The sequence below is a fragment of the Arthrobacter pascens genome (genome assembly GCF_017052465.1).
Lineage (GTDB): Bacteria > Actinomycetota > Actinomycetes > Actinomycetales > Micrococcaceae > Arthrobacter > Arthrobacter pascens.
In genome coordinates, this window is the sequence record NZ_JAFHKT010000146.1 from 57,672 (window position 1) to 98,727 (window position 41,056).

The 41,056-nt window shown below is 66.2% G+C and carries 35 protein-coding genes and 1 pseudogene (1 of these 36 running past the window's edge); 22 read left to right on the forward strand and 14 right to left on the reverse strand.

What is annotated here, in order from left to right:
• On the forward strand, positions 1-25 hold the final stretch of the coding sequence (locus JYA52_RS16015) for a DUF1684 domain-containing protein (protein WP_205654159.1). Its footprint begins 794 nt before the window's first position; the window shows 25 of its 819 coding nt (coding positions 795-819); its start codon lies beyond the left edge, outside the window; its stop codon occupies positions 23-25.
• Positions 26-107: 82 nt separating this feature from the next.
• Here JYA52_RS16015 and JYA52_RS16020 read toward each other — a convergent pair whose 3' ends face one another.
• Together JYA52_RS16020 and JYA52_RS16025 are read right to left on the reverse strand one after the other, a co-directional pair.
• Positions 108-1,319, reverse strand: a complete 1,212-nt coding sequence (locus JYA52_RS16020) for an acyl-CoA dehydrogenase family protein (protein ID WP_205654160.1) — start codon at positions 1,317-1,319, stop codon at positions 108-110.
• Complete coding sequence (locus tag JYA52_RS16025) at positions 1,316-2,140, reverse strand: SDR family NAD(P)-dependent oxidoreductase (protein ID WP_205654161.1); 825 nt, start codon at positions 2,138-2,140, stop codon at positions 1,316-1,318. Before JYA52_RS16025 ends, JYA52_RS16020 begins: the two co-directional genes overlap by 4 nt.
• Before the next feature lie 108 nt (positions 2,141-2,248).
• On the opposite strand from JYA52_RS16025, the gene JYA52_RS16030 reads away from it, so the two are divergent.
• From JYA52_RS16030 to JYA52_RS16045, 4 genes are all read left to right on the forward strand, one after another.
• Complete coding sequence (locus tag JYA52_RS16030; protein ID WP_205654162.1) at positions 2,249-3,613, forward strand: glycoside hydrolase family 76 protein; 1,365 nt, start codon at positions 2,249-2,251, stop codon at positions 3,611-3,613.
• 189 nt (positions 3,614-3,802) lie between these two features.
• Positions 3,803-4,849, forward strand: a complete 1,047-nt coding sequence (locus tag JYA52_RS16035; RefSeq protein ID WP_205654163.1) for an iron ABC transporter substrate-binding protein — start codon at positions 3,803-3,805, stop codon at positions 4,847-4,849.
• Between the two features lie 4 nt (positions 4,850-4,853).
• Positions 4,854-6,446, forward strand: a complete 1,593-nt coding sequence (locus JYA52_RS16040) for an ABC transporter permease (protein ID WP_205654164.1) — start codon at positions 4,854-4,856, stop codon at positions 6,444-6,446.
• Complete coding sequence (locus tag JYA52_RS16045; protein ID WP_205654165.1) at positions 6,443-7,618, forward strand: ABC transporter ATP-binding protein; 1,176 nt, start codon at positions 6,443-6,445, stop codon at positions 7,616-7,618. Before JYA52_RS16040 ends, JYA52_RS16045 begins: the two co-directional genes overlap by 4 nt.
• On the opposite strand, the gene JYA52_RS16050 is transcribed toward JYA52_RS16045, so the two are convergent.
• From JYA52_RS16050 to JYA52_RS16060, 3 genes are all read right to left on the reverse strand, one after another.
• The gene (locus JYA52_RS16050) at positions 7,615-9,267 is read right to left on the reverse strand and encodes a glycoside hydrolase family 32 protein (RefSeq protein ID WP_205654166.1); all 1,653 of its coding nucleotides are present in this window, start codon (positions 9,265-9,267) and stop codon (positions 7,615-7,617) included. The two genes, JYA52_RS16045 and JYA52_RS16050, sit on opposite strands and share 4 nt — an antisense overlap.
• Before the next feature lie 149 nt (positions 9,268-9,416).
• Entirely contained in the window at positions 9,417-10,997 is a 1,581-nt protein-coding gene (locus JYA52_RS16055) for a glycoside hydrolase family 68 protein (protein WP_205654167.1), read from the reverse strand.
• Between the two features lie 220 nt (positions 10,998-11,217).
• Positions 11,218-11,829 carry a YdeI/OmpD-associated family protein gene (locus tag JYA52_RS16060; RefSeq protein WP_205654168.1) on the reverse strand — a complete coding sequence of 204 codons (612 nt, stop codon included), beginning with the start codon at positions 11,827-11,829 and terminating at the stop codon, positions 11,218-11,220.
• A 94-nt stretch (positions 11,830-11,923) separates the two neighbouring features.
• Between JYA52_RS16060 and JYA52_RS16065 the strand changes: the two genes are divergently transcribed.
• The 6 genes from JYA52_RS16065 to JYA52_RS16090 all read left to right on the forward strand — a co-directional run bounded on the left by JYA52_RS16065 (position 11,924) and on the right by JYA52_RS16090 (position 17,615).
• Positions 11,924-12,640: a VOC family protein gene (locus tag JYA52_RS16065; RefSeq protein WP_205654169.1), complete on the forward strand. Its 717-nt coding sequence runs from the start codon at positions 11,924-11,926 to the stop codon at positions 12,638-12,640.
• Positions 12,641-12,706: 66 nt separating this feature from the next.
• The gene (locus JYA52_RS16070; protein ID WP_205654170.1) at positions 12,707-13,246 is read left to right on the forward strand and encodes an NUDIX hydrolase family protein; all 540 of its coding nucleotides are present in this window, start codon (positions 12,707-12,709) and stop codon (positions 13,244-13,246) included.
• An 87-nt stretch (positions 13,247-13,333) separates the two neighbouring features.
• Positions 13,334-14,395, forward strand: a complete 1,062-nt coding sequence (locus tag JYA52_RS16075; RefSeq protein WP_205654171.1) for a DUF6707 family protein — start codon at positions 13,334-13,336, stop codon at positions 14,393-14,395.
• Positions 14,396-14,476: 81 nt separating this feature from the next.
• Entirely contained in the window at positions 14,477-15,202 is a 726-nt protein-coding gene (locus JYA52_RS16080) for an SRPBCC family protein (protein ID WP_205654172.1), read from the forward strand.
• Between the two features lie 32 nt (positions 15,203-15,234).
• Positions 15,235-16,521: a tRNA guanosine(34) transglycosylase Tgt gene (gene tgt, locus JYA52_RS16085; protein ID WP_205654173.1), complete on the forward strand. Its 1,287-nt coding sequence runs from the start codon at positions 15,235-15,237 to the stop codon at positions 16,519-16,521.
• Between the two features lie 152 nt (positions 16,522-16,673).
• Positions 16,674-17,615 (forward strand): type IV toxin-antitoxin system AbiEi family antitoxin domain-containing protein, encoded by a 942-nt coding sequence (locus JYA52_RS16090; RefSeq protein WP_205654174.1) that lies wholly within the window; start codon positions 16,674-16,676, stop codon positions 17,613-17,615.
• An 85-nt stretch (positions 17,616-17,700) separates the two neighbouring features.
• Here the strand turns inward: JYA52_RS16090 and JYA52_RS16095 are convergent, their stop codons facing one another.
• Both JYA52_RS16095 and JYA52_RS16100 read right to left on the reverse strand, forming a co-directional pair.
• A complete protein-coding gene (locus JYA52_RS16095) occupies positions 17,701-18,411 on the reverse strand; it encodes a queuosine precursor transporter (protein WP_205654175.1) in 711 nt (236 codons plus the stop codon).
• Between the two features lie 252 nt (positions 18,412-18,663).
• Positions 18,664-20,058, reverse strand: a complete 1,395-nt coding sequence (locus JYA52_RS16100) for an MFS transporter (RefSeq protein ID WP_205654176.1) — start codon at positions 20,056-20,058, stop codon at positions 18,664-18,666.
• Between the two features lie 341 nt (positions 20,059-20,399).
• On the opposite strand from JYA52_RS16100, the gene JYA52_RS16105 reads away from it, so the two are divergent.
• The 3 genes from JYA52_RS16105 to JYA52_RS16115 are packed head-to-tail and all read left to right on the forward strand — an operon-like array spanning position 20,400 to position 23,543.
• The gene (locus JYA52_RS16105; RefSeq protein WP_205654197.1) at positions 20,400-21,068 is read left to right on the forward strand and encodes a response regulator transcription factor; all 669 of its coding nucleotides are present in this window, start codon (positions 20,400-20,402) and stop codon (positions 21,066-21,068) included.
• Positions 21,065-22,501, forward strand: a complete 1,437-nt coding sequence (locus JYA52_RS16110; RefSeq protein ID WP_205654177.1) for a sensor histidine kinase — start codon at positions 21,065-21,067, stop codon at positions 22,499-22,501. The genes JYA52_RS16105 and JYA52_RS16110 overlap by 4 nt, the downstream gene beginning before the upstream one ends.
• Entirely contained in the window at positions 22,494-23,543 is a 1,050-nt protein-coding gene (locus tag JYA52_RS16115; RefSeq protein WP_205654178.1) for a TAXI family TRAP transporter solute-binding subunit, read from the forward strand. Before JYA52_RS16110 ends, JYA52_RS16115 begins: the two co-directional genes overlap by 8 nt.
• A 31-nt stretch (positions 23,544-23,574) precedes the next feature.
• Here JYA52_RS16115 and JYA52_RS16120 read toward each other — a convergent pair whose 3' ends face one another.
• Positions 23,575-24,846 carry a serpin family protein gene (locus JYA52_RS16120; RefSeq protein WP_205654179.1) on the reverse strand — a complete coding sequence of 424 codons (1,272 nt, stop codon included), beginning with the start codon at positions 24,844-24,846 and terminating at the stop codon, positions 23,575-23,577.
• Between the two features lie 312 nt (positions 24,847-25,158).
• Between JYA52_RS16120 and JYA52_RS16125 the strand changes: the two genes are divergently transcribed.
• Entirely contained in the window at positions 25,159-25,518 is a 360-nt protein-coding gene (locus JYA52_RS16125; RefSeq protein ID WP_205654180.1) for an iron chaperone, read from the forward strand.
• A gap of 59 nt (positions 25,519-25,577) precedes the next feature.
• On the opposite strand, the gene JYA52_RS16130 is transcribed toward JYA52_RS16125, so the two are convergent.
• Positions 25,578-27,326, reverse strand: a complete 1,749-nt coding sequence (locus JYA52_RS16130; RefSeq protein WP_205654181.1) for a pyruvate dehydrogenase — start codon at positions 27,324-27,326, stop codon at positions 25,578-25,580.
• A 232-nt stretch (positions 27,327-27,558) separates the two neighbouring features.
• Here JYA52_RS16130 and JYA52_RS16135 point away from each other — a divergent pair, with 232 nt between their 5' ends.
• A complete protein-coding gene (locus tag JYA52_RS16135; RefSeq protein ID WP_205654182.1) occupies positions 27,559-28,008 on the forward strand; it encodes a hypothetical protein in 450 nt (149 codons plus the stop codon).
• Between the two features lie 70 nt (positions 28,009-28,078).
• On the opposite strand, the gene JYA52_RS16140 is transcribed toward JYA52_RS16135, so the two are convergent.
• A complete protein-coding gene (locus JYA52_RS16140; protein ID WP_205654183.1) occupies positions 28,079-29,593 on the reverse strand; it encodes an XRE family transcriptional regulator in 1,515 nt (504 codons plus the stop codon).
• A gap of 164 nt (positions 29,594-29,757) precedes the next feature.
• On the opposite strand from JYA52_RS16140, the gene aceA reads away from it, so the two are divergent.
• Together aceA and aceB are read left to right on the forward strand one after the other, a co-directional pair.
• Entirely contained in the window at positions 29,758-31,101 is a 1,344-nt protein-coding gene (aceA, locus tag JYA52_RS16145; RefSeq protein ID WP_205654184.1) for an isocitrate lyase, read from the forward strand.
• 208 nt (positions 31,102-31,309) lie between these two features.
• The gene (gene aceB, locus JYA52_RS16150) at positions 31,310-32,980 is read left to right on the forward strand and encodes a malate synthase A (RefSeq protein ID WP_205654185.1); all 1,671 of its coding nucleotides are present in this window, start codon (positions 31,310-31,312) and stop codon (positions 32,978-32,980) included.
• A gap of 195 nt (positions 32,981-33,175) precedes the next feature.
• On the opposite strand, the gene JYA52_RS16155 is transcribed toward aceB, so the two are convergent.
• The 4 genes from JYA52_RS16155 to JYA52_RS16170 form a co-directional block, all read right to left on the reverse strand.
• Complete coding sequence (locus JYA52_RS16155) at positions 33,176-34,366, reverse strand: MFS transporter (RefSeq protein ID WP_205654186.1); 1,191 nt, start codon at positions 34,364-34,366, stop codon at positions 33,176-33,178.
• A gap of 117 nt (positions 34,367-34,483) precedes the next feature.
• Complete coding sequence (locus JYA52_RS16160) at positions 34,484-35,224, reverse strand: ThuA domain-containing protein (protein ID WP_205654187.1); 741 nt, start codon at positions 35,222-35,224, stop codon at positions 34,484-34,486.
• 1 nt (position 35,225) lies between these two features.
• Positions 35,226-36,338, reverse strand: coding sequence for a Gfo/Idh/MocA family protein (locus JYA52_RS16165; protein WP_205654188.1), 1,113 nt, complete (start codon positions 36,336-36,338; stop codon positions 35,226-35,228).
• A gap of 34 nt (positions 36,339-36,372) precedes the next feature.
• On the reverse strand, positions 36,373-37,593 hold the full coding sequence (locus tag JYA52_RS16170; RefSeq protein ID WP_205654189.1) for an ROK family transcriptional regulator: 1,221 nt from the start codon (positions 37,591-37,593) through the stop codon (positions 36,373-36,375).
• Positions 37,594-37,752: 159 nt separating this feature from the next.
• Here JYA52_RS16170 and JYA52_RS16175 point away from each other — a divergent pair, with 159 nt between their 5' ends.
• From JYA52_RS16175 to JYA52_RS16190, 4 genes and pseudogenes are all read left to right on the forward strand, one after another.
• Entirely contained in the window at positions 37,753-38,502 is a 750-nt protein-coding gene (locus JYA52_RS16175; RefSeq protein ID WP_205654190.1) for a sugar phosphate isomerase/epimerase family protein, read from the forward strand.
• Positions 38,499-39,626 (forward strand): Gfo/Idh/MocA family protein, encoded by a 1,128-nt coding sequence (locus tag JYA52_RS16180; protein WP_205654191.1) that lies wholly within the window; start codon positions 38,499-38,501, stop codon positions 39,624-39,626. Before JYA52_RS16175 ends, JYA52_RS16180 begins: the two co-directional genes overlap by 4 nt.
• Before the next feature lie 10 nt (positions 39,627-39,636).
• Positions 39,637-40,821, forward strand: a complete 1,185-nt coding sequence (locus JYA52_RS16185) for a Gfo/Idh/MocA family protein (protein ID WP_205654192.1) — start codon at positions 39,637-39,639, stop codon at positions 40,819-40,821.
• 1 nt (position 40,822) lies between these two features.
• Positions 40,823-41,056, forward strand: a pseudogene (locus JYA52_RS16190) (sugar phosphate isomerase/epimerase); the annotation flags it as partial.

Below are 41,056 nucleotides of genomic sequence, written 5' to 3' on the forward strand. Positions count from 1 at the left end.
CGGCGAAAAACAGCCCAACCCCTGAGCGCGAACGGGCAGGTAATGCCCTCAAACCTGGGTTTTGCGGGCGTTTGCTGCCAGTTCGCGCTTCGAACCGCGGGGGAGGGTTAGACGATCGCGGACACCCCGGTGACGGCGCGGCCCACGATGAGGGTGTTGATTTCGTACGAGCCCTCGTAGGTGTAGATCGCCTCGGCGTCGGCGAAGATTTTGGCCATCCGGAAGTCCGTGACGATCCCGTTGCCGCCGAGCAGAGACCTGCCCATGGCCACCGTTTCCCGCATCCTCGCCGATGTATATGATTTGGCCAAGGCCACCTGGGCCATGTCCGCAGCGTCACGGTCCTGCAGCTGGGCGATCCGCACCATCATGCCCATGCTCGCCACGGCGTTGCCCAGCATCGAGACGAGCTGCTGCTGAATGAGCTGGAACTTTGCCAGCGGCCGTCCGAACTGCCGCCGTTCGACGGCGTACTGCCGGGCGACGTCGAAGGCCGCCAGCTGCTGCCCCACGGCCTGCCACGCCACCATGATGCGCGAGCCGCGGAGCAGTTTGTTCGTGTCCTCGAAGCTGCTGACCGTCGCAAACCGGTCCGCCTCGCGCACACGGACGTCATCAAAAACAATGTCGGCGTTCTGGACGGTCCGCAGCGCAATCTTGTTTTCGATCCGGCTGCGGGTCACTCCCGGCAGGGAGGCATCCACGATGAACCCGCGGACCGCGCCGTCGGCCTCGTCGCGCGCCCACACCAGCATGTAGTCGCAGAACGTCCCGTTGCCGATCCAGCGTTTGGCACCGTTCAGCACCCAGCAGTCCCCGCCGTCGTCGTCGGCTGCTCCGCTATGGCTCGATATCCGGCGGGCACGGGTTTCCATGCCGCCGGCAACGTCGGAGCCGTGCTCGGGTTCGGTCAGCGCGAAGGCGCCTGTGGTGCGCAGGTTGGAGGCGTCGTCGAGCAGCCGGCCCCGCTGGTCATCCGAACCGAATTCGTAGAGCGCTTCGACGAAGAGGTCGTGGTGGACCAGGAAAAACGTGGCGATCGACGTGTCCACGCGGGTTATTTCGGCGATCACCAGTCCGGCGAAGAGGTGGCTGTAGCCGCGCTGGGCCGGTGTGCTCAGCTCCAGGGCCGCGAGCTTCGGAAGGATGTGCGCGGGGAACTCGGCCCTGTTCCACCACTCCCCCGCGTACGGGGCGACCTCCGCAGCCAGGAAGTCCCGCAGCTCGTGGAGTTTCCGCTGTTCAGCGACGCTGAGCATCGACTCGTAGTCGAAGAAGTCGGCAGTGGGCAGGGCCTCCACCCCGGTGGCCTGGGTCATTTCGGGCCCATCCGGATGGCACCGTCGAGGCGGATGGTTTCGCCGTTCAGCATCGCGTTGTCCACGATGTGCGCCGCGAGATTGGCGTACTCGGCGGGCCGCCCCAGGCGGGACGGATGGGGCACCTGCCTGCCGAGGGAATCCTGGGCCTCGGGTGGGAGGCCGGCCATCATGGGTGTCTCGAAAATGCCGGGCGCGATGGTGACCACACGGATCAGCGAACGGGCCAGCTCCCGCGCCAGCGGCAGGGTCATGGCCGCAACGGCGCCCTTCGAGGCGGCATAGGCCGGCTGGCCAATCTGGCCGTCGAACGCGGCAACGGAGGCCGTGTTGATGATGACGCCGCGCTCTTCCCCGCCCAGTTCGGTGGCCGCGGGCTCCGTGGCCGCCATGGCGGCGGCGGCCAGGCGGATCACGTTGAACGTGCCCACCAGGTTGACCTGGATGACGCGGTTGAAGGTCTCCAGCGGCAGGACGCCGTCGCGGCCCAGCACCTTGCCGGGGGTGGCGATGCCGGCGCAGTTGACCACGATCCGCAGCGGACCCAGCGCCGTTGCTGCATCGACGGCGGCCTGCACCCCGTGCTCGCTGGTGACGTCCGTGGGAACGAAAACCGCAGTGTTCGCGGGGCCGGTTTCCGAGCCGGCCAGTGGGCTGGCCGCCGCACCGGAGTTCAGCTCATCGGCGAAAGCCGCCCCGGCCGACGAGCCGAGGTCCGCGAGCACCACCGAGGCTCCGGCGTCGAACAGCCGCCGGGCAGTGGCAGCGCCCAGTCCGGACGCCCCGCCCGTCACCAGCGCCACAGAACCCTTGATGTCCATACATCCTCCTTGATGCGGAAACCGGCAACCGGCGCGAACATTAGTTAGTGAATGTTAACTGAAAGCCGGGTCGCGCGCACCCTTCCCGCTATTCGCTAGGCTGGCGGGATGACCCAGCCCGACGCGTCAGCGCCCCCCGAGGACCTGCCCCACTCCGGGAACCAGGGGACTCCTTGGAACCCGGGGACCGCGGAGCCCCCAGGATCCCCGGCGACCCCGGCCACCCCGGCAGACTGGGCCGCCCGCGCCACCGAGGCCGCCCGGTCGGTCACCCGGGGGTTCGGCCAGCGGCTCTTTCTCCTGCCCGGGACCCACATCGGCGCGATTTCCCGCCCCTCGGGCCGCTTCATCAGCCTGATCGGTCCGTGGCATTACTGGTGGCAGGCCCACTACGTCGATTGCCTCGTGGATACCGGCCGCCGTGAACTGGGGACCGCGAACCAGCCCCCGGCCCGGTTCGACGGCGAACACCGCCCCAGCGCCGGCCTGCTCGCCTCCCGCCTGGTCACCGGCATCCGGCTGCGCAATTTCCTGACCTTCGTCAACAGCTATTACGACGACATGGCCTGGCTGGCCCTGTCCACCCTCCGGCTTGAAAACCTGGCGGACGAAAGCCAACGGCCAAGCCGCCGCCGCAGTGCGCGCATCCGCAGGAGCCTCACGCTCCAGTTCGACTCGGCCTCCACGGACGACCTGGGCGGCGGAACGTTCTGGAGCACGAAACGGGACTTCAAGAACACTCCGGCGACGGCCCCGGTGGCGCTCTACTACGCCCGCACAGGGAACCCGGCAAGGGCCCAGGCGCTGCTGGACTGGCTCGACGCCAAGCTCTTCGACGCCGGCCGCGGGCTCTACCTGGACGGGCTCCGGATCGGTCCGACCGGCGAGACCACTCTCGAGAACGCCATCTACACCTACAACCAGGGCCCGGTCCTCGGCGCCCTCCTGGAGCTCGGCGGCACCCGGAACCTGGAGCGCGCCGCTGCGGTGGTGGATGCGGTGTCGCGGCACCTGACGCTGGCCGGCGGCCTCACCCCAGAGGGCAGTGACGGAACCAGCACTGCAGGAACCAGCACTGTCGGAGCCGGCAGCGCCGGCGGCGTTGGGACCGGCGCCGTCCTCCGCTGCGACGGAACGGGCGACGGCGGGCTCTTCACCGGAATCCTCACTCGCTACCTTGCCCAGGCCGCACAGGACGGACGCCTGCCCGGGGCCACGCGCGCCGCTGCCGCCCGGATGGTCATCGACACCGCCGCAGCCCTATGGGCGGGCCGCAGGGAAGTGGCCCCCGGTGAAGCCCTGGCCAGGCACGGCGGGGCAGGCCGCCTGATTTTTTCCTACCATCCACAGAAACCGGCCGCTGAAACCTATCCGTCGGGCGCCGCCGTCGAACTCTCCACCCAACTGCAGGCGTGGATGGTGCTGGAAGCCGCAGCGGCCGTGGCAGCCGGCCCGCCGGCCACCACCCCGTAGGCAGCCGGCAGGGCCGCCACTGAATTACGTCATGCAACACTTCCGTAATTGATGTGATACTGGTCACTTAAAGTGCCGGATGCGTTGCCCGTTAGGTATGGCTAACCTACAGTTTTCGACGTGAGCATCGCCTAACTTCCCCTGCTCACAGGACCCCGGTCCGACTGACGTTTTCAGAAAGAAGCCCCCATGAAGATCCGCAAGAACGCACTGGCCGGCATCGCACTCGCCGCCACCGCAGCACTGGGACTGGCTGCCTGCGGCGGCTCCCCCGCCCCCGCCGGAAGCGCCTCCCCAGAGGCGACAAACGGCGAGATCACGGTCTACAACGCCCAGCACGAGAGCCTCACCAAGGAATGGGCGGACGCGTTCACCGCGGAAACCGGCATCAAGGTCACGCTTCGCCAAGGCTCGGACACCGAGATGTCCAACCAGATTGTGCAGGAGGGGGCAGCCTCCCCCGCAGATGTTTTCCTGACCGAGAACTCCCCCGCAATGGCGCAGGTGGAGAACGCCGGCCTGTTCGCTGACGTCAACAAGGACACCATCGCACAGGTTCCCGCCGAATTCCGCCCGACCACGGGCAAGTGGACGGGCATCGCGGCCCGCTCCACGGTCCTCGTCTATGACAAAGCCAAGCTGACAGCCGACAAGCTGCCCAAGTCCATGCTGGATCTGGCCAAGCCGGAGTGGAAGGGCAAGTGGGCCGCATCCCCCAGCGGCGCCGACTTCCAGGCCATTGTCTCTGCCCTGCTCGAGCTCAAGGGCGAAGCGGCAACCGAAGCGTGGCTCAAGGGCATGAAGGAAAACTTCACGGCCTACAAGGGCAACAGCACCGCCATGAAGGCCGTCAACGCCGGCGAGGTCGACGCCGCCCTCATCTACCACTACTACTACTACGGCGACCAGGCGAAGACCGGCGAGAACTCCAAGAACGTCACGCCGTACTACTTCAAGAAGCAGGATCCGGGCGCCTTCGTTTCCGTTTCCGGCGGCGGCGTGCTGAAGTCCTCCAAGAACGCTGACAAGGCCCAGGCCTTCCTCAAGTTCATCACCGGCAAGAAGGGGCAGGAAGTGCTGCAGAAGGGCACCTCCTTCGAGTACGCCATCGCCTCCGGCGTCCCGGCCAATGAAAAGCTGGTTCCGGTCAAGGAACTCCAGGCTCCGGCAGTGGACCCGGCCAAGCTGAACTCCGCAAAGGTCACCGAGCTGATGACCAAGGCAGGACTGCTGTAATTCTGTGACCACGCAGGCATCGGCACCGGAGGTTTCCGGACGCACGACGACGGCGGGCCGGGGCAAGCGCCCCCGCCCGCCTTTCGGCGTTTCTGCGGTCGCCGTCCTGGCGGTGCTGATCGCCCTGTTTTCGCTCGTCCCGCTCGGCTACGTCGTCTTCATGACCGTGGCGACCGGCTGGGAGACAGCCGCGGCGCTGATTTTCCGCGAGCGGGTGGGGGAACTGCTCCTTAATACGGTGCTGCTCACGGTGTTCACGGTGCCGCTGTGCCTGGTCCTCGGTGTCGGCGGAGCCTGGCTCGTGGAGCGTACGACGCTGCCGGGGCACAAAGTCTGGGCCGTGCTCCTGGCCGCGCCGCTGGCCATCCCCGCCTTCGTGAACAGCTACGCCTGGGTGTCGGCCGTTCCGTCCCTGCAGGGCCTGTTCTCCGGCGTGCTGATCGCCACGCTCTCGTATTTTCCGCTCGTGTACATCCCCGCCGCGGCAACACTGGGCCGTCTGGATCCGGCCATCGAACAGTCCGCCGCGTCCCTGGGGCTGGGCGCCTGGCGGGCGTTTTTCCGCGTTGTCCTGCCGCAGCTGCGGATCGCCATGACCGGCGGCGCCCTCCTGGTGGCTTTGCACCTGCTGGCCGAATACGGCGCGTTCGCCATGATCCGCTTCGACACCTTCACCACGGCCATCATGGTGCAGTACCAGTCCACCTTCAACGGCACGGCCGGAAACATGCTGGCCAGCGTGCTGGTGTTTTTCTGCCTCCTCCTGCTGCTGGCCGAGGTCCGGAGCCGGGGCACCGCCCGCTACGCAAAAGTGGGTTCGGGCGCCCAGGCCAAGGCACTCCGGCTGCCCCTGCACGCCTATCAGATGCCCGCGCAGCTGTTCCTTGCGGCGCTCACCGCGCTGGCGTTCGGGCTTCCGCTGGCCTTCGTGCTGCGGTGGATCATGGCTGGCGGTGCGGAGATCTGGGCGGCTGACGAGCTCGTCCCCGCACTCCTGCAGACCCTCGGCTACGGGCTGGGCGGCGCCCTGGTGACCACGGTGGTGGCCTTCCCCATGGCCTACCTGGCCGTGCGCCACCCCGGCTGGTTCAGCAAGGCCCTGGAGCTGTCCAACTACATCACCAGCTCCATGCCGGGAATTGTGGTGGGCCTCGCGTTCGTGACCGTCAGCATCCGGCTGGTGCCTGAGATGTACCAGACGGCGGGCGTGCTGATCGCCGCCTATGTGCTGCTGTTCCTCCCCCGGGCGCTGGTGAACATCCGGGCCGGGCTGGCCCAGGCACCCAAGGAACTGGACGAGGCAGCCCAGGCGCTGGGAACGCCGCCGCTGCTGGCCTTCATCCGTGTCACGCTGCGGCTGACGGCCCCGGCAGCCGCCGGCGGGGCCGCCCTGGTGTTCCTGGCCATCGTCAACGAGCTCACCGCAACGCTGCTCCTCTCCCCCAACGGCACCCGCACGCTCGCCACGGAATTCTGGACCAAGAGCAGCGAAATCGACTATGCCGGCGCGGCGCCCTACGCACTGCTGATGATCGTCATCTCAGCACCCATGACGTATTTGCTCTTCCAGCAGTCCAAGAAAGTAGCGGGACAGTGACCGAACAATCGCCTTCCAGGGTTCCGGAACCGCGGATCTCGCCGTCCGTGGCTCCCACCACCAACAGCCATCTGGTGATCGAGGACGTCACCAAGGACTTCGGTTCGCAGGCAGTCCTCAAGGGCGTCAATCTGTCGGTGGCCAGGGGCGGCACCACCGCGATCGTGGGACCGTCCGGTTCCGGCAAGACCACGCTGCTGCGCCTGATCGCCGGGTTCGAGCATCCCGGCACCGGCAGCATTTTGCTGAACGGGTCCCCTGTTGCCGGCGACGGTGTGTGGAAACCTGCGCACAAGCGGCACGTCGGGTATGTGGCCCAGGACGGTGCCCTGTTCCCGCACCTGACGGTGGGGCAGAACATCGCTTTTGGGCTGAGCGCCTCAAAGCTCGACGGCGGGCGGCGGGCTGTTGCGGCCAAGGTTGCCGAACTGCTGGAGATGGTGTCCCTGGACACGGCCATGGCCAAGCGGCGGCCGCACCAGCTGTCCGGCGGCCAGCAGCAGCGGGTGGCCCTGGCACGCGCCCTGGCCCGTGAGCCCGAACTCATGCTGCTGGACGAGCCGTTTTCCGCCCTCGACGCCGGGCTCCGGGTGGCCACGCGCCGCGCCGTGGCGAAAGTGCTGAATGAGGCCGGCGTGACCACGATCCTCGTAACGCATGACCAGGCGGAGGCCCTGTCCTTCGCCGACCAGGTGGCCGTGATGCGCGGCGGCAAGCTCGCGCAGATTGGCAATCCGTTTGTGGTCTATACGCGCCCGGCCGACCGGGCCACCGCCGAATTCCTGGGCGACGCCGTCATCCTCGACGCATGGATGGAAGGCTCGCTGGCCACGTGTTCGCTGGGCGGCATCCCCGTGCGCCGTCCTCCGGCCCAGGGCCGCGTGCAGCTGATGCTGCGTCCCGAGCAGATCCGCATTGCCGAGGACGGGAACATCCGCGGCGTGGTGGTGGACACTGACTACTTCGGGCCCGAAACCACCGTACGGCTGAAGCTGGCCGTGCCCCCGAAGCTCGCAGGAGCCATGCCGGACCACCGTTACCCGGGGGGCGGGGAAGTGATCACCATCCGGCACTGGAACGCCTCCATCGCCCAGCCGGGCATGGAACTCTGCCTGCGCGTCGTGGGCGAGGCAGTCGCATTTCCGGTCAACGGCGACGGACCGTCCACTTAGCCGGCGGTGGCCAGCGGTGTGTACTTGAACGACTTCAGGGTTGCGCTGCCGCCTGCCGTGGCGGCGGCGACGGTGTGCTGGCCCTCCCGCGGGAAGACCAGCGAGGTCAGGGTCTGCTCGCCGCCGTTGACGAAGACCTCGACGGAGGAATAGTCCACGAACACGGTCAGCTCCACAGTCCCCCGGCCGGGTGCCGATCCGCCGCGCGGCGGACTGGAGGCTGACCGGCGGTCGGTGAAAACGGAGCCGAGCGACTCGACTCCCGGGACCACGGCGGAGCGCGTCACGAACGCGTTCCCGTCCTCGAAGTCGTAGCCGACCGTGGCGAACTCCGCCGAGCCGCTCCCGAACCGGAGCTGGGCTTCGGACGCGTCGTCGTCCGGACCTCTTTCGAGGGTCACATCCAGCCGGTACGCCCCGCTTCCGGGCACCGGAAGCTCCCCCGCGCCGTCTTCCGTGACGCGCCGGCCGGTGACGGTCTCGGCGGCACCTTCCAGAACCGACAAGGCCTTGCTGGGACTGGACACCAGGGTTGGCTTGCCGCGGACTGTCTTGAGGCGGATGTCCCGCACTATCGAATCGGCGCCGCCCTGCCAGTCAGCGGTGGGCAGATCGCGCGCGTAGGCCCAGTTGTTCATCCAGCCGATGGCATGGCGGGACGCCATCCGCTGGCCCTCCGGAAGCCGGGGATCATCCCAGGTGACGGCCGCGTAGAAGTCCGATCCGGCGTCGAGCCACTGGTGCCGATCGTCAGCAGGCGTGAAAGTGGTCCCGTCCCAGTTCCCCGTCCAGTAGGCCACGCCGGTGGTCCGGCCCTCCTCGGAGCCGTTGGCGCTCGCGGCGAGGACCCAGGTGCGCTTGGCGGGATCGCCGTCGACGTCCAGCTGGAACAGGTCCGGGCATTCGAGGATTCCCAGCCCCCGGCGCTCAAAGGCCGAGACATACCGCCAGTCCTTGAGATCGCGCGAGGTGTAAAAACCGATCTTCTCCCCTTCTGCCAGGGCCATGACCCACTGCCCGTTGGCGGTATCGCGGATGATCTTCGGATCCCGCCAGTGCTGTGCTCCGGGGTTGTCCATGACGGGATTCCGCTCGTAAGGCTTGAAGCTGAAGCCCTTGTCCGTCGAGTAGAACAGGGATTGCCTCTGCACGCCCTTGTCCTGCTGCGTCATCACGGCGATGACGGCGTCCTTGCCGAAGCCCGCGGTGTTGTCGGTGTCCACGACCGCGCTGCCGGTTTCAATGTCTCCCAGGCCGTTTTTGAATTTCTCGATGGCCACCCCCTCGTCTTTCCAGTGCACCAGGTCGGTGCTGGTGACGTGGAACCACTCCGTGCCGTTCCCCTCCGGATGGTCGGGATTGTAGAGGTAGTAGTAATGCCAGACGCCGTCCAGCAGGAACGGCCGCTGCGGGTCGTTCATCCATTCCTTCTCCGGCGTGAGGTGGTAGGCCGGCCGGAACTGCGACGCCCCCTCGGGACGGCCGAAGTTGGGCCCGGCCGGCGCCGGCGTCGTTTCCCGCGGCGCGCCGCCGTCTGGTCCGCTCCCCACTGCTATCGCCGCGGCCACGGCCAGCACGGCAGCGAGGACGGCAGCCACCGCGATCCAGCTGGCGCGGGGGCCGAGTTTTCGTAGGGAGTAACGCTGCATGTCCGCCGATCGTCGGAGAATGGTGAAGCGCCGGCAGGGCCCCGTGGCTGCTGCCGGCGCTCACTGGCCAGATTCAATTTTACCGCTGCCGCGTCCCCGGGGATTCCGGGAACGCTGTCACTGGCCTCGTCTCCCTGATTCAGAGGTTGTTACTTGTGGACGTTCGTGGGCAGGTAACCGAACGGGCCAAGGCCATTGAGACCGTAGGTCCGGTCGACTTCCGACACACCGTTGCGGAAGTTGATCTTCACGGTCGGTGAGAGGCTTCCGCCCCGGCGTCCGTCCACGTTGTCGATGAACGACTGCACCAGGCCCTTGGGCTGCACGTAGTGCGAGTAGGCCTGGAACTGGCGGCCGTTCTGGCCCTCAGTCGGCGCTTCCGGCTGTTCCGAAGGCAGGTTCAGGTCCGTCGGGGATCCCAGGACCAGGCCGCTGTTGTTCATCGGCTGGTAGTCGGAGCGGATGCCGTCGCCCACGAAGCCGTAGACGCCGTCGGGACCGCGCATGCCGGCTGCATAGGTGAACTGGTGGCTGATGGTGAACAGGTAGTACTTGGTGTCGCCGTTTTCCTCCTGGATGAAGATCTGCGGGCGCTCGGTCTGGTCGTTGACGCAGTTCGCGGACAGGATCGGCGGCAGGAAGTGCCACCTGGTGAGCGCGGCGTTGTCCGCCACAGCCAGTCCCACGTTGGCGGTCTGGTTGTAGGCGCCTGCGTTGTTCACCTGGGCCACGGTTTCGGCGTACGGGTCTCCGGCGCGGTAGCCAAGATCCTCGGCCTTGCAGCGGTAGTCACCCTTCTTGCCGCCCGTGTTGCCCTCGAAGACCATGAAGGTCTTGCCCGGATGGGCCGGGTCCTCGAACGTGAACGGGTCGCGGAAGGCGAAGCCCGGGTTCTGCTCCTTGGTCTGGTACATCACGCCGTCGGGCTCGAGCAGCTTCGTGTGCTGGAAGTTGGCAAAGCGAACGCCCGTGCTGTCCGCGCTGATGTTGCCCAAGGCCGTGGCGATGGCAGCGTCAGGAGGTGCGCCTCCGCCGCCGCGGTTACGTGCATCCCTGTCGGTGAAGGTGGTTGCCGTGTAGAACACCTGGACCCGGTTGCGGGCCACCAGCCTGGTGGAGCCGGACCATTCCGTGTTGCCGATTGACTGTCCGTCAGGGAAAAGGTGACCGCCGTAGATCCACGGGTCGTTGAACGGGTCAGCACTGGTCTTGCGGTAGAAGTAGCCGATGCGGGCATTCCAGTGGCGCTGGTCGAAGTTGTAGCCGGCATTCCGGTCAGCGACGAGTGAGAAGATGACGTCCCAGCCTTTGTAGCTCAACTGGTTGGCTTCCGCGTCAGTCAGCGACCAGGTGTCCCATACCCAGACCTTGTCGTTCATTTCCGGGAAGTCCCGCGGAATCTCGGGCATGGTCACGGCCGGGCTCATGGAGTTTTCGCCGGTTTCCACGTTGGCGTCGCTTTGGGCCATGATCTGCCGCGCGTCGGCACGGGTCCACTTCGCGGTGAACTTGTCCTCAGGCTCGTGCGCCTCCTGGGAGTGCGGGGTGGGGAAGGCAAATCCGGGTGTGGGTGGCGGAAGTACTTCGCTGGACGGCGGATCAGCCTGGATGTTCGCGCTGGCGGCCGGGGCGCCGAGCAGCGTGGCAAAAAGCAGTGACAGTGTGGTCCCAAAGACCGTTAGAAGCCGGAAACGCCTGTTTCCGGGCAGGGTGGAACTCGCTGAGGGCATGATGGTTCCTCAAAAGGTGCAGCAATAAGAGAACGTCCGGCGTCTGATTCGCCGGCGTGATCCCGTGCGTCAGCCTGCACCGCTGGGCGCAAAGCGCAGGCCATTCTGCCGGGGATGTCGTTTTCAATCTGGTCCGCGATGACCAGGATCCGAGAGTCGGCTGGCCGAAGAGCATCCGGCGGCGCGACAATTTAGGTCTAGCAGTCCGCCTCTGGAGAGGTCAAGGGTTAATTGCTTGGCCTGCCGGACGCTTCTTCTGCGGGTAGGGCGTCTCGCCGCGGGCCAGCATCTCCACGAAACCGGCGATCTTCCGTGCCCGTGTGGAGGCCTGCTTGACCGAGTTGGTGCGGTAAATCAGGGCGAAGCGGTTGACCGAGCTGAGGACGTCAAACATGGCCTGCGCCTCGGGAACCGCAGCAATGGCAGCCGCGAGGTCCTCTGGCACTTCGGCTGTGGCCGGGCCTGAATATGCCGCCTCCCAGCGGCCGTCCGCTTTGGCGGCGTCGACGGCGGCCCGGCCGGCGTCAGCCATCCTGCCGGCGGCCTCGAGCTTTTCGATGCGGTCCACGTTCCGTGCCGACCAGACACTCTTGGGCCCCCGGCGCGTCATCCGCTGGAAGGAACTCTCGTCGTCGCGCTTTCTTGCCTGGCCGTCGATCCAGCCGAAGCACAGGGCCTCCTGCAAGGCGGCTTCGTAGTCCAGTTCAGTGGTGTTGCCACCCTTCTTGTGGAGCACCAGCCACACTCCCGGACTGGTGGCATGGTGCTGTTCCAGCCAGGTGCGCCATTCGGCGGCATCCCTCACCAGAAGTTCCTCGAGTTCAGTGGCCATGGCACCATTCTGCTCCACGGGACTCCTTATTCAAGGCGTGGCATTATGGCCATGTCACCAACAATTCTTCGTCAGCCTTCACCCGGGAGATCCAATGCTGCGTGTCCGCCCCATCCATTTCACCTCACGCCTGGAACAGTGGGAGCGGCTCCTCACCGACCTGGGAATGATCAAAACCCTTCACGACGACACATGGCGGGAATTCGACGCCGCGTCTGGCAGGCTTGCGCTCCAGCATGTCCCCGCCGGCGCTGAGAACGACGGCACCTCGTCGTTCGGCGTCGAGGTGGGCGACCTGGAGGAGTTCGCCCGCCGCACCAATCTGGCCGGCCTGGAGTCCGGAAGCACCCCGGCCCAGCTGATACCGGCGGATATCGGCGACTCCTGCAGAATCACGGGCCGGGACGGTTTCAGCTTCCTGGCGGACAAGGCCGCCCACTTCGCACAGTGCGCCGACGCGGATCTGGGGCTGTCGGTCGTCGCGGTCTGGTTCACCGAAGACACCACCGCGGCGGCCGAGACGCTCCGGAGCATCGGCGCCCGGCCCCGCCCGGTGCCGGATGACGACGAAACCGCTGACTTCACCGCAAAAAACGGCGGCGTGCTCATGGTGCGTCCCGGAAACGGTACCGCCCGGTCCGGACTGGGCTTCGAGTACACCGGCGACCTCTCCGCGCTGCGGGACCGGCTGGCCGCCGCGGGCCACCAGGTCAGCATGACGGAAGAGGCTTTCGGGCGGACGCTGCACGTGGCCAACCCCGATTTGGCGGGCGCTGGCGGTCCGGCGCTCTGGGTTTCCGCCCGGCACTGACTCCGCTCAGAGCGGAGATCCCACGCGTCGGCGGCCGGATGCACGGTGATGGGGTAGAACTTAACCATGAACGTGCGCACCCCCGATCCCAATCCCGGCTGGCTCTCCGACGAGGACCTCTTCGAGGCCCGTGGACGGCTCCCCATGGTTTACGTCGAGGCCGTGCCGGTCCGGCTCGACCCGCTGGGGTTCGTGAACGAGGTGGGCACGCTCCTGCAGGCGGATGCCGACGGCACCATGGTCCGTTCCCTCGTGTCCGGACGGGTGCTCTACCGCGAAACCATCCGCGCCGCGCTCCTGCGCCACATGGAAAAGGATCTCGGCCCGCTCGCTTTCCCGCAGCTGCCCATCAGCCCGGTGCCCTTCACGGTGGCCGAGTATTTCCCCGCGCCGTCACAGACAGGCTTCACCGACGACCGCCAGCACGCCGTCTCGCTGGCCTACATCATCCCCGTCACGGGCGAATGCGATCCGCGCCAGGACGCCTTGGAACTGACCTGGATGACTCCGCAGGAAGTACTGAGCGAAGACGTGCAGCTGGAGTTCAGCGGCGGCCGCGGGGCACTCGTGCGCCAGGCCCTGGCGTTCGCCGGCGTCGGCGGCTGACGGGCCCTGAGGCCGCCGCCTCCCGGACTTCGCACTGCCTCCTTAGTAGACTGTTGGGCGGACCGCAAGAGAACTTAAGGACTCCCGATGAACCACGTACCAGCTGCCCAGACCTACCGCGAACAGCAGGCGGGGTCTCTGCAGACGGGCGACCACCTTCTTTTGCCGGACGGCCTCAGGTCGGCCGAAGTCCACTCCGTGGAGATTGAGAACGACGACTTCGGCGCCCCCGCCATCGTGCTCGCAACCCTGACCGGGGGCGGCATGCTGCGGATTGCCGCCGGTTCCTCCGTCCGGATCGAGGCAGCGGGGTCCGCCCCGGAAGATGACGCGGTTGAGGACATGCCGGACCTGCGTGGCGCCGCCACGCCGGACGGAACCCGTCCGGACACCGCCCAGGATGCCGACGCCGCTGCCCCGCTTCAGGTGGTCGGGAACCACGGCGGGGCGGCCGCGCGGCCCCCGGCGCCTGCCGCCGTCGTCGTTCCTCCCCTGCCGGCCTCAACGCCCGCGGTTGTCGGGCCGAGCGCAGAGGACCTGGACCTCATTCCGGAGCCTTCCGGTACTCCGGAATCCGTGGTCGAGACCGTGGCGGAGGCGCATCCGGATTCCGTCGGTGTACTGCTGCTGGCCGACAAGCTGGTCAAGGGCATCAACACGAAGTCCGGCAGCTGCCTGAAGGACCTCAGCGACCTCGCCCACGAACTGTTCGTCATGCTCAAGGACGCGGACGGCGCGCTCGCCGTGGCGGACCTCCTGAACGTGCTGCCCTTCGACGGAAACCCGGGCCGCTGGTCATCCGTGGAGGCATCGCTCGCACTTTCCACGTACATCTGCCGCCAGACCGGCCAGAAGGAGCGAGCGGCCGTCTACGAGAAGCTGCTCCGGGCGCCCGACAACCAGGAGACGGACCCGTTCAAGGCCCGTATGCAGGCGAGGGTGCGCCAGCGGTCCCTGAACGAGCCCAACCTGTACGACAAAGAGATTTTCCGGTCCATGGACAACTCCAACGCCGAGGCCGAGCGCGAGTGGCGCCTGCTGCGCCTGGAGTCGCTGCTCTTCCTGCGTGCACATGGCGGATCGCAGACCATCAGCGCGGGCGAGCTGGAACGGCGGATCGCGAACGAACTCGAGTCGGTCCGCGGATAGGGGCGCGGCGGCCGGCAAAGGCAGGGTGTTGATTGCGGTTTTGCTCTAGCCGCGGCTGTGCCGAAGTTGTAAATTCGGGCCATGACGAACAATCTGAGCGTTGTGATCAACTCCGACGCGCCGCAGGTTTGGACGATGCTGCGTGAACCCGCCAAAGTTGCCCAATGGCACGGCTGGCAGGCCGACGACCTGGCAGCGGAAGTCAACGAGATCTACTTCAACAGCACGGTGGTCGAGAGCCCTGACCACACCTCGCTGACAGTCGACGGCGGCGACGTGTTCACGCTGAAGCCTGTGCCCACCGGGACCGAGGTCAGCGTGACCCGGGCAGCGATGGACCACAACTCTGAGTGGGCGGCCTGGGACGAGGACATCACCCAGGGCTGGCTCACATTCCTCCAGCAGCTCAGGTTTGCGCTGGAGCGGCATCCGCATGGAAAGCGTCACACCATGTTCTTCTCGGTTCCTGGAAGCGGGGGCTCAGCCATCGAGAAACTCGGGCTCCAGGAGGTGCCGAAACGCGGCGAGGACTATTCCCTGACCCTGGGCACGGGCGAGGAGATCTCCGGCAAGGTCTGGTACAAATCGAACCACCAGGTCGGGCTGACCGTGCACAGTTACGCCGAGCACGGCGATGGCCTGCTGATCGTGGCGGACCAGCCCGTCATTCCCGAGGTCAGGCCCGACGGCGGGTCAATGGTGATCATCTCGACCTACGATTTGGGCGCCCACAGCCTGGAGACAATCCGCACCCTGTGGGACGACTGGCGCTCTGAGAACTACCCCACATCGGAGCCCATCCACTGAGACTCCGATCGCTGAGCTGGCACACTTGAACCGTGCCAGCCAATCCTGAACAAGTGCCGCCCGCCCGCCAGTCGGAGTTTTCCTTCCGCGTCGGCAAGCGGCTCACTGAAACGTGCCGCCCCTCCGCTGAGCAGAACGCCGCCAATGGTGGCGAGTTCCTGGGCCGGACCGGCACCATCACGACGCCCCACGGCGAGATCCAGACGCCGGCCTTCATCGCAGTCGGAACCAAGGCGACCGTGAAGTCCGTGCTCCCCGAGTCCATGGCCGAACTCGGGGCCCAGGCACTCCTGGCCAACGCCTACCACCTGTACCTGCAGCCGGGGCCGGACGTCCTGGACGAGGCCGGCGGGCTGGGAGCCTTTATGAACTGGTCCGGCCCTACCTTCACCGATTCCGGCGGCTTCCAGGTGATGAGCCTGGGCTCGGGCTTCAAGAAGGTCATCGACATGAAATCCGTGGACCAATCCGGCCCCGACGACGCCGTGGCCGCCGGCAAAGAGCGGCTGGCCCACGTGGACGACGACGGCGTGTGGTTCAAGAGCCACCTCAACGGGGACCGCCACCGCTTCTCGCCCGAAATCTCGATGCAGGTCCAGCACCAGATCGGGGCGGACATCATGTTCGCCTTCGACGAGCTCACCACACTGCAGAACTCCCGCGGCTACCAGGTGGAATCCCTGGAGCGGACGCGGCTGTGGGCGGTGCGCTGCCTTGACAAACACTTCCGGCTGACCAACTCCCGGGCGGGTAAGCCGTACCAGGCCCTGTTCGGCGTGATCCAGGGTGCCCAGTACGAGGACCTGCGCAGGAAGGCCTGCCGGGACCTGGGTGCCATGGCCTTCGACGGGTACGGGATCGGCGGGGCGCTGGAAAAAGAGAACCTCGGCACGATTGTGCGCTGGTGCAACGAGGAACTTCCGGAGAACAAGCCGCGGCACCTGCTGGGGATTTCCGAGCCGGACGACATCTTCACGGCCATCGAAAACGGCGCCGACACCTTCGACTGTGTCTCCCCCACACGGGTGGCGCGGAACTCCGCGTTCTACACCCCCGATGGACGGTTCAACCTGTCCGGCGCCAAGTACAAGCGCGACTTCGGTCCCCTGCAGGAGGGCTGCGACTGCTACGCCTGCCTGAACTACTCCCGCGCCTACATCCACCACCTCTTCAAGGCGAAGGAGATGCTGTCCGCCACGCTCATCTCCATCCACAACGAGCGGTTTGTGGTGAAGATGGTCGACGACGCCCGGCTCGCCATCGAGGACGGCTCCTTCTTCGACTTCAAGGCCGAGACCCTGCGCCGGTACTACGCCTAGGCCCCGGAGCCACGGCGCCCGTCGAAATCGCCGGACACGCCCGGGGTCGCCGGAAGGCTACGGCGAATTCGCAGCCTTCCGGCGTGCCCGCGTTTTCCACATAACGACGGCGGGACCTTCCGGGAGCTTTTGCGGCACCTGAAGCTTGTCCCATGCCACCTAACAGCACCCCGGAACTCCCGGCATCGGGCAACCTCTGGCGCACTGAGCAACTCCTCGATCTGGGGTACAGCGCCCGTGCCATCAAGCTTCTGGCGGCGTCCGGTGCACTTGTCAGGGTCCGCTACGGGTGTTACGTCCGCGCCAGTCTTTGGAACACCCAGTCACGGGAAGTCCGCAGCCGGCAGCTAATCTACGCGCACGCTCACGGAACGCGTACGACGTCGACCGGCCGCTTCGTGTACAGCCACACATCCTCCGCGCGCTTGCACCAGTTCTTTCTGTGGAACGTGGACGACCTCATCCACCTCCTGCAGCGGGTACGTCCATCAAATGAGCGCCACGGCAGGGACGTCCGCTGCCACACCCGCCCTTTCGGTGAGCACGAGGTGACTACAGTGGACGGGCTCCGGACGACTTCGCTGGAGCGGACCGCCGCAGACTGCTCCATGATGCTCAACTACCGGCAGGCACTCATAGTCATGGATCATGCCCTGCGCCTCGGGGCGGACCGGGGAGTCCTGCAAGCGATGGCTGACTCTCTTGATGGGCGCCGGGGAATCCGGACATTCCGCCGAGTCCTCGAAACGGCCGATCCGCGGTCCGAGTCCCCCGGCGAAACGCTGGCCCGGGACCTGATCCTACGGCTCAGGATCAAACCACCAGAGCCGCAGGTGGAGGTCGTAAGCCGGACCGGACGTCACCGCCTGGACCTCGCGTGGAAGAAGGAGAAGGTCGCGCTCGAATTCGATGGAAAGACCAAGTACTTCGACTACCAGCCAACCGGCGAGGTCCTTTTTGCGGAACGTCGGCGCGAAAAGGCGCTCATGGAGCAAGGCTGGATCTTTATCCGGATCGAATGGAAGGACCTGTTCAACGAGGCGGAATTCAAGAACCGCCTGCTCCGTGCCTTAGCCGGCCGTCCACGCACGTGAGCCGCGAGGTCGCCGGAAACCTGCGAGGTCGCCGTAGTCTTTCGGCGACCTCGACATGTTCCGGCGACCTCGGCGAGCAGGTGGGCTACGCCGCCCTGGCCACCGCGCCGTAGCTCGGCTCGCGCTTCTTGACCCAGCCGATCACCAGGGCCGTCACCGGCACGAAGAGGAATTCAACGAGCGTCTTGTAGAGGAACCCGGCCACCACATAGTTCGCGAACATGCCGACGTCGGTGATGCCGATCACGGACGCGGCTATGCTGCAGAAGATCAGGGTGTCCACAAACTCACCGGCCACCGAGGAGCTCATGATGCGGGCCCAGAGGGACTTCTCGCCCGAGCGGGCCTTCATCTTCACGAGGATCCAGGAGTTGATGGTCTGGCCCGCGAGGAACGCGAGCATTGAGGCGAGCACGATCTGCGGCACGGGGCCCAGCGCCCCCTCCAGGGCGGCCTGCTTGGAGGCGCCGAACTCGTCGTCGAAGCCGGGCAGCCCGATGATGATCCAGTAGCAAACCGAGGCGAACACTGACAGCGCAAACGTGGTGATGATGGCCTTGCGCGCCACCTTGAACCCGTACACCTCGCTGATGACGTCACCCAGGATGTAGGCCAACGGAAAGAGGAAGAAGCCTCCGTCCGTGACGACGGGACCCAGAGCCACGCCCTTTGATGCCCCGATGTTGGACAGGATCAGCACCACGGCCATGACCGCGAGCATGATGCCGAAGTAGGGCGAGCCGATCGAAGCGAACTTCGGCGGCGCTGAGGCCGGAAAAGTCTGGGCGGAAGTCATGGGTGTTCCATTCATAGTGGTTCGCTCGGCTGCCGTATCCACGGAAACAGGTGCGGCAGCCGGCTGTATTAGCACTGGACGGATCCCGCCGGGCTGGCCGGCCGGAACCGCACCCATTCTCTCACCCCGGGCGCGAGGCCCTGCCGGGTGTGCGCCTGCGGCAACGACGACGGCGGGCCGCCGGCTCCGGGACCCGAAGGTCACCGCTGAGCCGGCCGCCCGCCGTCGTACTGTCCGCGTTTTCCGCCAACGCTAGGCGTTGACGAGGTCCTTGTCCTTGTCCTCGTCCTTGGGCGCCTGGGACCAGGCGTCGCCCTGCTCGCGGTCCAGGTGCGTGGCCTTCTTGTTCTTCAGGGCGAAGATGTAGAACAGCAGCGAGAGTCCGGTGGCCACGGTGACGTAGGTGAAGAACAGGTCCACCTGGCCGGCCTTCTGCAGCGCCGCACCGATCAGCGGAACGGTCCCGCCGAAGAGCGAGTTGGCGATGGCGTAGCCGAGCCCGACGCCGAGCGCGCGGATGGAGGCGGGGAACAGCTCGGCCTTGACCAGGGCGTTGATGGAGGTGTAGCCGCCAACGATCAGCAGGCCGCCCATCATGAGCAGGAATGCCGTGAACGGATCCTTGGTGCCGGCGAGCGTGGAGAGCAGCGGCCAGGTAAAGAGCACACCGCCGATGCCGAACCAGAGCAGCAACGGCTTGCGGCCCACCTTGTCCGAGATCATGCCGTAGACGGGCTGGAGCAGCATGAAGATGAGCAGGGCCCAGAAGTTGATGACGGAGGTGTCGGTCTTGGCGATGCCCGACGTATCGTTCATGAACTTCAGGATGAAGTTCGTGTACGTGTAGAACGCCACCGTGCCGCCGAGGGTCACGCCGATGCAGATCAGCAGCGGCTTCCAGTGCTGGGTGAACAGCAGCTTCATGGTGCCGGGCCGGGCTTCGCCGGCGGCAACGGGTGCCTTGGCAGCGGCCACCTGCTCCTCGGAGACAGTCTCTTCCATGGAGCGCCGCAGCCACAGGACCACAAGCGCGGCGACGCCGCCGATGGCGAACGGAATGCGCCAGCCCCACTCCGTCAGCACGTCCTTGCCCATGGTGTTCTGCAGGATGACGAGGACCAGCAGGGCCAGCATCTGTCCGCCGATCAGCGTGACGTACTGGAAGCTGGAGAAGAAGCCGCGGCGCTTGGAGGTGGCGGCCTCGGACATGTACGTGGCGCTGGTGCCGTATTCGCCGCCCACGGAGAAGCCCTGGACCAGGCGCACGAGGATGAGCAGCAGCAGTGCCCAGACGCCGATCTGCTGGGTCGTGGGCAGGATCGCGATCGCGAACGAACCGGCCGACATCATGGTCACGCTGAGTGTCAGGGCAGCCTTGCGGCCGTTGCGGTCGGCATAGCGGCCGAAGAACCAGCTGCCGATGGGGCGCATGAGGAACGACGTCGAGAAGACAGCCATCGCCTCGAGGCCGGCCTGGAGCTCGTCCTTGGAGTTGAAGAAGTGGGACTGGAAGTAGGCCGCGAAGACTGTGTAGACGTAGAGGTCGTACCACTCCACGAGGTTGCCTGCGGAGCCCTTGAGGATGTTGCTCACGGCCCTGCGGGTCTGGGCTGCCTCGTTCTGGGTCACGGCTTGCTGGGCGCTCATCACTGAACCTTCCTTGCCGGCGCCGCTACCGGCGGCCGTTCCGGGCATACTTTCGTGCTGTCCATGGCAACTTTGCTCATGGTTCCTCCTCGACGTTGACAGTCCCCCTGATCAGCGGAGGAACCCATCCAAACTATTGGTGATGCAAGGCACAACCAACGTGGACGGGGATTTCCTAACACTTCCTTAGGTTTTCCCGCCCTGCCCTGCCCGTCACCGGCTCGGCCGGTGCCCGGCCACCGGCGCAACGCAAAAATGCGGGAGAAGGGGTAATCTCCAAAGCGGGCAGACTGATGCGTGCGCTGACGCGCATGACCGACCAGCGACAAAGGGACCAGGCCATGGAAGTGCTCATCGTCGAGGACGACGACGCCATGGCGGCCGCTCTTGACGCAGCCGTCATTTCCGCAGGCCACAGAGCCACCAGGGTGTCCCGGGGAGCTGACGCCCTCCTGGTCCACAGAAAGTTCGAGGTCATCCTGCTGGACCTGGGGCTTCCGGATATTGACGGCCTCGAGGTGCTGCGGAAGCTCCGCCAGGTCACGCCCTGTCCCATCCTGATCCTCACCGCCCGCGACGATGAGCGGAGTGTGGTGCTGGGGCTGCGGTCCGGGGCCGATGACTACCTCGTTAAGCCGGTCAAACTCGTTGAATTGCTTGCCCGCATCGAGGCTGTCACCCGGCGCGCAGGCCGTTTCGGCGGGACAAGGCAACACAGCATTGTGCTGGGAGATCTCGAGATCGACGTCGACCGGCGCGTGGCGGCGCTCAGCTCACGCGTGCTGCCCTTGACGGCCACCGAATTCGATCTCCTCGCGCTGCTGGCCGGCCATGCAGGTTCAGTGGTCACCAGGGAACAGATCCTGGATGCGTTGTGGGGTGATGCGTTCCTCGCGTCCTCGCGGTCCCTCGACGTGCACCTGACGGGGCTGCGGGCAAAACTGCAGCTGCCAGGCTTCATCATCAACGTCCGCGGCGTCGGCTACCGGATCGAGGCAAATCCCGCGTGAAACTGCGTGTCCTGGGCGTCCTCAGCCTGCTGTCCGTACTCATGGTCATCATCGTCTCCAACGCCATCCTGATGTCAGCCAGCCGTGAGCTCACCCAAGAACTCCAGATCAACCGGGTGGCAGCGCTCAACCGGTTCGCGCAGGTGGCGTATGACGCCGCGCTGGACGGTGATTCCACCCAGCTCCAGCGAGAGATGGACAGGTACTCCGCGCTTTACGACGAGGGAATTCTGATCCGGCTCCAGCAGGGCACCTTGCGCTCCGGCGGCCTGAACGAGGACCGGGCAGATGTCCGGGACGCCGTGGCGAGCGCGAACCTGAACCTCAGCGACACCACGCTCACCCCGCTGCAGCCGTTCGGAACCGGCTCGGAGGTGATCTCCAGGTCCTTTGGAAGCGCCAGCCAGGTCCTTGGCGAGGCCGTCCTCGAAGTCAACACGGAGGCGGCCCGGCAGAAACTGCGGGAGCGGTGGCTCGTCGTCGGACTTGCGGCATCCGCACTCGGGGCGCTGCTCCTCCTGGGGGCGGCGCGCGTGACCCGATGGGTGCTGCGTCCCGTCCATCGCCTGAACACGGCGGTCACCGAACTCGAAACAACGGGCCGGACGAGCCATCTTCCCGAGGACGGCCCGCCGGAACTGAGGCAACTGAGCCGCTCCTTCACGACGATGGCGCGGACCGTCAGCGAAAGCATCGATTCCCAGCGCCAGCTGATAGCCGACACGTCCCACCAGCTGCGCAATCCGGTGGGCGCCTTGCGGCTGCGGATCGATTTGCTGCAGCTGGAACTGCAGACAGCCAGGGAACAGGCCGCGGCCGCGGGAGTACTGGCAGAACTTGAACGGGTGGAGGAGATCCTGGACGGAGTGCTGAAGCTGGCGGCGGCCGAGCACCGGGCCTTCGAGGATTCCGCACGCAGCGCCCTTGGCCCCGCTTCCGGCGGGAACAACGCCCTCATCGACCCCTACCCGGTGCTGCAGGAAGAAGTCGAACGGGCCGGACCCGCCGCGCAGCGCGCCGGAGCCACAATCCTGCTCGAGGGACCACCCGATCCGCCGATGCAACTGGCCTGCAACGCCGCCGAACTCTCCCAGATGGTGGGGGAACTTCTCAACAACGCGATCAAATACGCCCCAGGCGCCCACATTTCCGTTGCTGTCCGCGGGCGTCCCGGAGCCGCCGTCGTCGAGGTGTCCGACGACGGTCCCGGACTCTCGGCGGAGGAAAGGGCCGCGGCCACCACCAGGTTCTGGCGGTCACCGCGCACCCGCGAGATTCGCGGCAACGGCCTGGGCATGACCATCGTCGACAAGCTCGCCGGGGCGAACGGCGGCCGTTTGCTGCTGGCGGAGCGGCCACCCCACGGCCTGATTGCAGGCCTCGAGTTTCCCTCCTCGCCGACCCCGCCCGGTCAGGAGCATCCGCATGGCTGACGTGACCGGCGCATGCGGACTTCCGCGGCGGAGGACGGTCCTCAAAGCCGGGCTCGCGGCGGGCCTGGCCGGCGTGCTGCTGCCGGCCATTGGTGCATGCACGCCGGAGAACCGTCCGGGCACGCTCACCGTGGCAGGGGGTGAGCCGGGAGGCTTCTACCTCGAGTTTTCAACACTGCTTGCCGAGTCCCTTCAGCGTCACGGGGTAACGGACGATGCCGTGGCGCTGACCACGGGGGGCAGCCTGGACAACCTGCAGCACCTTCTGACCGGCAAGGCCACCTTCGCCGTCGCACTCGCGGACGCAGCGGCTCAGCAATTGGCAGCCACGGGCACGTCAGATGTCGGAATTGCCGCCCTCGGAAAGGTGTATGAAAACTACGTCCACTGCGTCGTCCGGAAGAACAGCGGCATCCGTGACTTTACCGACCTTGCCGGGAGGACCGTCGCGGTTGGCCAGCCCGGTTCGGGGACTTCACTGATCACGCCCCGCCTTATCGACGCCGCCGGGCTGGCCTCCGCCCCTGCCGGCGCCGGTGCTGGGGCCCAGGCTGGTGCCGGTGCCCGTGCCCGTGCCCGTGAGAAAACCATCAGCGTCGTGAATCTCGGGCTGAACGACGGGCTTGACGCGCTACAGGGCAGTTCAGTGGATGCCCTATTCTGGTCCGGAGGCGTGCCAACAGCCGCCATCGCTGCCGCCAACAAGGAAGCCGGCCTCGCATTCCTCGACCTCTCTGCGCTGATCCCGGCAATGCGGACACGGTACGGCGTCTTCTACGACCGGGTGCTGATCCCCGAGGGCGGCTACGAAGGCACCCCGGCGGTGTGGACCGTTGGAGTGGCCAACCTGCTGTTGTGCCGAAACGATCTGGATGACGGCACCGTGAAGAAGACCGTCGAACTGCTGGTGGACCATGCCCAGGAGCTCATCCCGCGGTCCAGTCTGGGGCTGCAGTTCCTGAGCCCGGAGTCGCTCATCAACACGGCGGGACTGCCGCTGCATCCCGCAGCTGCGGCTGCGTACAGGACACTGCACGGCTAACCCCTTGGCGCATCGACAGCGGCGCCTGCGCTCAGCGCGGATCCGCAACGGTGCCCATGAACAGCGGCAGGCCAGTTTCGACGTGAACAACCTGGTAGTGGAAGGGCCTGTCGAACTCGATGGTCCGTTCCGGCTGCGGCGCGCTGGTGACCATGCCATTGATCTGCGTCACCGCGGCAGCCACGGTTCCCTTCTCCGCGACCGTGACATTGGCCGCCTGCGCGGCCTGGGTGATGGCCATCGCGGGTTGGATGTTGTTGAAGTCCTCGGTGGTGGTGAGCGTCTTCCGCAGGCCCAACGACTCGAAGACCTTGCGGAGGTCGAAACTGCATTTGTGGTCCCACCGCGGCAGCTGGATCTGGACCGTTTGCAGCGGTGCGGAGTCCATGGTTCCGGCGATGTCCACCAGCGCTTCCGCGCCCAGCACCGTTCCCTGGCCGGCGCCTGGGGCCGGCAGGACCAGCCGCATCACGAACCCCTCGGCGTAGGGAAGGTCCACACCCCGCCAGCCCTTGCCTTCCGCGTACTTCATCTGGAGCATGCTGTGCATGGCAGGAGCGGTAACCTCCTTGCCCTCAGCTGTGGTGAACGGCAGGTCAGAGGTGTTGTTCGGATCAAATGGGGCCTTCCACGCGGCGGCGAAATACAGCGCGTTGAGGAGACTGAAGGTGTTTCGGCGGTCGTACTTTGCCGGAGCCTCCTTGATCCGGCCGCCCGTGTTCTTGTCCACCCACGCGTCGATGGCAGGTTTGGTGGCCGCCTCATCACTGAAGTCCACCGGATAAACGCCTGTGCCGTAGTGCCGGGCCAGCGTGTCCAGGTAGGCGGCGCCGGTGGTAACCCCCGTGTCCACAAACAGCCCGTTCGCCGGGTGCATTACCGGCTTTCGCGGCGGGTTCGCCTCGTCCACGGAGGCGGGGTCGCCGTCGTACTTTTCCAGGGACGCAAGCAGCGCGTTCATGCCTTCATCGCGGTGTTCCGCGGGAAGCTTCAGGACCGCGTCCATCTCGGCCGCCGTCCCGCCCGACGCCCCCGCGCGGAGCATGGCGAGGGCAATCAGCAGGCTGCCCGGCGAGGCCACCACGTTGCCGTTCGCGCCGTCACCGCCGTCGGCCAGCAGCGCCTCCCCGAGCGTCAGGGCGGAGTCCCGGAGAGACCTCAGTTCGGCTGAGTACACCGAGCGGTCAACGGAAACGCGGTCGACGCCGGCGGCCTTCAGGAGCCCCGGCTGCGGCGCCGAGCACGCGGTCAGAGCCACCACGGCCGAGGCCGCCACCAATTTAGCCACTCGAATCCTCTTCATCGCCGTCCTAGTCCTCAGACAGTCAGCGGATAATCGCTTGTCCACAGTCAAGCACCAGGGCCCGACACTATCGATGCCTGTCCGGTCACGGTTTGTTGTCGTTTCGGTCTCGGCCCCACCCTCCCTCACCTTTCGCACCCTTCCTCCCAACGCTCCCTCACTTCCTACAGGTGCCGGGCCAACGCTCCCTCACTTCCTGCGGGTGCCGGGCCAACGCTCCCTCACTTCCTGCACGTTCCGGCGTATCCTCGAGACACACCGGGCGCGCAGCAAGTCCGGTGCCGGCGGGACCCGGTTAGGGAGGAGCGACGGATGGCACAGCATTTCTCCAGCGTTGACGATTACATCGCATCGCAACCCGCCGACATGCAGCCGATCCTTCAGGAAATCCGGACGCGCGCCCATGCGGCCGTGCCCGGCGCTGGCGAGATGATCAGCTACGGCATTCCAACTATCACTCTCAACGGGCACTACGTGGTGTACTTCGCAGCCTGGAAACACCACGTCTCCGTCTATCCTGTTCCCCGCGGAGATGATGCGTTCAAGCGCGAGATCGCACCGTACCTGGCGGCCAAGGGCACGCTGAAGTTTCCGTTGGGGAGGCCTGTTCCGTACGAACTCATCGGCCAGGTGTCGGCGCGGCTGGCCGCGGAGCGGCGCGGCGGAAAGTAAAACGTCGCCGGGCCGCCACGAAACCGGGGCGGCAGCGCCGTCGTCGTTTGTTCCGAAAACTAGCCCCGCGGGATGTTTCGGAGATTGCTGCGGGCCATGCTCACGGCCTCGCCGGCGCCACGGTTCAGGACCACCTTGGACATCGCCGTGGCAAAGCCCAGGACCTGTGCCCCCTTGATCTTCGGCGGAATCGACAGTGCCTTGGGGTCGGTGATGAGTTCCACCAGCGCCGGTCCCGGGTGTGCGAACGCCTCACGGTAGGCCTGCCCGATCCGGGCCGGATCCGTGACGCGGACCGAATGAAAGCCGAGAGCCTGGGCCACGGCCGCGTAGTTGACGTCGGGAACATCGACGCCGAAGTCAGGCAGCCCGTCAACCAGCATCTCAAGCTTGACCATGCCCAGTGTGGAGTTGTTGAACACCACTACTTTTACCGGCAGCCGGTAGGCGGCGACCGTGATGAGCTCGCCGAGCAGCATGGACAATCCGCCGTCGCCCGACACCGAAACCACCTGGCGCCCGGGATAGGCCAACTGCGCGCCGATTGCATGCGGCAGGGCATTGGCCATGGAGCCGTGCAGGAACGATCCGATCAGCCGGCGGGTGCCCAGCGGGTTGATGTACCGAGCAGTCCAGACGTTGCACATCCCGGTGTCCGCGGTGAAGACGGCGTCTTCGGCAGCCACCTGGTCCAGCAAGGAGGCGGCGTACTCCGGGTGGATAGGCTCCTTCTTTTCCACTTTGCGGGTGTAGGCGCCCACGGCCTTGTTCATGAGCCGGTCGTGCTTCTTGAGCATCTGGTCGAGGAATCGGCGGCTCTTTTTCGGTGTGATGAGGGGCAAAAGGGCGGCAAGCGTGGGCAGCACGTCGCCATGGACGGCGATGTCGACGTCGGTCCGCCTCCCGAGTTTGTGGGCGGCACGGTCCACCTGGGCCGTGCGCGTGCCTGGAAGGAACTGGTCATACGGAAAATCGGTGCCCAGCAGGATCAGCAGGTCCGCGTCCTCAATGCCCTCGGCGGCGGCGCCGTAGCCCAGCAGGCCCGTCATGCCGATGTCGTACGGGTTGTCGTACTGCATGAAGTCCTTGCCCCGGAGCGAATGGCCGATCGGCGCCCCGATCAACCCGGCCAGGGCGATCACCTCATCGTGGGCGCCCTGCACGCCGGCTCCCGCGAAGATGGCAACTTTCCCCGCCGAGTTGATTGCGTCGGCCAACATCCTGACGCTTTCCGGCGCCGGGACCAGGACCGCGGGGACGAACGCCGCAGGAAGCGGCGTGTCGGCTGTTGCTTCCAGCCCGGCGATGTCGCCCGGAAGAGTGACGACGGCGACTCCCCCGAGCCCGACGGCGTGCTGGATGGCGCTGTGCATGACGCGGGGAGCCTGTTCGGCTGTGCTGATCAGCTCGGAGTACACCGAGCATTCATTGAAGAGCCGGTCCGGGTGGGTTTCCTGGAAGTAGGAACTGCCGATCTGTTTGCTGGGAATGTGCGACGCAATAGCCAGGACCGGCGCGCCCGAGCGGTTGGCGTCGTACAGCCCGTTGATCAGGTGCAGGTTCCCGGGGCCGCAGGAGCCAGCGCAGACGGCGAGCCGGCCGGTCAGCTGGGCTTCAGCCGCTGCGGCGAAAGCTGCCGCCTCTTCGTGCCGGACGTGAATCCAGTCGATCCCGCCGTTGGAGGCGCCGCCCGTCTGGCGCACGGCATCCACGATCGGGTTGAGGCTGTCCCCGACGATCCCGTAAATGCGCTGCACTCCGGCAGCCTGAAGTTGTTCGATGAGCTGGTTTGCAAGTTCCTTGGCCATGAGTGCACGCTCCCGCGATCAGATTGATGAGCCTGACAGGGCCAATATAGTCCGGGCACCTCGGGGCGGTTCCAAGTTGGCCGTCGTCTCCGGCGACTGTCTCCGGCTGCAGGCAGGGCGGATCGGCCCGATATCCACATAGCGCTGGCCGGCGTTGAAGCCCGGCGCTCTTCGCTCATAGCGTTTCTGGAACGGCATCCCGCCCGTTGCCCAACCCCTAGTGAGGATCGACTTGGCTAAGAAATCCCGCCGCCAGCCGGCAAGACGGAACTCCAGCAGCGGCCCCTGTGCCGGCAAGCCGGTTTATGGCTCAAATCCTGCAGCCGCTCTCGCGTCGCTTCAAAGCGCTCAGGAACTGAATTCCCTGATCCCCGCTTTCGTGTGTTGGCACTGGGAGCACGGGATATTGCCAGACCTCGTTGTCGTCTTGGAGCAGCTGACCGCATTCTTTCCGATTTACGCCGAAATCTCTGGCGCGGCCGCAGTGACCGCCATGGACCCCGGTCTCGTCGCTGAATATGTGGAGTCTCTCAATGAGCATGATGCCGAATTAGCATCCTTTTTCTGCGCCGTCCTGTTTGAATACATGCATTTTCTGAGGGACACGGGCCGTTGGTCCGGCACTGCCGAAAGCCACCAGGTTTTGCATGGCGTCCTCTACCACGGGATTCTCAACGAATGAGGGAGCGTCCGCCGAAAACCCGCAGGAAGTGAGGGAGCGTCGGTCAGCTCGGTGGGCCACTCGACGGACCTCAGTTCCCCGAGTGGGCCTGCAGGAAGGTGTACACCTCGGTCTCGTCCACCCCGGGGAAGGCCCCCGGCGGCATGGCGGCGAGGAGGTGGGAGTGGGCCCGTGCGGAAGGCCAGGCATTGCCCGCCCACTGCGAGGTCAGCGAGGCCGGCGGCCGCTTGCAGCAGTTGGGATCCGGGCAGTTTGATGTTGCCCGCGCCGTCGTCTCCCGTCCCCGGAACCATTTCACGTGCTGGTACGGAACCCCGATGCTCAGCGAGAACTGCCCGTTCGCCGACCGGTCGGTGCGTGCCGTGCACCAGTACGTGCCCGACGGAGTGTCCGTGTACTGGCTGTAGGCGCTGAACTTGTCGGGCACGTCGAACACTGCGCGCGAGGTCCAGGCCTTGCAGGACGGCTGCCCCTCGATGGCACCCGTGTGGTCCTGCGGGAAGTTCACGCCGTCGTTCTCGTAGGCCTTGTAGATGATCCCGCTCTGGTGTGTCTTCTGGAAATGCGTGGTGATGCCCAGGTGCTTCGTGGCCAGGTTGGTGAAGCGGTGGGCGGCCGTCTCGTAGGACACCGCAAAGGCGTCGCGGATGTCCTCGACCGCAATCTCCTTAGCGGCCTTGGCTTTTTGCAGAAATTCCACGGTGGCCTGTTCCGGCAGCAGGAGGGCCGCGGCGAAATAGTTCGTGGCCACCCGCTGGGCCAGGAAATCACCGTAGTTGCGGGGAGTTTCATGGCCCAGGACGTAGTGTCCCAGGGCCTGCAGGAGGACCGACCGGGGATCGTGGTCCTGCCGTTCACCCTGCGTCAGGTAAATTTTGCGGTTCTTCAAGTCGGTTACCGAACGCGTGGAATGCGGCAAGTCGCCCACGTGGTGAAGGGTGAATCCGAGGTGAGCCGCGATGTCTGCGATGACGTGCTGACTCAGTGGGCCGGCGGTGTAACCGACCTCTTTGAGCACCTTCTGCGCCTCGGCCTCGTACTCCGGAAAGTAGTTCCCCCGTTCACGCATCATCGCTCGCAGTTCGCCGTTCGCGCGGCGGGCCTCTTCCGGTGTGGCCACCTGCTCGTTCATCTTGCGTTCGAGTTCCTGCAGCAGCCCCACCTGGGCCTCCAGGACATCCATCGGCAACCGCGAGCTGATGCGGATTTTCGGCAGGTTCAGGGACTCGTAGAGGGGTCCGCGCTGGTAACGTTCGAGCTCGATTTCCAGGCCCGCACGGCGACTGGGCGGTTCAGCTCCGAGCAGCTGGTCAATGCCGACGTTGAGCGCCCCGGCCAGGTGTTGCAGCAGGCCGAGTTTTGGTTCCCGCTTGCCGTTTTCGATGAGGCTCAGCTGGCTCGGTGCGGTCCCGACGGCGGCACTCAGGTCATCGAGCGTCAGGCCGGCCTGCTTGCGCAGATGACGCACCCGGCGGCCCAGCGAGATGACGTCCAGTTCCGCCGTTGGCGGCGACGACGGCGGTTGCAAAACTTCCCTGTTCCAGCTTGAAGGCGACATTTCTGAAGAATACGGGAAGAAGTGCATTTCTTTCCAGCATTTTCCTCTAGAAAGCCCTTGGAAAGTAAAGAAAAGTAAGTGTCACGAACGAAACACCCACCGGAAGCTGGCCGGAACTGCGAAGGCGCAGGGACGGTCAGCCCGGAACCACTACCCGGAATGGCCCGGGGAGCACATACAAGGAGACAAAGATGACTGCAGCATTTGAGCCCACCCAGCAGCCGTCCGGCCAGGACGCAACATCGCAGGCCGCCGCCCTGGAGCTCGAGTGGGCTGCCAACCCGCGTTGGGAAGGCGTCACCCGCGACTACTCGGCTTCCGACGTCGTCCGCCTCCGCGGTCGAGTCTCCGAAGAGCACACGCTGGCCCGCCGCGGGTCCGAGAAGCTGTGGAAGCAGCTCACCGAGGAGCACAAGGAAGGCAAGTACACCAACGCCCTGGGCGCCCTCACCGGCAACCAGGCCGTGCAGCAGGTCAAGGCTGGCCTCCGCGCCATCTACCTCTCCGGCTGGCAGGTCGCTGCCGACGCCAACAACTCCGGCCACACCTACCCGGACCAGTCGCTGTACCCGGCCAACTCGGTTCCCACCGTGGTCCGCCGCATCAACAACGCCCTGCTCCGGGCCGACCAGATCGAATTCTCCGAGGGCGTCCAGACCGTCGAGGACTGGCTGGTACCGATCGTGGCCGACGCCGAGGCCGGCTTCGGCGGACCGCTGAACGCCTACGAGCTGATGAAGTCCATGATCCAGGCCGGCGCCTCGGGTGTTCACTGGGAGGACCAGCTCGCCTCGGAGAAGAAGTGCGGCCACCTCGGCGGCAAGGTCCTGATCCCCACCCAGCAGCACGTCCGCACGCTGAACGCGGCCCGCCTGGCCGCCGACGTCGCCGGTACCCCGTCCGTCGTCATTGCCCGCACCGACGCCGAGGCAGCCACTCTGATCACCTCCGACGTCGACGAGCGCGACCAGGAATTCATCCTCCGCGAAGGCGGACAGCCGGTCCGCACCCCCGAGGGCTTCTACAAGGTCCGCAACGGCATCGAACCCTGCATCGCCCGCGCCAAGGCCTACGCCCCGTACTCGGACCTCATCTGGATGGAAACCGGCACCCCGGACCTGGAGCTGGCCCGCAAGTTCGCCGAAGCCGTCAAGGCCGACTTCCCGGACCAGATGCTCTCCTACAACTGCTCCCCGTCGTTCAACTGGCGCAAGCACCTGGACGACGCCACCATCGCCAAGTTCCAGCGCGAACTCGGCGCCATGGGCTTCACCTTCCAGTTCATCACCCTGGCCGGCTTCCACGCCCTGAACTACTCGATGTTCGACCTCGCCCACGGCTACGCCCGGGCAGGCATGAGCGCGTACGTCGAGCTGCAGGAGAAGGAATTCGCCTCCGAGTCCCGCGGCTACACCGCGACCAAGCACCAGCGCGAAGTCGGCACCGGCTACTTCGACGACATCGCCACTGCGCTCAACCCGAACGCATCCACCCTCGCTCTCGTGGGATCCACCGAAGAGGGCCAGTTCCACTAACACTCACGACGGCGGGCCTCGCGCCCGTCGGCAAACCGGACGATCCTCGGCGTGCTATTCCCCATGGCCGGCTTCTTACCTCGCTGGGCGAGGACGAAGCCGGCCATAGGGCCCCTTTTACGCACGCTGCCGGATGTCCAGTTCACCGCCTATTTATGTACGTCGCCAGCCGCCGTCGACCATTCCTTCTTGCTTTAAGGAGCCAGAAATGAACAGCTTCACCGACAACTTCACCATCAACGGGATCACACTGACCGCCCAGCCCATTTGCCGGCAGAGCGAGGTTCTCACTCCGGACGCTTTGGCCTTCGTTGCGCAGCTGCACAAGGCGACTGCCGGACGGCGCGAGGAGCTGCTGAGGGCACGCAGGGCACGGCGGGACCAGATCGCCGGCGGCCAGGACCCGCGGTTCCTCCGCGAGACCGAGTCCGTCCGCACCGATCCCAACTGGCGCGTCGCTCCCCCGGCCCCAGGCCTGGAGGACCGCCGCGTGGAAATCACCGGACCGGTGGACCGCAAAATGACCATCAACGCCCTGAACTCCGGGGCCAAGGTCTGGCTGGCCGACATGGAAGACTCCTCCACACCGTCCTGGCGCAACGTGATCCAGGGCCAGCTGAACCTCACCGATGCCCTGGAGCGGCGGATCGACTACACCACCCCCGAGGGCAAGGAATACAAGCTCAAGGCTGCCGAGGACCTGCCCACCATCGTGGTCCGCCCCCGTGGCTGGCACCTGCCCGAGAAGCACATGCTCATCAACGGCGCCCCGGTCGCCGGCGGCATCGTGGACTTCGGACTGTACTTCTTCCACAACGCCCGCCGCCTGCTGGCACAGGGCAAGGGCCCCTACTTCTACCTGCCCAAGATCGAGAACCACCTCGAGGCCCGGCTCTGGAACGACATCTTCATCCTCGCCCAGGACCTGCTCGGCATCCCGCAGGGCACCATCCGCGCCACCGTGCTGATCGAAACCATCACGGCGTCGTTCGAGATGGAGGAGATCCTCTACGAACTGCGGGACCACGCCTCCGGCCTCAATGCCGGCCGTTGGGACTACATCTTCTCCCTGATCAAGAACTTCCGCACCCGCGGCCCCCGGTTCGTCCTCCCGGACCGCGGCCAGGTCACCATGACCGCCCCGTTCATGCGGGCCTACACCGAACAGCTGGTGCGCGCCTGCCACAAGCGGGGGGCCATGGCTATTGGGGGCATGGCCGCCGCAGTTCCGAACCGCAAGGACGAGGCCGCCAACGCCAGCGCCTTCGAAAAGGTCCGCGCGGACAAGACCCGCGAGGCAGCCGACGGCTTCGACGGCTCATGGGTGGCCCACCCGGACCTCGTTCCCGTCTGCCGCGAGGTGTTCGACGGCGTCCTTGGTGACCGCCCCAACCAGCTGGACCGGCTCCGCGAGGACGTCACCCCGGACGACCGTGCCCTCATCAACGTGGCGGCAACGCACGGGACCATCACCGAACAGGGCATCCGGAACAACATCGAAGTCGGCATCCGCTACATCGAATCCTGGCTCCGGGGCAACGGCGCAGTGGCCATCCACAACCTCATGGAAGACGCGGCCACCGCCGAGATCTCCCGCTCCCAGCTGTGGCAGTGGATCTACTCCCGGGCCATCACGGACCACGGCGAAATCATCTCCAAGGAATGGGTGGAGGACATGCTGGACGAGGAGTTCGCCCGGCTGGAGCGTTTCGACGGCGACCGTTTCGCCGACGCCCGCGACATCTTCGAGGAAGTCACGCTGAGCGACAAGTTCCCCAGCTTCCTGACGGTTCCGGCCTACGCCAGGTACCTGCACGAGGCCCGCCAGGGTGCTGACGCCACGGCCGAAGCCATCGAAGACGAGCTGGTCGCCGCCTAGAAACCCGCCCAAGTTTCCGTCCGCCGGGCCGCCACGCCTTCGCAACAGCACCCCCGAAATCCGGGGAGGCTGCCCGGCAACGGAGCCCCCCATGAAGCGCGAACTGGCAGGTAATGACCTTAAACTCCGGGTTTGAGGGCATTAGCTGCCAGTTCGCGCTTGGTGTTAAAGGGGCGTACGACGGCGGTTGGCGGCCTAGCGCTGCTTCGGCACCTTGCGGACGGAGAGGGTTGTTCCCAGAATGAACGCCAGGACCGAGCCCAGGATCACCAGCAGGGGCGCGGTCCAACCTCCGGTGACGCTGTTGACGTAGCCCACGAACGTCGGCGCCGCGGCCGCGAAACAGTATCCGACGCCTTGAACGACCGCGGACATCCGGCCTGCCGAGGCCTGGTCCACGGCCAGCTTGATGATGGCGATGAAGATGACCGTGATGCCGCCGCCCTGGGCCGCGCCGCCGAGGGACGACCAGAGCCACCACAGCTCCGGCGCCAGCAGCAGCCCGAGGGGAACGGTGAGCCACATGGCACCCAAGGTGAGGGCAACCGCCGTCGTGCTCATGAACCGCGCCACCAGCGGAACTCCCAGTCCACCCAGTATCGCCAGGATCTGGAAGAGCGACGACCCTGCACCGGCGGCGGCCGGCGCCATGCCGAGTTCGTCGGACAGCAGCGTCGGCAGCCATGCAGTCACCCCGTAGTAGGAGATGGCCTGTCCGGCGAAACCGGCTGTCAGGCCCACCGTAATCCACGGAGAGGCCGGCCGGCCGCCCGCAGGCGGCCCGCCAGAACCGTCATCGGCGGCGGGGACGTACGCCCCGCGGCCGGCCGCGGGCACCCAGAACGCGATCGCGGCGACGGCGAACAAGGCACTGGCGGCGAGCGCCGGCTGCCACCCGGCGGCTTCGGCCAGGGGCGCCGTCACCACGGAGGTGAGGAATGAACCAATGTTCAGGGCGGCGGTGTAGATCCCCAGCGCGGTCCCCTGCCGGCGGGAGGAAAAATCCCGCCTGATGATCAGTGGCACCGCGATGTTGCCGATGGTGATGGCCACGCCGAGGATTACAGTCCCGAGCATCACCATGGCTCCGCCGCCGGCGGACCGGACAACAACGCCCGCCAGAACCCCCAGGAGGGTCAGCGTGATGGCCACCTCCGCTCCCAGCCGGCGCGCCGCCAGGGAGGCAAGCGGCGCTGCGAGCGAAAAGCACAGCACCGGGATACCTGTGAGGAGTCCCAGCTCCACCGGCGAGAACCCGAGGTCCAGCTGCATTGGCTCCACCACAGGGGCCACCGCCACGAACGGTCCCCGCATGTTGAGGGCAATAAGCCCTATGCATGCCAGGAGAATCCAGCTGCTCGGGATCGTGGAGCCCAGTCGCCTCATGGGGCTGCCGGGCAGGCTGAGGGGAGGATGGAAAGCGGTTTCATCTCTTTATTGCTATCACGTGCGGACCGGTGGGCATGACTGCCCACCGGTCCGGACGATTTTTCCGTGCGCCTGTTACAGGTACCAGTCCCGCTGGGCGTTGCCCACACCGGGCGCCTCACGGAACTGCGCCGGCTGCGCCACCCATCCGACGCCGTTGGCAATCACCTGCTGGATCTGAGGCTGATGGTAGACGGGGTATTCCTGGTCCCCCGGGCTGAAGTAGAAGATCCGGCCCTTGCCGCGGGAGAAGGTGACCCCCGAGCGGAAGACTTCGCCGCCTTCGAAGGAACTGATGAAAATCAGGTCATCGGGCTCCGGAATATCGAACAGCTCGCCGTACATCTCCTGCTTCGGGATCACGATGGGGCTTTCCACACCGGCGGCAATCGGATGCGAAGGCTTGACGGTCCACACGAGTTCGCGCTCGCCGTCGTTGCGCCATTTGAGGGAGCAGGTGGTTCCCAGGAGCTTGGTGAAGATCCTGGCGAAGTGGCCGGAGTGCAGGACAATGAGCCCCATGCCGCCCAGGACGTGGCGCTGGACGCGTTCCACCACCTCGTCGCTGACCTCGGCGTGGGCCACGTGCCCCCACCAGAGGAGGACGTCGGTGGCGGCCAGGGTTTCCTCCGAGAGCCCGTGCTCCGGGTCGGCCAGCGTTGCCGTGGTGATGCTTGAATCCGGGTAAAAGCCCTTCAGGCCCTCAGCGATGGCGCCGTGGATGCCGCTGGGGTACATCTCCGCCATGGTTTCCGGCTCGTTGCGGGCCTCGTGGACACCTTCGTTCCACACCAGAATGTTCAGTTTGTCGGGCATGTCAGAGCCTCACTTCGCGCTGTTCGAGGGCGGACTTGTAGCAGGCGTCGAGCACCAGGGCGCGGGTCAGCGCAAGTGATCCGTCGTGGGCGCCCCACACGGACTCGCCTCCGCGGACGGCTTCAACGAAGTCCTCCACCACGGCCTGGTGTGCCCTGCCGGGTTCGGCCACAACTGTGTAGTCGGCGTTTTCGCCGTCTTTCTCCTTGAAGATGCGAAGGTCCGCGACGGGGGCGTCGGAGGCCCCGACGGCGCGCAGGTCCGCGCCGCCGTCGGTACCGTAAACGGTGAAGTCCATCAGGTCGTCTTCGTCGCGGTACGCCGCCCAGCCTGCTTCGAGGATCAGCGTGCCTCCGCCTTCAAGCCGGATGAAGGCAGAGGCGAAGTCTTCCACCTCAAACTTGTGGGCAGCCTGCATCGCGGTGTACCGGGCGTTTCCGCCGAGGCCGCGGGGGCCAAGTTCCGAATGTGTCGACGCGGAGACGGAGAGGACCTTCGGTTCGCCCAGCAGGTGCAGCGCGTAGTCCAGGACGTGGACGCCGATGTCCGCCAGCGGCCCGCCGCCGGCCAGCGCCGGATTGGTGAACCAGCTGCCCAGCATGGGGATGCCCTGCCGGCGGAGCCAGGAGGCCTTGGCGTAGTACGGGCGGCCCAGCTCGCCGCCGTCCATGATGCTCTTCAGCTTTTGGATGTCGCCGCGGCGGCGGTGGTTGAAGGCGACGTCGAGGACACGGCCGGCCGCCCGGGCTGCCTCGACCATCTGCCTGCCCTCGTCGCCGTTGCGGGCCAGGGGCTTTTCGCTCAGGACGTGCAGCCCGCGCTCAAGCGCGGCGATGGCAATCGGCGCGTGCAGGAACGTCGGCACCGCGACGCTGACGGCGTCGAGTCCTTCGAGCTCGAGCAGGTCCTCCCAGCGGGCAAACGTGTGTGGGATGCCGTACTCGGCCTTGATGCCGGCAAGGAGGTCCTCCTCCATGGCGGCCACGGCGACGAGCTCCACACCGTCGATGTTCTTGTAGGCCTTGATGTGCTGTTGACCGGCCCATCCGATGCCGACGACCCCAACTTTCAGGGGTGCCGTGGCGGGGAGGCGTGATGGCTGTTGATTACTCACGAATGGATCCTTTGTTTCTTGTCGATTTGAAACGCTAGGCGTTGTGAATGGCGGCGTGCCTGATGGCTGATTCCACGGCCTCGGGCGAAAGTACGTGCTCAATGACCATCCGGCTGGCTCCCCAGATGGCAGCATCGACAGGTGCCTTGGACTGCTCGATGCGGAGTTTGGACGTGGCCAGCGGCTGGGACCGCCGGTAGACGGTTTCCCGGATACCGGCCAGGAGCTGGTCGCCGGCGCGCGAGAGACTGCCGCCGACCACGATCACCGAAGGGTTGAGGAGATTCACGCAGATGGCCAGCACCTCCCCCATGTCCCGTCCCGCCTGTCGCAGCGCGAGAATGGCCTGCACATCCCCCTTTGCTGCCAGGTCCACCACGGCCGTGCCGGAGACCGCATCGATCCCGTGGGCCCTCAGCTTGGCTGCCAGCGCGGGGCCGGATGCCAGCGCCTCGAGGCAGCCGTGGTTGCCGCAACGGCACAGGACGTCCTCGCCGCTGGGAACGCGGACGTGGCCGAGGTCCCCCGATGCGCCGTCGGCTCCCCGCTGCAGCTGGCCGCTGCTGATGATGCCAGCCCCGATGCCGGTGGCGGCCTTCACGAAAAGGAGGTTCCGGTGGTCCTGCCAGAAGGCGTGCCGCTCGCCCACGGCCATGATGTTGACGTCGTTATCCACCAGGACTTCGGTTCCCAGCTCGGCGCGGACATAGCCGGCCACGTCGAACCCGTCCCAGCCCGGCATGATGGGAGGCTTCACCGGCCGGCCGGTATCGTGCTCCACGGGCCCCGGCAGGCCGATTCCCACGCCCGCCACGTCTCCGTCCGCACGGCCGATGCCTTGCAGCAGCGACCTGCAGTTCCCGATGACCCAATCAAGCACAGCCTCGGGACCCTCGGAGATTTCCAAGGCGCCCGAGTGGCGGGCCAGAATGTCCCCGTTCAGGTCCGTGACGGCAACGGAAGCGTGCGAAGCGCCGACGTCGGCCGCGCACACCACCTTCATACCGGCGTTGAAGACAAACCGCGACGGCGGCCGGCCCCCGGAGGAAGCCGCCTCACCTGCGGGACCCACGAAGCCCGCCGCCGTCAGGGCATCGATCCTGGCCGCCACTGTGGTGCGTGCAAGGCCCGTGACCGCAGTCAGTTCAGCGCGGGTCCGTGCCTTGCCGTCACGGAGCAGCTGAAAGAGGTCGCCGGCACGGGCCCACAGCCCGGCGTCCTCCGACGGCCGCTCAAGGGCAGGAGATGTCTGCATGGGTTAAGGAATAGCACACACCGGCCGACTTATGTCAGTACTTCTGCAAACTTTTGATTGACTTGCGGTAAAAGTAGCCGTAGCTTCATAAAAGACCCACTCCCGACGCCGCGCCGGGTCATGGGCTGCCCGGACGATCAGCAAGATGTTAGGAGAACCATGACGTACTCACTCCAGCTCTACACTCTCCGCGGGCCCCTCGAGGAGGACCTTCCCGGCACCATCCGGCGAGTGGCCGAGATCGGTTTCACCCAGGTGGAGCCGTGCAACTTCGTGGCGACCGCCAAGGAACTCGGCGAAGCGCTGAAGGCCAACCGCCTGACGGCCCCGTCCGGCCACGCGCCCCTGCTCAGCCAGGACCAGGACCAGATCTTTGCCGCGGCCCGGGCCCTGGGGATGGAAACAGTGATCGAGCCGTACATAACGGCCGAGCACTGGCAGTCGGCAGAGGATGTCCGCGCTACGGCTGAGAAGCTCAACGCTGCCGCCCGAAAGGCCGCCGACTACGGCATCCGGGTGGGCTACCACAACCACCAGTGGGAGCTGGAATCCACCATCGAGGGCCAGTCCGCGCTGGAGTACTTCGCCGGGCTGCTCGACCCTGAGGTGGTGCTGGAAGTCGACACCTACTGGGTTGCCGTTGGCGGCCAGGATCCCGTGGAAGTCCTCACGCGGCTGGGTGACCGGGTGCGGCTAATCCACATCAAGGACGGCCCGCTCACCACGGACACCAAGGCGCAGCTGCCTGCGGGCAAGGGCAAAGTGGCAGTGCTGGATGTCATCGCCGCGGCAAAATCCCTGGAAGTCGGGGTAGTTGAGTTCGACGACTACTCCGGGGACATTTTTGACGGGATCGCCCAGAGCCTGGCGTTCCTGCAGAAGGCAGCAACCGGGCAGATACATTCATGAGCGCCGCCCAGGCTCCAGCAAGCGGCAGCGGCCCCGTGGGCGTTGCCGTCATCGGCGCAGGCAACATCAGCAAGCAGTACTTGGACAACCTGACGGTCTTCCCCGACCTGAAGGTGCACGTCATCGCCGACCTTTCCGAGGACTCCGCCGCGGCGCGTGCCAGGGAATACGGCATCCCCGCCTCGGGCGGGGTGGACGCGGCGCTGGGCCACCCCGACGTCGAAATCATCGTCAACCTGACCATCCCGGCCGCCCACGTGGAAGTGGCCACCGCCGCCGTCCGCGCGGGAAAACACGTGTGGACGGAGAAGCCGTTTTCACTGGACCGCGAATCCGGCCTGGGACTCCTTAAGGCAGCAGAGGCGGCGGGACGCCGGCTCGGCTGCGCCCCGGACACCTTCCTGGGCGCCGGCCTGCAGACGGCGCGCCGGCTGATCGAACGCGGCGACATCGGGACTCCGCTGACGGCGATGACCACATTCCAGACTCCGGGGCCCGAATCTTGGCATCCGAATCCGGCGTTCCTGTTCCAGTACGGTGCCGGGCCGCTGTTCGACATGGGGCCGTACTACCTCACCGCGCTGGTCCAGACGTTTGGCCCGGTCAGCAAAGTGGCGGCCATGGGCTCGAAGTCCACGGAGGTCCGCGTGATCGGCTCCGGCCCACGGCTGGGCGAGGAATTCACCGTCGAGGTCCCCACGCATGTCAGCGCGATGGCGCAGTTCGAAGGCGGCCAGTCATCGCACAGCGTCTTCAGCTTCGAATCCCCCCGCGAGCGGATGGGGTTCGTGGAGATCACCGGCACCGAGGCCACGATCTCCCTGCCGGACCCCAACAATTTCCACGGAGAGGTCAGGCTCTGGCGCGCGGGCGACGAGGACTGGACCGTCATCCCCGCCACCGGCCCGGACAACGGCCGCGGCATGGGCGTCCTGGACATGGCCCGCTCCATCCGCGCGGGCGTCCCGCACCGCGCCACCGGACAGCTCGCCTACCACGTGCTGGACACCATGGTGGCCATCTCCGAGTCCGTGGACTCCGGAACGTTCGTCGACGTCGAAAGCTCCGCACCGCAATCCCCGGCCCTCCCCGAGGACTGGAACCCCACTGCCTCCACCGTCTAGGAACAGCGCAATGACAACCCAAGAACCGCAGCAAATCCGCCCACTGGGGGTGGCCATGATCGGTTACGCGTTCATGGGCAAGGCCCACTCGAATGCGTGGCGGAACGTGGCCAGCTACTTCGATGTCCCGGCTTTCGAGCAGAAAGTGCTGGTCGGACGGGATCGCGTCCAGGTCGCCGACGCCGCGGCCAGGTATGGGTGGGCCGAGTCCGCCACGGACTGGCGCGACGTCCTGGAGCGGGACGATATCGACATCGTGGACATCTGCGCCCCGGGGTGGATGCACGCGGAGATCGCGATCGCTGCCCTCGAGGCCGGCAAGCACGTGTTGGTGGAGAAGCCTCTGGCCAACACCGTGGCCGAGGCCGAAGCCATGACGCGGGCGGCCCAGGCGGCGAGAACGCGTGGCGTGCAGTCGATGGTCGGCTTCAACTACCGCCGCGTCCCGGCGCTGGCCCTGGCCAAAGAACTCATCGCCGAAGGCCGGCTGGGAACCGTCCGGCACGTCCGGGCCGCGTACCTGCAGGACTGGCTCACTGATGCGCAGGCGCCAATGACCTGGCGGCTGCGCAAGGACACTGCGGGTTCCGGCGCTTTGGGCGACATCGCCTCCCACGCCATCGACCAGGTCATGTTCCTGCTCGGTGAGGCCGTCACCGACGTTTCCGGACGCCTGCACACCTTCGTTTCCAGCCGTCCGGGCGCCGATGGCCCCGAGGCGGTCACGGTCGACGACGCCGCCTGGGCGACGCTGTCACTCACCGGCGGTGCCATCGCCTCTGTGGAAGTTTCCCGCGTTGCCACCGGGCAAAAGAACTCCCTCAGGCTGGAAATCTATGGCGACAAAGGAACGGTTCTGTTCGATCTTGAGGAGCTGAACGAGCTGGGTTTCCTGGACGCGACGGACCCGGTCCGGGAACAGGGTTTCCGGCGCATCCTCGTGAACGAACCCGAGCATCCCTACATGGACGCATGGTGGCCGCAGGGCCACATCATCGGGTGGGAACACACCTTCACCCACCAGATCCGTGATTTCCTGCTCGCACTCAGCCAGGGCAGCGCGCCCTCGCCCTCCTTCGAGGAGGGACTGGCCGTCCAGCGCGTCCTGGCAGCCGTCGAGGAATCCGCCAGCGCCAAGTCCTCCACTGTCCAGCTCACCGTCCCGGTGAGCGATTCCCCCGCCGAAGGAGCCTGACATGCCCCGCCCGTACACCCTGTTCACCGGCCAGTGGGCCGACCTGCCGTTCGAGGAAGTCGCCAAACTGGCCTCCGGCTGGGGCTACGACGGTCTCGAAATCGCCGTGTCCGGGGACCACCTGGACGCCTGGCGCTGGGACGAACCCGGCTACGCCGAATCCAAACTCGCCGTGCTGGAGAAGTACAACCTCAAAGTCTGGGCCATCTCCAACCACCTCAAGGGCCAGGCCGTC

Excerpts from the sequence above, each read along its gene's own strand:
- JYA52_RS16030 (WP_205654162.1), top strand. The coding sequence starts at position 2,249 with ATGACCCAGCCCGACGCGTCAGCGCCCCCCGAGGACCTGCCCCACTCC.
- JYA52_RS16055 (WP_205654167.1), bottom strand. The coding sequence starts at position 10,997 with ATGCCCTCAGCGAGTTCCACCCTGCCCGGAAACAGGCGTTTCCGGCTT.
- JYA52_RS16130 (WP_205654181.1), bottom strand. The coding sequence starts at position 27,326 with ATGGCCAAGGAACTTGCAAACCAGCTCATCGAACAACTTCAGGCTGCC.
- JYA52_RS16175 (WP_205654190.1), top strand. The coding sequence starts at position 37,753 with ATGACGTACTCACTCCAGCTCTACACTCTCCGCGGGCCCCTCGAGGAG.
- JYA52_RS16100 (WP_205654176.1), bottom strand. The coding sequence starts at position 20,058 with ATGAGCGCCCAGCAAGCCGTGACCCAGAACGAGGCAGCCCAGACCCGC.
- JYA52_RS16185 (WP_205654192.1), top strand. The coding sequence starts at position 39,637 with ATGACAACCCAAGAACCGCAGCAAATCCGCCCACTGGGGGTGGCCATG.
- aceA (WP_205654184.1), top strand. The coding sequence starts at position 29,758 with ATGACTGCAGCATTTGAGCCCACCCAGCAGCCGTCCGGCCAGGACGCA.
- JYA52_RS16025 (WP_205654161.1), bottom strand. The coding sequence starts at position 2,140 with ATGGACATCAAGGGTTCTGTGGCGCTGGTGACGGGCGGGGCGTCCGGA.
- JYA52_RS16065 (WP_205654169.1), top strand. The coding sequence starts at position 11,924 with ATGCTGCGTGTCCGCCCCATCCATTTCACCTCACGCCTGGAACAGTGG.
- JYA52_RS16105 (WP_205654197.1), top strand. The coding sequence starts at position 20,400 with ATGGAAGTGCTCATCGTCGAGGACGACGACGCCATGGCGGCCGCTCTT.
- JYA52_RS16125 (WP_205654180.1), top strand. The coding sequence starts at position 25,159 with ATGGCACAGCATTTCTCCAGCGTTGACGATTACATCGCATCGCAACCC.
- JYA52_RS16140 (WP_205654183.1), bottom strand. The coding sequence starts at position 29,593 with ATGCACTTCTTCCCGTATTCTTCAGAAATGTCGCCTTCAAGCTGGAAC.
- JYA52_RS16050 (WP_205654166.1), bottom strand. The coding sequence starts at position 9,267 with ATGCAGCGTTACTCCCTACGAAAACTCGGCCCCCGCGCCAGCTGGATC.
- JYA52_RS16060 (WP_205654168.1), bottom strand. The coding sequence starts at position 11,829 with ATGGCCACTGAACTCGAGGAACTTCTGGTGAGGGATGCCGCCGAATGG.
- JYA52_RS16070 (WP_205654170.1), top strand. The coding sequence starts at position 12,707 with ATGAACGTGCGCACCCCCGATCCCAATCCCGGCTGGCTCTCCGACGAG.
- JYA52_RS16080 (WP_205654172.1), top strand. The coding sequence starts at position 14,477 with ATGACGAACAATCTGAGCGTTGTGATCAACTCCGACGCGCCGCAGGTT.
- JYA52_RS16155 (WP_205654186.1), bottom strand. The coding sequence starts at position 34,366 with ATGAGGCGACTGGGCTCCACGATCCCGAGCAGCTGGATTCTCCTGGCA.
- JYA52_RS16120 (WP_205654179.1), bottom strand. The coding sequence starts at position 24,846 with ATGAAGAGGATTCGAGTGGCTAAATTGGTGGCGGCCTCGGCCGTGGTG.
- JYA52_RS16160 (WP_205654187.1), bottom strand. The coding sequence starts at position 35,224 with ATGCCCGACAAACTGAACATTCTGGTGTGGAACGAAGGTGTCCACGAG.
- JYA52_RS16095 (WP_205654175.1), bottom strand. The coding sequence starts at position 18,411 with ATGACTTCCGCCCAGACTTTTCCGGCCTCAGCGCCGCCGAAGTTCGCT.
- JYA52_RS16180 (WP_205654191.1), top strand. The coding sequence starts at position 38,499 with ATGAGCGCCGCCCAGGCTCCAGCAAGCGGCAGCGGCCCCGTGGGCGTT.
- JYA52_RS16035 (WP_205654163.1), top strand. The coding sequence starts at position 3,803 with ATGAAGATCCGCAAGAACGCACTGGCCGGCATCGCACTCGCCGCCACC.
- aceB (WP_205654185.1), top strand. The coding sequence starts at position 31,310 with ATGAACAGCTTCACCGACAACTTCACCATCAACGGGATCACACTGACC.
- JYA52_RS16090 (WP_205654174.1), top strand. The coding sequence starts at position 16,674 with ATGCCACCTAACAGCACCCCGGAACTCCCGGCATCGGGCAACCTCTGG.
- JYA52_RS16020 (WP_205654160.1), bottom strand. The coding sequence starts at position 1,319 with ATGACCCAGGCCACCGGGGTGGAGGCCCTGCCCACTGCCGACTTCTTC.
- JYA52_RS16075 (WP_205654171.1), top strand. The coding sequence starts at position 13,334 with ATGAACCACGTACCAGCTGCCCAGACCTACCGCGAACAGCAGGCGGGG.
- JYA52_RS16115 (WP_205654178.1), top strand. The coding sequence starts at position 22,494 with ATGGCTGACGTGACCGGCGCATGCGGACTTCCGCGGCGGAGGACGGTC.
- JYA52_RS16170 (WP_205654189.1), bottom strand. The coding sequence starts at position 37,593 with ATGCAGACATCTCCTGCCCTTGAGCGGCCGTCGGAGGACGCCGGGCTG.